This window comes from Acinetobacter sp. ANC 4169, assembly GCF_002135355.1.
Taxonomy (GTDB): domain Bacteria; phylum Pseudomonadota; class Gammaproteobacteria; order Pseudomonadales; family Moraxellaceae; genus Acinetobacter.
This window is the reverse complement of the sequence record NZ_NEGE01000005.1, coordinates 1-57671: the sequence shown is the minus strand read 5'-3', so window position 1 is coordinate 57671 and position 57671 is coordinate 1. Positions and strand designations below refer to the sequence as shown.

46 protein-coding genes, 5 tRNA genes, 1 other RNA gene and 1 pseudogene (1 of these 53 running past the window's edge) are annotated in these 57671 nt (G+C 43.0%); 28 read left to right on the top strand and 25 right to left on the bottom strand.

What is annotated here, in order from left to right; genetic code table 11:
* Positions 1-569, bottom strand: partial view of an RnfABCDGE type electron transport complex subunit B gene (locus tag B9T26_RS05215; RefSeq protein ID WP_227518779.1) — the 5' portion only. It extends 253 nt beyond the left edge of the window; 569 of the gene's 822 nt are visible here — the first part of the coding sequence; its start codon is at positions 567-569; its stop codon lies beyond the left edge, outside the window.
* Positions 570-877: 308 nt separating this feature from the next.
* Here B9T26_RS05215 and gdhA point away from each other — a divergent pair, with 308 nt between their 5' ends.
* Positions 878-2221, top strand: coding sequence for an NADP-specific glutamate dehydrogenase (gene gdhA, locus B9T26_RS05210; protein ID WP_086198692.1), 1344 nt, complete (start codon positions 878-880; stop codon positions 2219-2221).
* Between the two features lie 69 nt (positions 2222-2290).
* Here the strand turns inward: gdhA and B9T26_RS05205 are convergent, their stop codons facing one another.
* The 3 genes from B9T26_RS05205 to rlmH all read right to left on the bottom strand — a co-directional run bounded on the left by B9T26_RS05205 (position 2291) and on the right by rlmH (position 4658).
* A complete protein-coding gene (locus B9T26_RS05205) occupies positions 2291-3058 on the bottom strand; it encodes an META and DUF4377 domain-containing protein (protein ID WP_086198792.1) in 768 nt (255 codons plus the stop codon).
* Between the two features lie 139 nt (positions 3059-3197).
* On the bottom strand, positions 3198-3974 hold the full coding sequence (locus tag B9T26_RS05200) for a dioxygenase (RefSeq protein WP_086198691.1): 777 nt from the start codon (positions 3972-3974) through the stop codon (positions 3198-3200).
* A gap of 201 nt (positions 3975-4175) precedes the next feature.
* Positions 4176-4658, bottom strand: a complete 483-nt coding sequence (gene rlmH, locus B9T26_RS05195; protein ID WP_086198791.1) for a 23S rRNA (pseudouridine(1915)-N(3))-methyltransferase RlmH — start codon at positions 4656-4658, stop codon at positions 4176-4178.
* A gap of 153 nt (positions 4659-4811) precedes the next feature.
* On the opposite strand from rlmH, the gene B9T26_RS05190 reads away from it, so the two are divergent.
* The gene (locus B9T26_RS05190; protein WP_086198690.1) at positions 4812-5771 is read left to right on the top strand and encodes a M28 family peptidase; all 960 of its coding nucleotides are present in this window, start codon (positions 4812-4814) and stop codon (positions 5769-5771) included.
* A 256-nt stretch (positions 5772-6027) separates the two neighbouring features.
* Here B9T26_RS05190 and lon read toward each other — a convergent pair whose 3' ends face one another.
* From lon to B9T26_RS05175, 3 genes are all read right to left on the bottom strand, one after another.
* Entirely contained in the window at positions 6028-8454 is a 2427-nt protein-coding gene (gene lon / locus B9T26_RS05185) for an endopeptidase La (protein WP_086198689.1), read from the bottom strand.
* A gap of 146 nt (positions 8455-8600) precedes the next feature.
* Positions 8601-9188: a 5-formyltetrahydrofolate cyclo-ligase gene (locus tag B9T26_RS05180; protein ID WP_086198688.1), complete on the bottom strand. Its 588-nt coding sequence runs from the start codon at positions 9186-9188 to the stop codon at positions 8601-8603.
* Positions 9189-9249: 61 nt separating this feature from the next.
* On the bottom strand, positions 9250-9630 hold the full coding sequence (locus B9T26_RS05175) for a MerR family transcriptional regulator (RefSeq protein ID WP_086198687.1): 381 nt from the start codon (positions 9628-9630) through the stop codon (positions 9250-9252).
* An 82-nt stretch (positions 9631-9712) separates the two neighbouring features.
* Between B9T26_RS05175 and B9T26_RS05170 the strand changes: the two genes are divergently transcribed.
* Positions 9713-12805 (top strand): heavy metal translocating P-type ATPase, encoded by a 3093-nt coding sequence (locus B9T26_RS05170; protein WP_227518772.1) that lies wholly within the window; start codon positions 9713-9715, stop codon positions 12803-12805.
* 504 nt (positions 12806-13309) lie between these two features.
* Here the strand turns inward: B9T26_RS05170 and ssrS are convergent.
* From ssrS to B9T26_RS05155, 3 genes are all read right to left on the bottom strand, one after another.
* Positions 13310-13492, bottom strand: a non-coding RNA gene (gene ssrS, locus B9T26_RS05165) — 6S RNA.
* 100 nt (positions 13493-13592) lie between these two features.
* On the bottom strand, positions 13593-13877 hold the full coding sequence (locus tag B9T26_RS05160; RefSeq protein ID WP_086198686.1) for a cell division protein ZapA: 285 nt from the start codon (positions 13875-13877) through the stop codon (positions 13593-13595).
* 2 nt (positions 13878-13879) lie between these two features.
* On the bottom strand, positions 13880-14431 hold the full coding sequence (locus tag B9T26_RS05155) for a hypothetical protein (RefSeq protein WP_086198685.1): 552 nt from the start codon (positions 14429-14431) through the stop codon (positions 13880-13882).
* Between the two features lie 64 nt (positions 14432-14495).
* Between B9T26_RS05155 and B9T26_RS05150 the strand changes: the two genes are divergently transcribed.
* From B9T26_RS05150 to B9T26_RS05125, 6 genes are all read left to right on the top strand, one after another.
* Complete coding sequence (locus B9T26_RS05150) at positions 14496-15128, top strand: UPF0149 family protein (RefSeq protein WP_086198684.1); 633 nt, start codon at positions 14496-14498, stop codon at positions 15126-15128.
* Positions 15129-15203: 75 nt separating this feature from the next.
* On the top strand, positions 15204-16535 hold the full coding sequence (gene pepP / locus B9T26_RS05145) for a Xaa-Pro aminopeptidase (RefSeq protein ID WP_171262944.1): 1332 nt from the start codon (positions 15204-15206) through the stop codon (positions 16533-16535).
* A gap of 224 nt (positions 16536-16759) precedes the next feature.
* The gene (locus B9T26_RS05140) at positions 16760-16999 is read left to right on the top strand and encodes a DUF378 domain-containing protein (protein ID WP_086198682.1); all 240 of its coding nucleotides are present in this window, start codon (positions 16760-16762) and stop codon (positions 16997-16999) included.
* 463 nt (positions 17000-17462) lie between these two features.
* Complete coding sequence (gene ubiH / locus B9T26_RS05135) at positions 17463-18671, top strand: 2-octaprenyl-6-methoxyphenyl hydroxylase (protein WP_086198681.1); 1209 nt, start codon at positions 17463-17465, stop codon at positions 18669-18671.
* Positions 18668-19918 (top strand): FAD-dependent monooxygenase, encoded by a 1251-nt coding sequence (locus tag B9T26_RS05130; RefSeq protein WP_086198680.1) that lies wholly within the window; start codon positions 18668-18670, stop codon positions 19916-19918. Before ubiH ends, B9T26_RS05130 begins: the two co-directional genes overlap by 4 nt.
* A 176-nt stretch (positions 19919-20094) precedes the next feature.
* Positions 20095-20343 carry a hypothetical protein gene (locus B9T26_RS05125; protein ID WP_086175247.1) on the top strand — a complete coding sequence of 83 codons (249 nt, stop codon included), beginning with the start codon at positions 20095-20097 and terminating at the stop codon, positions 20341-20343.
* Positions 20344-20422: 79 nt separating this feature from the next.
* On the opposite strand, the gene rsmI is transcribed toward B9T26_RS05125, so the two are convergent.
* Positions 20423-21262 carry a 16S rRNA (cytidine(1402)-2'-O)-methyltransferase gene (gene rsmI, locus B9T26_RS05120; RefSeq protein ID WP_086198679.1) on the bottom strand — a complete coding sequence of 280 codons (840 nt, stop codon included), beginning with the start codon at positions 21260-21262 and terminating at the stop codon, positions 20423-20425.
* A gap of 12 nt (positions 21263-21274) precedes the next feature.
* On the opposite strand from rsmI, the gene B9T26_RS05115 reads away from it, so the two are divergent.
* Genes B9T26_RS05115 through B9T26_RS05100 form a run of 4 tightly spaced genes read left to right on the top strand, consistent with a single transcriptional unit; the run spans position 21275 to position 24259 of the window.
* Complete coding sequence (locus B9T26_RS05115; protein WP_086198678.1) at positions 21275-22210, top strand: penicillin-binding protein activator; 936 nt, start codon at positions 21275-21277, stop codon at positions 22208-22210.
* On the top strand, positions 22210-22638 hold the full coding sequence (locus tag B9T26_RS05110; protein ID WP_086198677.1) for a YraN family protein: 429 nt from the start codon (positions 22210-22212) through the stop codon (positions 22636-22638). Before B9T26_RS05115 ends, B9T26_RS05110 begins: the two co-directional genes overlap by 1 nt.
* Before the next feature lie 60 nt (positions 22639-22698).
* The gene (locus B9T26_RS05105; RefSeq protein WP_086198676.1) at positions 22699-23382 is read left to right on the top strand and encodes a BON domain-containing protein; all 684 of its coding nucleotides are present in this window, start codon (positions 22699-22701) and stop codon (positions 23380-23382) included.
* Positions 23372-24259, top strand: coding sequence for an alpha/beta hydrolase (locus B9T26_RS05100; protein ID WP_086198675.1), 888 nt, complete (start codon positions 23372-23374; stop codon positions 24257-24259). Before B9T26_RS05105 ends, B9T26_RS05100 begins: the two co-directional genes overlap by 11 nt.
* A gap of 1 nt (position 24260) precedes the next feature.
* Here the strand turns inward: B9T26_RS05100 and nudC are convergent, their stop codons facing one another.
* The 3 genes from nudC to dnaQ form a co-directional block, all read right to left on the bottom strand.
* A complete protein-coding gene (gene nudC / locus B9T26_RS05095) occupies positions 24261-25034 on the bottom strand; it encodes an NAD(+) diphosphatase (protein ID WP_086198674.1) in 774 nt (257 codons plus the stop codon).
* Entirely contained in the window at positions 25034-26677 is a 1644-nt protein-coding gene (locus B9T26_RS05090) for a chemotaxis protein (RefSeq protein ID WP_086198673.1), read from the bottom strand. The genes nudC and B9T26_RS05090 overlap by 1 nt, the downstream gene beginning before the upstream one ends.
* Before the next feature lie 126 nt (positions 26678-26803).
* The gene (gene dnaQ / locus B9T26_RS05085) at positions 26804-28261 is read right to left on the bottom strand and encodes a DNA polymerase III subunit epsilon (protein WP_086198672.1); all 1458 of its coding nucleotides are present in this window, start codon (positions 28259-28261) and stop codon (positions 26804-26806) included.
* Between the two features lie 222 nt (positions 28262-28483).
* Here dnaQ and B9T26_RS05080 point away from each other — a divergent pair, with 222 nt between their 5' ends.
* The 6 genes from B9T26_RS05080 (at position 28484) to B9T26_RS05055 (ending at position 38644) form a co-directional block, all read left to right on the top strand.
* Positions 28484-31759 (top strand): LysM peptidoglycan-binding domain-containing protein, encoded by a 3276-nt coding sequence (locus tag B9T26_RS05080; RefSeq protein WP_086198671.1) that lies wholly within the window; start codon positions 28484-28486, stop codon positions 31757-31759.
* A gap of 26 nt (positions 31760-31785) precedes the next feature.
* Complete coding sequence (locus tag B9T26_RS05075; protein WP_086198670.1) at positions 31786-33624, top strand: extracellular solute-binding protein; 1839 nt, start codon at positions 31786-31788, stop codon at positions 33622-33624.
* Positions 33625-33657: 33 nt separating this feature from the next.
* Complete coding sequence (locus B9T26_RS05070; protein WP_086198669.1) at positions 33658-34722, top strand: microcin C ABC transporter permease YejB; 1065 nt, start codon at positions 33658-33660, stop codon at positions 34720-34722.
* Complete coding sequence (locus B9T26_RS05065; protein WP_086198668.1) at positions 34722-35735, top strand: ABC transporter permease; 1014 nt, start codon at positions 34722-34724, stop codon at positions 35733-35735. The genes B9T26_RS05070 and B9T26_RS05065 overlap by 1 nt, the downstream gene beginning before the upstream one ends.
* A complete protein-coding gene (locus B9T26_RS05060; protein ID WP_086198667.1) occupies positions 35710-37299 on the top strand; it encodes an ABC transporter ATP-binding protein in 1590 nt (529 codons plus the stop codon). Before B9T26_RS05065 ends, B9T26_RS05060 begins: the two co-directional genes overlap by 26 nt.
* A gap of 100 nt (positions 37300-37399) precedes the next feature.
* The gene (locus B9T26_RS05055; RefSeq protein WP_086198666.1) at positions 37400-38644 is read left to right on the top strand and encodes an NADH:flavin oxidoreductase/NADH oxidase family protein; all 1245 of its coding nucleotides are present in this window, start codon (positions 37400-37402) and stop codon (positions 38642-38644) included.
* 2 nt (positions 38645-38646) lie between these two features.
* Here B9T26_RS05055 and B9T26_RS15980 read toward each other — a convergent pair.
* The 10 genes and pseudogenes from B9T26_RS15980 to pyrC form a co-directional block, all read right to left on the bottom strand.
* Positions 38647-39359, bottom strand: a pseudogene (locus B9T26_RS15980) (glutathione S-transferase family protein).
* A 132-nt stretch (positions 39360-39491) separates the two neighbouring features.
* Positions 39492-39567 (bottom strand) — tRNA-Glu (locus B9T26_RS05045).
* 10 nt (positions 39568-39577) lie between these two features.
* Positions 39578-39653 (bottom strand) — tRNA-Glu (locus B9T26_RS05040).
* A 127-nt stretch (positions 39654-39780) separates the two neighbouring features.
* A complete protein-coding gene (locus tag B9T26_RS05035; protein ID WP_086198665.1) occupies positions 39781-40674 on the bottom strand; it encodes a hypothetical protein in 894 nt (297 codons plus the stop codon).
* Between the two features lie 319 nt (positions 40675-40993).
* Positions 40994-41069, bottom strand: a tRNA-Glu gene (locus tag B9T26_RS05030).
* A gap of 158 nt (positions 41070-41227) precedes the next feature.
* Entirely contained in the window at positions 41228-42661 is a 1434-nt protein-coding gene (locus B9T26_RS05025; RefSeq protein WP_086198789.1) for an amino acid permease, read from the bottom strand.
* 121 nt (positions 42662-42782) lie between these two features.
* The gene (locus B9T26_RS15640) at positions 42783-42941 is read right to left on the bottom strand and encodes a hypothetical protein (RefSeq protein WP_171262938.1); all 159 of its coding nucleotides are present in this window, start codon (positions 42939-42941) and stop codon (positions 42783-42785) included.
* Positions 42942-43167: 226 nt separating this feature from the next.
* Positions 43168-43243 (bottom strand) — tRNA-Glu (locus tag B9T26_RS05020).
* Positions 43244-43263: 20 nt separating this feature from the next.
* A complete protein-coding gene (gene rnt / locus B9T26_RS05015; RefSeq protein WP_086175264.1) occupies positions 43264-43923 on the bottom strand; it encodes a ribonuclease T in 660 nt (219 codons plus the stop codon).
* On the bottom strand, positions 43908-44942 hold the full coding sequence (gene pyrC / locus B9T26_RS05010; RefSeq protein WP_086198788.1) for a dihydroorotase: 1035 nt from the start codon (positions 44940-44942) through the stop codon (positions 43908-43910). The genes rnt and pyrC overlap by 16 nt, the downstream gene beginning before the upstream one ends.
* A gap of 151 nt (positions 44943-45093) precedes the next feature.
* Here pyrC and B9T26_RS05005 point away from each other — a divergent pair, with 151 nt between their 5' ends.
* Entirely contained in the window at positions 45094-46371 is a 1278-nt protein-coding gene (locus tag B9T26_RS05005) for a GGDEF domain-containing protein (protein ID WP_086198664.1), read from the top strand.
* A gap of 74 nt (positions 46372-46445) precedes the next feature.
* On the opposite strand, the gene argG is transcribed toward B9T26_RS05005, so the two are convergent.
* Positions 46446-47789 (bottom strand): argininosuccinate synthase, encoded by a 1344-nt coding sequence (argG, locus tag B9T26_RS05000; RefSeq protein ID WP_086198663.1) that lies wholly within the window; start codon positions 47787-47789, stop codon positions 46446-46448.
* A gap of 618 nt (positions 47790-48407) precedes the next feature.
* Here argG and lldP point away from each other — a divergent pair.
* The 8 genes from lldP to B9T26_RS04960 all read left to right on the top strand — a co-directional run.
* On the top strand, positions 48408-50075 hold the full coding sequence (gene lldP, locus B9T26_RS04995; RefSeq protein WP_171262937.1) for an L-lactate permease: 1668 nt from the start codon (positions 48408-48410) through the stop codon (positions 50073-50075).
* Between the two features lie 32 nt (positions 50076-50107).
* Positions 50108-50851, top strand: a complete 744-nt coding sequence (gene lldR / locus B9T26_RS04990; RefSeq protein WP_078189144.1) for a transcriptional regulator LldR — start codon at positions 50108-50110, stop codon at positions 50849-50851.
* A gap of 2 nt (positions 50852-50853) precedes the next feature.
* A complete protein-coding gene (gene lldD, locus B9T26_RS04985; RefSeq protein WP_086198661.1) occupies positions 50854-52008 on the top strand; it encodes an FMN-dependent L-lactate dehydrogenase LldD in 1155 nt (384 codons plus the stop codon).
* A gap of 444 nt (positions 52009-52452) precedes the next feature.
* Complete coding sequence (gene dld / locus B9T26_RS04980) at positions 52453-54150, top strand: D-lactate dehydrogenase (protein WP_086198660.1); 1698 nt, start codon at positions 52453-52455, stop codon at positions 54148-54150.
* A gap of 212 nt (positions 54151-54362) precedes the next feature.
* Positions 54363-56396, top strand: a complete 2034-nt coding sequence (locus tag B9T26_RS04975; RefSeq protein ID WP_086198659.1) for an NADPH-dependent 2,4-dienoyl-CoA reductase — start codon at positions 54363-54365, stop codon at positions 56394-56396.
* A 97-nt stretch (positions 56397-56493) separates the two neighbouring features.
* Positions 56494-56583, top strand: a tRNA-Ser gene (locus B9T26_RS04970).
* Between the two features lie 671 nt (positions 56584-57254).
* Complete coding sequence (locus B9T26_RS04965) at positions 57255-57497, top strand: hypothetical protein (RefSeq protein ID WP_086198658.1); 243 nt, start codon at positions 57255-57257, stop codon at positions 57495-57497.
* Between the two features lie 22 nt (positions 57498-57519).
* The coding region (locus B9T26_RS04960; RefSeq protein ID WP_086198657.1) for a transposase at positions 57520-57671 on the top strand (152 nt) is incomplete at its 3' end.

Below are 57671 nucleotides of genomic sequence, written 5' to 3'. Positions count from 1 at the left end.
ACCGGACCTTTACGGTTGATACGGCGTTTTTCTTCACGTTGAATATGGGCATAATAGCGATTGCGCAGGTCATTCTGTTCAGCAATACGCGCCTCTTCGGAGGGTACGGCTTGCAGATCTTCAATCAGGTCAATGCAGTCGACCGGGCAGGGTGGAATACAGAGTTCACAACCCGTGCACAGGTCAGTCAAAATGCTATGCATGAGTTTGCCTGAGCCAATAATGGCATCGACTGGGCAGGCGCTGATACATTTGGTGCAACCAATACATTCATCTTCACGAATAATCGCTTTCATGCGTTGCGGACGACCATCACTTTGAATCGGCCAAACACTTTCTTCCGCTTGCAGTGGAGGGCGACCCAGCAATTCAGCCAAAGCATTGGCAATCGGTTGTCCGCCTGGTACACATTTATTGGCCTCTTCACCTTCACTTATGGCTTTTGCATAAGGCAGGCATCCATCTCGATGACCGCAAAGTCCGCATTGTGTTTGCGGCAACAGGGCGTCAATTTTTTGAATCAAGCTAATTTGAGTGTTCATGTATAACCGGGAGTGCTGGGCAAGCAGTGTGAAACAATGTGCTGGAGAGCAATACTAGCATGTTTTTACATAGAATTCTTGTGCGCAAAAATGGAACCATGAATGCATTAATATTGGGCAAATTATTACATCAATACATATATAAAAGTTATGTCATATATAACTAAAAAGACTGAATAATTAAATTAAATATATGTTCTATATAGGTAATTGAAGTTTTTTTTAAAAAACTATTGCTGAATAGGTGCAAGTGATATTTAATGTTTTGCGCCAAAATATATCATTGATTGAAATTTTGACCAATTTTGATCCATAAATCTGCTGAGGATTAAGCGTTGAAATACAACAGCCTTAACGACTTCCTAAATTACGTTAAATCACGTGACCAACATCAACCAGAGTTTCTACAAGCTGTAGAAGAAGTAATGACCAGCCTTTGGCCTTTCATTGAAAAGAATCCAGAATATGCTGATCATGGATTACTTGAACGCCTGGTAGAACCTGAACGTGCGATTCAATTCCGCGTTTCTTGGGTAGATGACAAAGGTCAAACTCATGTGAACCGTGCTTTCCGCGTACAGTACAACTCAGCTATTGGTCCATTCAAAGGTGGTATGCGTTTCCACCCTTCAGTGAACCTTTCAATTCTTAAGTTCTTAGGTTTTGAACAAACTTTCAAAAATGCCTTGACTACATTGCCTATGGGCGGTGGTAAAGGTGGTTCAGACTTCGACCCTAAAGGTAAGTCTGAAGGCGAAATCATGCGTTTCTGCCAAGCATTAATCATCGAGTTGTACCGTCACCTTGGTTCTAATACTGATATTCCTGCGGGCGATATCGGTGTAGGTGGCCGTGAAGTGGGTTACATGGCTGGTATGATGAAGAAACTCAGCAATGACACTTCATGTGTATTCACTGGTAAAGGCTTAACTTTCGGTGGTTCATTGGCTCGTCCTGAAGCAACTGGTTACGGTACTGTGTATTTCGCTGAGGAAATGCTGAAAACTCGTGGCGACAGCTTTAAAGATAAAGTCGTGACTATTTCTGGTTCGGGTAACGTTGCTCAATACGCTGCTGAAAAAGCAATGTTCTTGGGTGCGAAAGTCGTTTCACTTTCTGACTCTGCTGGTACTGTTTTTGTTAAAGATGGTTTCACTGAGGAACTTCTTGCAGAAGTAATGGAACTTAAAAACGTTAAACGTGGCCGTATTTCCGAGTTCGCTTCTAAACACGGTTTTGAATATCTTGAAGGTCAACGTCCTTGGGGTATCAAGTGTGATATCGCGCTTCCGTGTGCAACTCAAAACGAATTAGATGCTGATGATGCTGCTAAACTTTTAGCAAACGGTGCAATCTGTGTTGCTGAAGGTGCAAACATGCCTTCTACGCTTGAAGCGGTTGAGAAATTCGTTGAAGCGAAAATTCTTTATGCTCCAGGTAAAGCATCGAATGCCGGTGGTGTAGCAACTTCTGGTCTTGAAATGTCTCAAAATGCATTGCGTTTAGGCTGGACTTTCGAAGAAGTTGATGAGCGTTTACACGCGATCATGAAAGAAATTCACCGTAACTGCGTGAAATACGGTACTAAAGAAGATGGTACTGTGAACTATGTTGACGGTGCGAACATTGCCGGCTTCGTAAAAGTTGCCGATGCAATGCTTGCTCAAGGCGTATTCTAAGTTTGACTTAGTTTAAGCTTTAAAAAACCGATGCTTTGGCATCGGTTTTTTATGTCTTGAATAAACTATTTATTTCACTGTTGAGCGTTCAACGGTCATGTCATGGATATAAGCATATTTCGACTGATCTGCAGCAGGATGCTTGATTTCATAACGTTTGACACGAATGATTTGTCGCTCGTTGGGGTTATGGGTAAAACCTTCGATCTGGTCGTAGAATAAAGTCCAGTCTTTATCGACCTGGGTTTTTATCCCGCTTTCACTATATTTAACTTCCCGAATCTGTAAACAGGTTTGTGGAGCAACACCGCTACATGGTTTAGTTTCAGGTGAAATTTCCAGAAAAATAGTTTCAGCTTGGCTTTGATATTTAGTTTCAGCTGTCATTTTTCCTGTAAAAATATATTTCTCACCTGTCGCTGAAATGATGGTCAATGTAGGTTGCTGGGTATCTTTTAAATCTAAAATAAATGGAGCTTTGCGGTCGTTAAACAAATCTTTAGCGACACTTTCTTGTTGCATGGCTTTTGGTTCACATGCCATTAGGGTGCCCATTAGAGGCCCTGTCACAATCTGGTTATGTTCCACTTTCCAGCTGCTGCCCATACCATTACAGCTGGTAGCAATGCTCAAGCGGCCTTTATCATCAAAATTCAGTACCAATGGTTTAGGTGCAGTACCGGTACTGGTACTCCATTGATAGGAAGCTAAAGTCTGATCGGCTTTTTGTTGATGTAACACTGACACGGCAACATCCCCAGCTTTTTGAATATCGCCAGACTGACATGCAACAAGCATGAGAGGGAAAAGGGCTATCGCTAAAAGTTTAAGTTTCATTTTAAAAGTACTTGGTTTTGAAGAATTTTTATTAGAATAAAGCATGAGTATTCAAAAAATATGGATACATTCTGGTGAATTTAGTATCAAAATGTATCCATAACTATAATTTTGTTAATAATTAATAAAAAGTTATGAATTAATCAAAACGGTAAATATCCATACCCAGCGAGCCCATGCTGAAACTGCTATGCACAATGCTAAAGCGCGAGCCTGTACCCATCGCAAAGAACAGTGGCGCAAAATGTTCCAGAGTCGGATGATTACGCTCTACATAAGGGATATTTTGCCAGTCCAGCACAGCGTCATAGTCGCCATGGTTTAGCTTGCTTACCACATAGTTACGGAAAGTCGAGGCCCATTCGGGTACAGCAGCAGCTTCACCATGCCATGCCAGTTCACGCAAGTTATGGGTAATACTGCCTGAACCAATTATCAATACTTGTCTTTCTCGAAGTGGTGCAAGGGTTTGACCGATTTTATAAATCTCTTCAGCAGACATGTTCATGGGTAAAGAAATTTCTACCACCGGAATATCAGCAGCAGGATACATATGCAGCAATGGCATCCATACGCCATGATCACGTGGACGGGTGCTATTGGCATGAGCAGCCAAGCCGGCACTGGCTAAAAGGTGCAGGATTTCTTCTGCAAGTTCCGGCTGACCTGGTGCAGGGTAGCGCATTTCATACAGCTCAGGCGGAAAACCGCGAAAGTCGTGCCAGGTTTCGGGGCGAACACTGCTACTCACTTCAAGGGCATTACTTTCCCAGTGGGCTGACATCACAATAATGGCTTGTGGTTGAGGCAGATTTAAACTCAATCGCTCCAAAGCCGGGCCAACCTGTTCCGGATTAAGCGCCAACATGGGTGATCCATGTGAAATAAATAAACCGGGTAAAGTTTGTAAATTCATGATGACGCGCCTAATTCAAATAATATCGATTGAGGATATGATGCCAAATAAAGAGAAATAGAATAAATACAATTTATATCAACATATTGTTTCGTTTATAGAACAATAGAGCAGGACTCAATTAAATGTATGATTTAGGTTTAGAAATACACGAGCTGTAAAACGATTTAGCCAAACTCAAAACATCCGCTGTGCGCCTGCTTAACCTGCCCGATGATAAGGATGATTATTGTTGATACTCATGGCACGGTATAACTGCTCGATCAGCATGACCCGAACCATAGGGTGAGGCAGAGTCAGCTTGGAGAGTGACCAGTGCCATGCAGCGGCTTTACGTACCGCTTCGGAGTGACCATCCGGGCCACCAATGGCCAGAACCACATCATTGCCTTCAAGCATCCATTGTTTCATGGTTTCGGCCAGTTTTTCAGTACTGAATTCTTTACCGCCAACTTCCAGTGCAATTAAGGTTTCATTCTGTTTAAGTGCATTTAAAATGCTGTCTCCCTCAATATTGCGGTATTTCAGAATATCGGCCTCAGAATCATTTTTGCCGCGTTTGGCCATCGGCAATTCAATAATCTGGGTTTGCACAAAAGGCTGAATGCGTTTGAAGTAATCTTCAAAACCAGTGAGTACCCAGGCTGGCATTTTTTGACCGATGGTAATAATTCGGATTTTCATAAGATTCGGTGATTTGAAAGTCAGCACCATTATAAACGCTAAAATGGTTTTTACTTATTTAGCGCAACAAATTGAAATTGAAAATGAGCTTGAGATGTTGTTTTAATCTTCATTCATGGATCAAAACCAATAATAAGAGTGGATTAGCAATTAATGAGATTTAAACATCATCAAAATTTAAGCTGCTTATTGGGTAGCTTCTTTGTTGCTATTTTTTTCAGTGCTTCGACATGGGCATTACCCAGTGCATCACCGGCCAGTACCGATAATTTACAGGTTTATCTGGAACAAATTATGGGTGAGCAGGGCAATCGTCATTATAAAAATATAGAAGAATTGCAACGTGTTTCTGCATGGATTAAAGAGCAAATGCGCCTGTTTGGTATTCCGTGCCAGTATCAGAATTATTCGGTCAATGGCTCGGGTTATCGCAATGTGGTGTGTACGCTCACTGCAGGCCATGCGGACAAGGTGATTGTCGGTGCGCATTATGATGTGTTTGGGGAAACTCAGGGCGCAGATGACAATGCTTCGGGTGTGGCGGGAGTGATTGAAACGGCGCGGATACTGGCGCAGCAGAAATCCCAACTGGCACATAATGTGGATTTTGTATTTTATACTTTGGCTGAGCCGCCATTTTTTAAGACTGAGCAGATGGGGAGTTTTGTGCATGCGAAATCTGTACAGGCGCAAAAGGAGCAGATTCAGGGCGTTTATATATTAGAGATGATTGGTTACTTTGATGAAAAACTGGTACAGGAATATCCGGCGGGTTTGAAATGGGTGTATCCACAGCATGGTAATTTTATTGCTGCGGTGAGTAATTTACAGTCTTATGATCTGGGGGCGAAATACTGTCAAGCGATGCGTATGCTCGATCGTTTGGAGTGCCAAAGACTGGTGGCTCCTTCTTTTATTAGTGCTATGGAGGTTTCTGATCATTTGAATTACTGGAAGTTTGGTATTCCGGCCATGATGATTACAGATACGGCTTTTTTCCGTAACAAGCATTATCATACTGCGGCCGATACGCTGAAGACACTCAATATTGGAAAAATGGCCAACGTGATTGATGGTCTGGTTTATAGTTTATTGCTGCAAGCTGATGAATAAAAAACGCAGCCCCTTAAGTGAAAACTGGGACTGCGATCAAAAGGCCATCTACCTGGAGATGTAGATGACCATTCACATAACTTATTAATTAGAAATTTAACTAGAAATCAATTAGAAACGAACAGCGCATTTAGGGTCTCTATACTATTAGATAAGGGTGAGAAGTAGATTTTTCAAGTCCTTTTCTATTTATATAGTAAAACTTATGCACATAAAAAAAGAGAGCCGAAGCTCTCTTTTTTGTAGCGAATTGCAATTAATGACGGGCTGCTTTGCCTTCTGCAATTGGCTTCACAATTGGTGCTTTCACCAACGGTTTTGGCGCTTCAATCAAGGCAAATGGCAAGATCTCATCGATGTTTTTCACTGCCTTAATTTCCAGACCGGCTTTAACATTTTCTGGAATTTCCACCAAGTCACGAACGTTTTCTTGAGGGATGAATACCAGTTTAATGCCACCGCGATGAGCTGCCAAAAGTTTCTCTTTTAAGCCACCAATACGCATTGCACGACCGCCAAGGTTGGTTTCACCGGTCATGGCAATATCAGCACGAACCGGGATGCCAGTGAAGGCAGAAACCAGGGCAGTGGTGAGTGCCAAGCCTGCAGACGGACCATCTTTCGGGGTTGCACCTTCAGGTAAATGCACATGGATATCGGTTTCTTCAAATCTTGAAGCTTCAATACCTAGTGCATCTGCACGGGTACGAACCACCGTCATTGCAGCGGTAATGGATTCTTTCATGACATCACCGAGTGAACCGGTAGTAATGAATTTTCCTTTACCTTTCATGGCTGCAACTTCAATGGTCAACAATTCGCCACCGACCGAAGTCCAAGCCAAGCCATTGACACGACCGACTTGTGCTTCTTCTTCCACCATACCGTAGTCGAACTTATGTACGCCCAGGTAATCCGGCAAGTTTTCTGCAGTAATATCAAGATGCAAGTTCTTGGCTTTTTTGCTGACCGCTTCTTTTACCACTTTACGCGCAATTTTTGATACTTCACGTTCCAGACTACGCACACCGGCTTCGCGTGTATAACGACGCACGATGTCACGGATCGCTTGTTCATGAATAGTCAGTTCTTTGCTACGTAAACCGTTGTCCTTAATGGCTTTAGGAACCAAGTAGCGTTCAGCAATATTAACTTTTTCCTCTTCGGTATAACCCGGTAGACGAATCACTTCCATACGGTCCAGCAAGGCTTCAGGAATATTCATGCTGTTTGCAGTACAGATGAACATCACTTCAGAAAGGTCAAGATCAAGATCGAGGTAGTGATCGTTGAACTTGCTGTTTTGTGATGGATCGAGTACTTCAAGTAATGCTGAAGCCGGATCGCCACGGTAGTCTTGTGCCATCTTGTCAATTTCGTCGAGCAAGAACAGCGGGTTCTTCACGCCGACTTTGGTCAAAGACTGCACCACTTTACCTGGCATCGCACCAATATAAGTACGACGGTGACCACGGATTTCCGCTTCGTCACGCACGCCACCTAAGGCCATACGCACAAATTCACGACCTGTGGCTTTGGCAATCGATTCACCCAGTGAGGTTTTACCTACCCCTGGAGGACCAACCAGACAAAGAATTGGACCTTTGAGTTTTTTCACGCGAGATTGAACAGCCAAGTATTCAACAATACGTTGTTTCACTTCATCTAGACCATAATGGTCAGCATCCAGAATCTCTTGTGCCTTGTTCAGGTTAATGCTGACTTTGCTGGCTTTATTCCAAGGCGTATCTAAAATCGCCTCGATATAATTGCGCACCACGGCAGCTTCACTTGAAGCAGGTTGCATTGCTTTTAACTTACGGAATTCAGATTCCGCTTTTTTACGCACGTGTTCAGGTAAGTCAGCTTCTTCAAGACGACGCTCAATTTCAGCTACATCATCTTCAGCACCGCCGTTCATGTCGGAAAGCTCGCGCTGAATCACCTTCATTTTTTCATTCAGGAAGTATTCGCGCTGGTTTTTCTCCATCTGGCGTTTTACCGAGTCATGCAAGGTTTGCTCAATCTGCTGTTCTTCAGATTGTTGCAACAAATAAGTCATGAGCTCAGTCAAATGTGCTTCAAAGTCATCATGTTCCAGGAACTTTTGTTTGACATCGATGTTCAATGGCACACGAGTGGCCACGAAGAACAACAGTTGCAATAAATCATCGATTTTATTTGCAGCAGTAATCAATTCACGTGCATTACGTAATTTTGCTTCTGCATATTGGGCAAATAAAGTTCGCAGTTCTTGTACACGTGTTTCTTGAGAGTCGGCTTCAATATTCACTGTCATTGGGCTAAGTGCATGTTCGGCTGATAAATATGCATCGTTGTCGATGATTTTGACCAGTTTCGAACGGTGTAAGCCCTCAATGAGTACTTTTATACAGTTTTCATCATTTTCATGATTCACAACTTGCACAATCTTCGCGACAGTACCGTATTGATATAAGTTGTCGTGATCAATTTCTTCTGTAAGAGAATCTTGTTGTGCAACTACAAATACCAGATTGTCACTGTTACGGGCCACGTCAACTGCATTGATCGATTTTTCACGACCTACAAATAACGCAATTTGCATGTGTGGATAAACCACCACATCTCGTAGCGCTAAAAGCGGTAATACGCTTGGAACCTGTGTAGCTAAGGTTTCTTGATTCATAATAATTTCAGACATGGGCACTCCTAATGAGTAACAACAGCGTTGCCATATTTTTATAGTGAAGTGTATTTTAAAAATTACAAGGGCAGGGCAAATGAAAATGTATAAAAAATGAGTAAATATGTGATTTTGAAGTATTCCTATCGGTCAAAAATACCAATTCAACGTTTAAAGTGTAGATATTTTGAAGGGGTCAGTAAGGCATCGAGGGGTTGATCCCAGACTTCACGATGTAAACGCTGCTGAATCAGCTGAAAGTCATGCGCAAGACCAAGCCGATAGGGTTTGTTCGGTGCAGTGGCCAGGGTTTTGTCATAAAAACCGCCTCCCATCCCAATGCGGGTACCGTAACTATCACAAGCCAGCAAAGGCATGATTAAAAAATCCAGAATCGAGACATGCAGTCCACGCTGCGCCATAGGCTCTTTCATGCCTAAAGGGTGATATGAAAATTGATTGTTTCGGTATTGTTTTTGGCTAATTCGCACCCAATGCAATTGCTGGTTCATGCTGCAAATCATGGGAAGATAAACTTCTTTACCCAGTTTGAAACAATATTCAATGATGTGTTGGGTATGGATTTCACCAAAGGCATTCAGATAGATGCCGATCTTTTGGGCTTGCTGAAAAGCCTTGATTCGAAGCAGTCGGTTCAGTACCTGTTGCTGTGACTGTTTGTGTTGAAAGCTGGAAACTTTTCTGCGTTGATGTCGAAGCTGTTTACGTAAAGTTTTTAAATCCACTGACATCACCAAAATATTCCTGAAAATAGAACCGCATTCAAAAAAAGAGTTTAAAGGAAAATAGAGTTTAACGGTTTTTAAGTTCTTTCAAAATTGGACAACCCTGTTCATGTGAACTTTTACATTCATCCACCCAGCTGGAAAGGCGTTGTTTGAGGCTGTTTAATTCCTGAATGCGCTGATCAATTTTATCCAGACGCTGTTGAATGACATGACGGACCTGTTCACGGTCATCCAGCCGAAGCTGAAGTAATTCCTGAATTTCGCTGAGTTGCAAGCCGGCATCTTTACCTTTTTGAATAAAGTTCAAGGTTTCGATATCTTTGTCATTGTAATAACGATAACTCTGCGTGGTTTCAGGCACGCGCATTAAACCGATGCGTTGATAATAACGAATGGTTTCGACATTTACATGACACTGTTTGGCCAGTTTTCCGATGGTGAGCATAAAATATCCTCAAATGACTTGACTCTGTACCTGGGTACAGACTTTATGCTAACACAATGCAAGAATAAAACAGGTGAGTCGGATGAATGAGCAACAAAAATCTTCCTGCTGTGCAAAACAGAATTCAGTCCTTGAATTAGTGAAAGTTGATCCGGTCTGTGGAATGAACGTTTCGGAAAGTTCAGAACATTATTTTGAATATCTGGGGAAAAAATATTTATTTTGTTGTGATGGCTGCAAACAAAAGTTTATTGAAAATCCTGAAGCTTACCTTCAACAAACCAAGCTTAAATCAGGCTGTGGCTGTGCAAATAAAGCCAAAGTGGCAGCGCCATCATCTTCATGTTGTGGTGGTCAAAAAGCTGCGTCACAACAGTATATTGATCCGGTCTGCGGCATGATGGTGACAGATTTGTCCAAACCGCATGCTGAATATTCAGGGCAAAGTTATTATTTTTGCGGTCAGGGCTGTTTAAATAAGTTTGAGGTCAATCCAGAACAGTATTTAGAAAAACATAAACCTAAAACTTCGGGCTGCAGTTGTGCATCTAAACCAAAAGCAGATGAAAAAAAGTCTTGCTGTGGTTCGCAAAATCAACCACCAGTAGCGCAATCATCAGGCTGTTGTGCGGGAAATAAAGCGCAAACCGTAGCGCAGGTGAGTGAAACAACTATTGATCCCGTCTGTGGCATGCAGGTGAAAACCGATTCTAAATGGCACAGCCAGTTTGAATCACAAGATTATTATTTCTGTTCAGAACGCTGTTTGACTCAATTTAACCAGCAATCTGAACAATATGTGCAAAGTAATCAGAAAACATCATCCTGCTGTGCTTCACTAGCAAAAGCAGCAGTTGAAGAAAAGAAATCCAGTTGTTGTGGCGGAGCGCATTCTTCATCAGTACAGAGTTCAGAGATCGATCCTGTATGTGGCATGTCGGTGGATATGGCAACCGATTTAAAAATTGATTATTCTGGTAAAACTTACTATTTTTGTAACCCGTCTTGCCTGGGGAAATTTAAAGACGACCCGGAGTTTTATCTGATTCCGGCAGATCAGCGACCTGTACCGGAAGGTGCTGCGGACATGGATTATACCTGTCCCATGGATCCTGAAATTGTGCAGAAGGGACCGGGAACCTGTCCCATCTGTGGTATGGCTTTGGAACCGATGCAACCCAGTTTAAATGATGCACCGAATCCTGAGCTGGTCGATTTCAGTCATCGTTTCTGGATGACTTTGCCACTGACTTTAATTGTATTTGTACTGGCCATGGGTTCGCATATTCATGCCTTTATTCCACAGCATATTCAGCCGTGGATTGAACTGGTTTTATCCATTCCCGTCATCCTTTGGGCGGGTAAGCCATTCATCGAGCGTTGCTGGATCTCTTATAGAACTCGCAACCTGAATATGTGGAGCCTGATTGGTGTTGGGGTGCTGGCGGCATTTATTTACAGTGTCGTGGCGACAGTTTTCCCATCTCTGATTCCTATGCAGGCCAAAACCGGTCATGGGGTTGCCGTGTATTATGAAGCGGCTTGCATGATTGTGTCCTTGAGTTTGCTTGGGCAGATTATGGAGCTGAAAGCCCGTGCCAAAACCGCAGACGCACTAAAATCCTTGCTGAAACTGCAACCGCATACTGCAAAACTGGTGCAGCATGATCAGGTGGTAGAAGTCGATATCGGTATGGTGAAACAGGGCGATATCTTGCAGATTTCTTCAGGTGATCAAATTCCACTGGATGGCATTGTGGTGGAAGGCAAGACCTATGTCGATGAAGCGATGATGACGGGTGAACCGGTTCCTGTAAAAAAAGAAGTTGATGACCGGGTGATTGGCGGTACGGTGAACCAGCAGGGCAGTATTCGTATTCAAACCACGGCAGTGGGCGCAAATACCACCTTGGCGAAAATGATTCAGACCGTCGCCGAAGCACAGCGTTCCAAAGCGCCGTTGCAACGGCTTGCCGATGTGTTTGCCAAATATTTTGTGGTGATTGTTTTAGCAATTAGTGTGCTGACCTTTATTGCCTGGATGGTGTTGGGTAAAGCGCAATTTGACTTGGCACTGATGTGTGCAGTGGCTGTACTCATTATCGCCTGTCCATGTGCCTTGGGTCTGGCAACTCCAATGTCGGTGATGGCAACCACAGGTCGGGCAGCGCAAAAAGGCGTGCTGTTTAAAGATGCAGAAGCGATTGAAGCTTTAAGCAAAGTCACCACTTTAATTGTTGATAAAACCGGCACTTTGACAGAAGGTAAACCCAGCCTGAAAGAGATTAAACTGCTTGCAGATATTGTACAGCAAGCGCAAGTGGAACAATGGATTGCCTCGATTGAACAGTATTCAACCCATCCGATTGCCCAGACTTTAACCAAGCTGGTTCCGAATAATGAACTGATTAAAGTCAATGATTTTGAAGATGTCACCGGTTTTGGGGTGAAAGGGCAGATTGACAATCAAACACTCTATGTAGGCAGTCAAAAACTGCTGGAGCAACTTGGCTTAGAACTGGATGAAAAGATTCAGGCACAGTTGGATCAGCAGCGCTTGAAAGGCAATGTGATTAGCTTTCTGGCCAATCAGCAGCAGGTATTGGCCTATATCGCTATTCATGATGCGATTAAACACAATGCACACCAGGTAATCGACCAGCTGATTGCTGATGGCATAGAGGTGGTGATGGCCACAGGTGATCATGAGCAAAATGCCAAACTGGTGGCTGCTGAACTCGGCATACAGCAGGTCTATGGTAACTGTAGCCCGAATGAAAAATTAGACATCGTGAAAAAATATCAGGCTCAAGGAAAAGTTGTGGCCATGGCAGGCGATGGTATTAATGATGCACCGGCACTTGCCCAAGCCAATGTGGGTGTGGCAATGGGCAATGGTACCGATATTGCCAAACAGACGGCCCAAGTGACTTTGGTGAAAGGGGATATTCGTGGCGTGGCAGATGCCATTCATATGGCAAAACTGGGCGTGAAAAACATGAAGCAGAATCTGGCATTTTCCTTTGTTTATAATGGCTTGGGTGTGCCAGTTGCTGCGGGTATTTTTTATCCTTTAACAGGTTTGTTACTCACTCCGATGCTTGCTGCGCTGGCCATGTCACTCAGTTCTTTGTCTGTCGTGATTAATGCACTACGTTTGCAAAAGTCTGAATAGTACTGGAAAGTGTAGGCCTTGATATAACTTACCCAAGATGCAAATCTTGGGTATTTTTTTGCATAAAAGATATTAGGGTCTGTTGACATTTCATAAATGGCTTGCGTTATAGGCTAAAATTGAGCATGAGACATATACGTCGCAAGAATGAAAGGCAAAGAATGGTGGTTCCATTTTTAAATTTCATGACGCAGTTTGAGATAATTTTAGCCACAACCTGAGCAAAAACAAAGCACTGCTTTGTTTGCAGCGCAAGGCGCAGCTGGGGACTAGAGTATTTTTTGATGCTACGTCGTTGTGAACTACACATTTAGAATGGCTAAATTTCGTAGTTCATGCCTAGTATCCTCTAAAAAATACTCGTCGTCGCAAACATAGATGAATTGTTAACAGACCCTAATAAAAGATAAGTGGAAGATGGAATTGAATTTAAATGCAGAATTTATTTAAAGCTAAGAAATATGAAAAATTGTTGTAATAAAAGATTATTAGAATATTAAGAAAAACACTCCGAAGATGCCGCTGCATGTCGTTACCCTGAACCCGAAGAAGTTCAAGGTGGACGCGACGCATACTTGCTGGGTTTCCCATACGAAGATGGGCATACACTCTAAATATGCAGAACACAATCCGTAGATTTAAGTATCGGCAGGGATATAGACTCGCTGGCGAACACCTCAGAGATGAAGTAAGTATAACTAATAATGAGATATTGGCAAATCTTCAGTGTTCAGGAACTGTAAACTTAGTTTTCAACTGTCGATACTTTAGTCAATTTAAATGAAAATTAAACTAACTCATCCACTTCTTCTAAAATTGTCGTCAATAATCGTTCACAGTGTGAGTATTCCTGCAAGGATTTGTTCATAGCCAGCACTTCCTGCATCAGTTCCAGTGCCACCATAATAATCAGCTTGCTCGGTTCAACCCGCGGTGCTTTACGACGAAAATCATCATATTTTTCATTTAATAATTCAGCTGCACGCTCTAAATCAGCTTTCTCTGCTTCTGTCGTCGCTAAACGGAAATTATGCCCCAGTACACGCAATTCCACCGCAATTTGTTCACTCATGATTAAATGTCCTCATTTGCATCGGTTGGGTGAGCAAGCTGTTGAATTTCTTGCGCGTGTTGATCTTGAGCAGTACCTAAAATAGAAAGACGCTGAATAATGGCTTCTACCTTGGCTTTGGCATGTTCATTTTTTTGTAACAATCTTTCACGTTCCTGTTGCAAGCTTTGAATTTCCTGCTGGGCAAGGCGCTGTTCATTTTGCATCTTTTCTTTAATGATGCGTAATTCATTACGTTCAGCCAGAATTTCCTGAAAGCGGTTTTTAAGATCGGTACAACTCTTTTCCAAACGGCTATAACGGTCAGCTAAAGAGGCCGCATCGGTATTCAATTGCTTGAATTGCGATTGGGTTTCGTTTAATTGCTCGCTTAGATTATCTATTTCTTCTTGTTTCTGGGTAATAATGCCATTTTTTTGCACAATTTGGGCATGATGGTGCTCATTGGAATCTGCTTTTGCAGCATTCAGTGCATCATTTTCACTTTTAAAATGCGCAAGTCGCGTTTTTAAAACGCCAATATGCGCCTGTAGACGCTGTAATTCTTCTAACATATCGTAGTCGCACAGTATCGCAAACAAAGGTAATATATAAGAAGTATAGAGATTGGATAAACGAATGCAAGACGATATTTCAGGTTGGTCGGAATGGCACCACAATTTTTCAAAAATTGAAGAGATTTCAAGCCCAAGTGAGTTACATGGACTACTAACGGGTATTGTTTGTGTTACTCAGGCACCGACAAGTGAGGAATGGCAACAAATTTTAGCCACCCTTGAAATTCCGGCGTTAGAACAGCAGGTTTTAGAGATATTAGCCGATGAAGCAGAAGATATTGCCCACGCGCTATCTGAAGATGAGCTCGACTATCTTCCTTTACTTCCTGATGATGAACATGTGCTTGCAGACCGTGTACAAGCCTTGGCAGACTGGTGTGCCGGTGTGGTTCTAGGTTTTGGTTTGGCTTCAGGACATATCCGTCAAGATGAAATGGAACTGATCGAACATCTGCAAGATGTAGCAGCAGTCGAGTTTGATGAGTCGGATGATGACGAAGAAGGCGAAGAAAGCTATCAAGAACTTTATGAGTTTGTGCGCCTGATTCCAGTTAGCCTGTCTTTGGGACGCAAGAAAGTAGAAGTTGCAGAAACGCCGTTGTTGCAAAATATTCAGCCGCAATTGCAAAAAAATAGTGCGACTACAGAAGCCAGCAACGTAGTAGAAATGTTTACCCCACATCGTCCGAGCTAATTCGGGCGATGGTGTTCAAGAACAGATGATTTAAAAGTTATAACCTATTCATAAAAGATAAAAGTAAATTCAATGATGAAACTGACTCAAGCCGATTTTCAGGAACGTCGCGACCGCCTAGCAGAAGAAATGGGTCCGCACAGTATAGCGATTATTGCCACCAGTCCGGTGGCTATGCGTAACCGTGATGCAGATTATAAATTTCGTGCAGATAGCAGTTTTTTCTACCTGACGGGATTTGCAGAACCTGAAGCTGTGGCGGTGATTGAAACTTTTGAGTCGATTGATGAAGGTTATACCTATAGCTTGTTCTGCCGCGAACGTGACCGTGAAATGGAAATATGGCACGGTTATCGTGCCGGTGTCGACGGGGCAGTAGATGATTATGAGGCGGACGAGGCTTATGCGATTGACCTGCTGGATGAAGAAATTATCGAGAAACTGTTCGATAAACAAAAATTGTTCTATCGGATTGGGCAGCAGGCTGATTTTGATGCCCGTGTAGCAAAATGGCTTACTCAGGCCAATGGCGAATCACGTAAAGGTACTTCTGCACCTGCGCATGTGATTCAGCTGGACCGCATTCTGGATGAAATGCGTTTACACAAATCCGAAAAAGAAATCAAGTTGATGCAACTTGCATCGAATATCAGTGCTGAAGCGCATACTCGCGCCATGCAAACCGTGAAACCGGGCATGATGGAATATGCGCTGGAAGCAGAATTGAATTATGTGTTCGGTAAAAATGGCTGCCTACCTTCCTACAATAGTATTGTGGGTGGAGGTAAAAATGGCTGTATCTTGCATTATGTGGAAAATGACCAAGAGCTAAAGGATGGTGATTTGGTGCTGATAGATGCGGCATGTGAATATCAGTTATATGCCTCAGACATCACCCGTACTTTCCCGGTCAACGGCAAGTTTAGTCCTGAACAAAGAGCCTTATATAACGTGGTACTCGATTCGCAAATTGCTGCAATTGATGCGGTGCGTATTGGTAACTCGTATAAAGAACCGCACAATGTGGCGGTACGCATTCTGGTTCAAGGCTTATTAGACCTCGGCATTATGCAAGGTGATCTTGAAGAAATTATCGAAAAAGAAACTTTCCGCCAGTTCTATATGCATGGTACCGGTCATTGGCTGGGCATGGACGTGCATGATGTCGGTTCATATAAACAGGATGGTGAATGGCGTGCCTATGAAGACGGCATGGTGGTTACTGTAGAACCGGGGTTATACATTGCACCCGATGATGAAACTGTTGATGCCAAATGGCGTGGTATTGGTATCCGTATTGAAGACGATGTGGTGGCTACCGAAAATGGCCCACTGGTGCTCACTAAAAATGTAGTAAAAACCGTAGCAGATATTGAAGCATTGATGGCAAAAGCGAAAGTAGCCTAAGCGAAAGTGTATGTTAAAAGCCGGTCAGATGATCGGCTTTTTTACTTACGCGTTTCGCGAATAACTTAAATAAAACTAACCAGATTAAAAATTACGACTTATAAAATCACATTAATTCAACACAAGAAATCGGTTTTTTGCATCAAAGCAACATATTCAATGGGCTTTCTTTTCCATAATTTCTCTGATCCTTAAATAAACTAAAGAAGAGTGGGAGAAAAATTATGAGATTAAATACTATAGACTGGATTGCCTATGCTTTAGCGATTATTGGCGGCCTAAATTGGGGCTTAATTGGTGCATTCGATTTCAATTTGGTCGCTGCAATCTTTGGTGAAATGAGCACCTTATCTCGAATTGTGTATGTCCTGGTGGGTTTATCTGCACTTTATTTAATCTATACAGGCACGAAATTAGGCAGAACAGTACATCATACTGATACACATACAAATATTGTGCGTTAACAGCCAAGCTTTGAATGTATAGATTAACTTGAACCCTGATGAAGTCGATGGTTGCATCATTTATATTATCGGCTTATTTGGCTGAACTCATTTCCCTAAACAAAAACGGAGCCTAAGCTCCGTTTTTTTATGCGAATAAGTCGAGAACTATATTTTTTTATGCGGGAAGTTCTAATCGATATAGAACCGAGAGCTCAACGTTTCAACATATTTTACTATGTTGGAAATTTTAAAATTATTCCTGCAATTCGGGTAAAAGGAAAAATTCCTTGTATGGCGAAAAGCTAGCAATGTATGAGCAGCTGTATAGCTGAAATTTACCCACACTCCCATATCAAGAACAAGCAAAGCTCTAATTCATTATAAAAATGAAAATCTTTGATGTAATATAAAATCCATTACAGCTTATACGTATTTCGATAAATCTCCTGAATTCGAATACCTGATAAAAAAGGATGAAAGCATGCAGCAAGAAGTCATCATTGTTGGCGGCGGTATGGTCGGACTCAGTCTGGCTTTAATGTTGGCAAAGGCTAATATCGGGGTGAAGCTGCTCGAAGCCATCAAATACCCAAATTATGATGATGCCCATCTTGCACCTTATCACTCCAGTTTTGATGCACGAAACAGTGCCTTGTCACGCCGTAGTGTACAGATTTATCAGGAACTGGGCTTATGGAATGCCTTGCAAGAACATGCTACTCCTATTTTAGAAGTGCATATTACCGAACAGGGCAGCTTTGGTAAGGCACGTTTAAAAGCAGAACAGGAAAAAGTCGAAAGCTTTGGTCAAGTGATTGAAAATGCATGGCTGGGGCGTGTGCTGCTTACTGAAGTACGTCAACAGCCTTTAATTGAATTGATTGATGGTGTACAAGTCACTTCACTGAAACAAGATTCTGATCAAGCTTTTATCGAAGCACAACGTGGCGAAGAAACATTATCTTTACAAGCAAAACTGCTGATCGCTGCCGATGGCCGTGATTCTTTTTGCCGTAAAGCCCTAGGGATTGGCGCATCAGAACATGATTATGATCAGGTCGCCATCGTAACTACGGTGCAAACCTCAAAACCGCATAACCATGTCGGCTTTGAACGTTTTAGCCCGCTTGGACCATTGGCATTATTGCCATTACCGGGTGAATACCGCCGTTCAGTGGTCTGGCCGGTGAAAAAAGGCACAGAAGGGGAATGGTTAGGCGAAGAAAACGATCAACACTTTTTAGATGCCTTACAGGAAACTTATGGTGACCGTGCCGGAAAATTCCAGAAAACAGGTCGCCGTTTTAGCTTCCCACTTTCACAAGTGTTAGCTGAAAAACAGGCGGTCGGTCGTGTAGTCCTGATGGGGAATGCAGCGCATACCATTCACCCGGTAGCAGGTCAGGGCTTTAACCTGTGTATGCGTGATGCCTATGTGTTGGTACGCTATTTAACCGAACAACTGGCACAAGCAGCCGACTTGGGGGATGCAGCCATGTTGCTGGATTATGAAAAATCACGTCTGACCGATCAACAACGGGTGATTAAGTTCTGTGACAGTGTGGTGCGTGGTTTTAGTAACCAGAATCCGATGCTGAAATTAATACGCAATACCGGACTGGTGGCTTTTGATACCATTCCCGGCATTAAGCCGCTGGTGGCCAACTATGCCATGGGGTTAAAAGCATGACACTTAACCAAAATAGCAACATTCGTGATGTAGTAATTGTGGGTGGCGGTCTGGTTGGCGGTCTGACTGCATTGTTGCTTGCTCAAGGCGGTGTGCAGGCAACCGTACTGGATGCGGCTCCCATTCTAGATGCAGAAAAAACCAAGGCCATTGCCAATCCGCGGGTATTGGCCTTAAGTCAGGCGACCATTCATTTGCTGAAAACGGTCGGGGTCTGGGAAAAGCTGGCACGCCAGATGCCTTATAGCGGCATGCAGGTGTGGAATAAAAATGGCTATGGTGAAATCAATTTCGGTCAGCTATCCATAAAAACACCAACGGCTGAACAGGCATTGGGTTCAATGGTCGAGCCGAGTATCCTCAATCTGGCGATTCAGCAACACATGCTGCAACAGCTTGAAGATTACCGCACTCAGGTCAAGGTAACAGCTATAGAGCAGGGTATAGCAGGCATTTGGCATATTCATCTGGCGGATGGAACCCAGTTGAAAACCAAGCTGCTGATTGGTGCAGATGGCGCCAATTCTTTTGTCCGTGAACAGGCCTTTATTGATCTGGATATCCTCGATTACAAGCAGGCTGGCCTGACTTGCGCGATTCGTACCGCCCAACCGCATCAGCATGTGGCCCGACAAATTTTTCTGGAAACGGGACCGTTGGCCTTTTTACCGATGGCCAGTTTAAAGCCGGAACAGGATGGCTATTGGCAATCGATTGTCTGGACCTTGCCAGACGATTATGCAGAAGAATATGCGGCATTGAATGATAGTGATTTTACTGCGTTGCTCACACGTGAAAGCCATCATATGTTGGGCGAAGTTTTAGAGGCAACGCCACGAGCACAGTTCCCACTGAAAGCGCGTGCTGCACAGCAGTATGTCAAAGCCGGTTTAGCCTTGATTGGAGATGCTGCACATGTGATTCACCCGCTTGCCGGTCAGGGGGTGAATATTGGTTGCTTGGATGCCGCCATTTTATGTGATGCACTGCTGCATGATCTAAAACGTGGGGTATGGGCACATGAACAGACTTTGCAACGCTATGAACACCGCCGCAAAGGTCAAAATGATGCCATGATGCATAGCATGTCTGCGATTGGATGGATGGAAACCACCCAGCTTTTCCCGGTGGTTTGGGCCCGAAATTTTGGCTTAAAACAGGTGGAACAACATGCGGCATTAAAAGATGCCTTTATGTCACAAGCCAACGGATTACAAACCTTAAAAGATACTTGTTATGCCGTTTGAAACTGAAGAACCATTTTTTGTACAAATATTTATACAAGTTTACTTTTTTGATTAAAAAAGATACGATTTTTTTAAAATTGACCCTATGCGAAACGTGCAGAGATTGTTAAATTTCTTCCTAATTCGCAATCAATTTAAACTGGATTGATAGAAGTCATTTGTGGGGAGAAAGAAAGATGACAGATATGAATGACTACGATGATGTAGAAGAAACTGCAGTCGATGAAGATGAAGCAAAAGCTGCTGAAAAAGGTGCGTCTGACAGTGATACAACTGCAACTGATGGTGATGTTGCTGAAGCTGAAACACTTACAGTGACTGCCAAACTGAAACAGCGTCAAGCTTTGGAAGATGAAGTTGCTGCTTTCCTTGCTCGTGGTGGTCGTATCACTGAAGTACCTGCAGATGAGTCAGCAAAAGATTAATTGAATCTTTTGCCGGGTTTCGCTACAGAATAAAAAAGCATCACTAAAGTGATGCTTTTTGTTTTGAGCTGACAGCCGCTCAGATTTTATTGCTGAGTTCCAACGCACGTTGATAAGCCACTTTCTTTTTAATTCCGGTCAAGTCTGCAGCCAGTTGCGAAGCGGCCTTTACTGATAAGTCCTGTAATAAACGGCTCAATAACTGGTCCAGTTTTTCCTGTTCCAGATCCTTTTCTTCAGTTGCACCGCCAATCACCAGCACAATTTCACCTTTTTGCTGGTTGTGGTCAGCTTCAATAAACTGCACCAGTTCTGCCAAGGTCATCTTTTTGATGGTTTCAAAGGTCTTGGTAATTTCACGGGCAAAACCCACTGGGCGATCGGCACCAAACACCTGTGCCATATCTTTCACTGATTCCAGAATACGATGCGGTGCTTCATAAAAAATCAGGGTTTGGGTTTCATCTTTCAGCTTTTCTAACTGGCTAAGCCGCTGGCTTTGGCGAGAAGGCAAAAAACCTTCAAAACTAAAACGGTCACTCGGTAAACCGACTGAACTGAGCGCGGCAATGGCTGCACATGCACCAGGTACCGGAACCACACGGATATTGTGCTGCTGAGCTGCACGAACCAGTTTAAAACCCGGATCGCTAATCAGCGGCGTTCCTGCATCACTAATCAGCGCCATGTTCTCGCCGTTTAGTAGTCTTTGAATCAATACATCAATTTTATTGCTTTCATTATGTTCGTGACAGGCAGTAAGCGGAGTTGTAATATTAAAGTGCTTTAATAATTGAGCAGAAGTGCGCGTATCTTCTGCCGCGATGATACTTACAGACTTTAGAATATCAATAGCACGATAAGTAATGTCATCTAAGTGCCCAATTGGGGTCGCTACAACAAATAACTGAGCACTCATAAGGTTTCTCCAATGTTGAATAATAAAAAAATATTGATGAGCTTCATCCTGTATTGCATTTTGAATCACGCCCAAGCTGAAGTGCTGGTCATTTTACCCGAATCGGGACCTTTGGCGCGAGCCGGATTAAGTATCAAACAGGGTTTTATGAGTGCTTATCAGGCATCAGACCTGAAAACGCCAATTAGATTTGTAAACTCGGACAAAAAACAAATCGCGCAGTTGCTTAAACAAAATGTCAATAAAAAAACCCAACTGGTGATTGGACCCTTGGCACGTCAAGATGTGGAAGCTGTAATCAAGACACAGCCGAAGGTTCGGGTTTTGGCTTTGAATGAGGTGTCATCGCAGTTTGCCAATGTGGGACAATTTAGTTTGTCCAAGCAGGATGATGCGGTGGCGCTAGATCAGGTATTACAAAATGACAAAATCAAAGAGCTATATGTTTTGCAGCAAAAGGATTCTGAAATTGACAATGAACTGTTTTTGATTTCTTTGCTTACCCAGACAGATTATCCGCTAAATTTAATTGAGGAAGCCCCGAAAAAATTAAATAAACAAACCGGTTTATTGTTACTGGGCAATAATAGCTGGCTAAATAAGCTGGCAAAGCTGCCACATAAAAATATCTATATCTTAGCCAATGCCATTGAACAAGATCAGGCATTACCCGTAGGGGTGAAGTTTTGTGATGCTCCGGCTTTATATGGCACTGAATGGCCAGATGTCATGCAAGCCAATCAGCAAAACAGCGTTTCCATGGCCTATCAGCGCCTGATCGCCTTTGGTGGTGATGCCTGGCATATTGCAAGCCAGTATTTAGTAGAGCCCCATTTAAAAAACCTACAGTTTCAGGGACGTACTGGCTTGATTCAAATCAATAATAACCTAATTCACCGGATTCCCCATTGTTATGAAAATACCAAAAAAGGGATCAGGGCATTGTGATGTCAAATCTTCCAGCGCATTTAAATTTGGGGCAATGGGCTGAACAGCAAGCTTTAAAGTTAGTAAGGGAACACGGTTTTCAGTTGATTGTAGCAAATTACCATTGTCGTTATGGGGAAATTGATTTAATTGTACATAAAGCTCAGGAACTGATTTTTGTCGAAGTGAAAGCGCGTTCAGTGACCCAATATGCCCAGTCCTGTGAAAGCATTTCTTTTTCTAAACAGCGCAAGATTATGAAATCGGCACTGTGCTTTTTGCATGCTTATCCGGAATATCAAACTTGTTATTGTCGCTTTGATGTGATTTGTTTTGATTTTCTTCAACAATTTGCAAAAACCATACAGCAAGATTTTTCCAAATTCACTTATGATCAACAATGGATTGAAAATGCTTTTACTTTTGATCAAGAGTTTATTAATCTTTGAACAAAATCAGAGCATAAATGCTGAAATAAAATAGAACTGAATAATGAGGAGTCTTGCTGAGTGTTTAACCGTATTGCAATGACGTTACTGTGTGTAGCAAGTTTATCTGGTTGTGCAAGTTTTATCTCGAGTGGCACAGGATCGGCCCCGGTAGGGACAGAAAGTGGCGCCCGTTCTCTGGGACAGGTATTTATCGATTCCTCTATAGAACGTACCGCTAAAATCAATTTATATAAATTAGACAGCCGCTTTAAACAATCTCGCGTCAATATAGAAAGTTTTCATGGCAATGTATTATTAACCGGTCAAGTGCCGGATGCACACTTAAAGCAGTTGGCTGAAGATAATGTCCGTGCCATGAGTGATGTTAAAACCGTGCATAATTACATTACTGTCGGTAACCAGATTGGTTATGGCACGATCATGCAAGATACCACCGTGACTGCGAATACCCGTGGCCTGATTATGAAAGCCGTAGTGGTATCTGACAGTAAAGTACGCATTCACACCGAAGATGGTGTTTTATATGTGATGGGGCGTTTAAATACCGCAGAAATTAATGATCTGAATCAAGTGCTGCAGCAAGTTGGCAATGTCACTAAAATCATTACCCTGATTGATAATGTTGAACAGTCTAGAGCGGTGACTTCAAGCTTGAGTAGTGCCCTTGTGAATGCACAACCGGTGGAACAGACACCAGTGGCCATTGATCCCGATCAAGCAGAGCCAACCTATGCTCAATAAGGTTGTACAAGCAGTTAGAAAGGGAATTCAGCCAAAACTCGAAAAAGCGAAAATACTCTACAAAGATTTTCGCCTTTACGATTTTGGCAGTTATGCCCTTAACCGTTTAACCCCACGCAAAGGTTATACGCTGCATGAAAATATTGCTTATGGTTTAAAAGCACGTCAGCGGTTTGATATTTTCTCCGCTGCATCTCCGCTTGAGCAGCGGCCTTTAATCGTGTTTGTCCACGGTGGGGCATGGTTGCATGGTGATAAAAAAGATTATCGTTTTGTCGGTGAAGCCTTTGCCAAAGAAGGTTATGACGTTGCGGTGATTAATTATCATCTTGCACCAGAACATGTGTTTCCAAGTTATATTGATGACCTGAGTTTGGCGCTGAATTATTTGACTCAGCATCAATCCAGACTAAATATTCGGACTGAAAAAATAGTACTGATGGGGCATTCAGCCGGTGCCTTTAATGTGATGTCGGCGCTCTATCATCCCCATCCTTATAGTCTGCAATGCCGTTCTCAGATCCGTGCCATTATTGGTCTGTCGGGACCATATCATTTTGATTATAAAGATGATCCGCTATGTGCAGAGGCCTTTGATCAGAGCGTGCCTTATCAACAGGTGATGCCTTACTATTTTGTTGAATCCAATCAGGTGCGGCATTACCTGTTTTTGGCCGCAAATGATCAAGTGGTAGGACATAGTAATTCGCAGGATTTGCACCGTATTTTGCAGGAAAAGGGCAATTACAGCCAAATGATTACCATTCCCGGAACAGGGCATGTTTCTATTATGGGTTCGGTATCGAGTCTGTTTAGCCGTTATTTTCAGACCAAGCAACAAATTTTAATAGTGCTGGAAGAAGCCTTAAAAACTTGACTTACAGCCACTCACGGGTGTCATCTGCAACCGGATGACCGTCGGTGATGTGTTTAATCATGGCATAAGCAATACTGCCTTTAAATGGAATTTCAGGCAGTTGATCAAATTTAAAAAATTGTGCATCGCTAATTTCTTCCTCTTGTAGCTGGATGTCACCAGAAGCATATTCAGCACGGAAGGCGAGCATCAAATTACTTGGAAATGGCCAGGGTTGGCTGGCAAGATATTGCACATTTTTTACTTTTAAACCCACTTCTTCAAAAGTTTCACGGCGTACTGCTTCTTCTAAAGTTTCTCCAACTTCGACAAAACCGGCAATAAGTCCATACATATTGCTTTTGTTTTTCGCATTTTTTGCCAGCAGGATTTCATCATCACCCCGAGTAATGACCGTGATCACGCAAGGTTGTACCCGCGGATACTGGTGATAACGGCATGCAGGGCAAACCATGGCATATTCAGTCGGATGAACTTCGGTTTTATGACCACAATGACTACAGAACTGATGATTTCTGCGCCATTCTAAAAGCTGGATGGCACGACTGGCTGTTTCAAACTGTTTGGTATCCCACAGCGTTAATAACTGGCGGATGGGAACCAGTTGCAGGCCACTAGGAATAGGTTCGTTTTCAAGAAGATCACGGGCAATCACTTGATCACCCGTGCTGAAGTGAAGGTCACTTGCTACACGTTCTACTCGGGGAAGTTGAAAGTTTTCATCGACTAAAATTTGATGTTGATGAAAGATATAAGCAAGTGACAATTCAGACATTAGGCAACAGTTTTCAGTTTTTCGCTACTTTGCAATGCTACATCAAACATGGACTGCAGGACAGGCTGTTTCGATTTTAAATTGTCAATCAGCATATCGGCACTGGCTAAAGTATCGAGAGCATGATTGATCTGTTCAGCACTGATGGTTGCAGAATTTTCCAATTGTTGCTGAATAAACGCTGCCGCAGTATTTAATGAAGTCTGACCTGATTCAGCATTTAAGAACAGCAGGGCGCCACCAATTTCACGTAATTGGGTTGGGATGTTTTCCAAGCCTGCCAGATTCTGATCTTGTAGATATTGCATTAAAGATTCGCTGGTCTGTCCAACTGCTGCTTTAGTTTCGTTGAGTAAAGCATCGTGTGCTTCATCTAAACGGTCTAAAGAGATGTTCATGTTGTGGACGCGAAGCTGTAAACGGCTTGAAGTATGATGACGTTCCAGAACGCCAATCGAATTCATGGCCGATAAAATACAATTCATCAATTGTTGTGCGAAACTTTCATCTTTAAGCACTTCAGTCTTTTCCAGCAAGCTGGCTTGACGGGATAAATCATTGAAAGCTTCATTCAGATTGAGCACTTTGAAAATGTTGGCAAGACTAATCAGTTTGTCTTGTAGTTCCCGCGTTTTCTCAGGAGTCATGTTTTGATAGTTGAATTCAATATCATTACGAATTTGTGCCATTTCTGTGGTCACAAGTTCACTAATGGTATGCATGGTATCAAAATCTGGGCCATACAGATGACGGCTAAATACCTGCAATTGAGTATCGGTTAAATGATCTTCAGCTACGTTTAACTGGCTACGGATATGCTGCGCAGTATCATCTTCCTGACTAATACACAAACTTAAGATGTTGGCTAAATCGACCAGACTTGGCTTGAAGCGATCTGAAGCATTGAAATATTGCGCCATATTTCGCTCAATACTGACCAGCGTGCGTAAACGCGGATCATTCAGCAGCAAATGATCGATTTGATTAAATGCGACGTGCACCAGATTCCAATATTGCTTGCTTGGCGTATTTTCAGCCAGACCTGCTAAATATGCACCGACCAATTTAATCGCCTGTAGATCAAATTCAGTTTCTTCCTGCTTAATCAGCTTGTGTAAAGACAGTTTATACAGGCGGTGGATGTACTGGGATTTTTCCAGACTCGGTGCTTGAGGCAGCTGAAAATCAGGAGTAATACAGTCCAGCAATGACTCGATATGCTGACCTTCATGAGTAATAGGTTTACCCAGCACAATTTCCAGACGGTTCAAGGTGTCGAGCAGGAACTGGGGAATTTTAACTTCGCGTAAGCAAATAAATTCGATATAGCGTTTCAACATGGTGGTCCCTTCACTTAAGGCCACCACTTCCTGTGTGTTAATTTGCGCAGGATTCCCCATAATTTTGCGCATCAACTCTGCTGAATATTGAGCAATTTTAGCCAAACTTTGCATATCGATGAGTGCAAGAACCTGAGCACATTGCTCAAATTGATTCAACGCATCATCAATACCAAAAGGTAAAGTCTGGTCTTCTGCTAGGGAACTAACCGCTGATTCAACTAATTTAATTGAATTATCAACCTCATTTTTTATTATCAGCAATGCAGTTGGATCAAAATGAATTGAGGTTTGGTAAGACATGGATCTGCACCTTTCCTAGTGTTTTATCTGTTTATGAGTCGCCTGTTCAAGGCGAAACTTCTTTACATTTAACTATAACTTAACTGTTAAACGTTTAAATACAAAAAACCACTAGAAATGTAGATTTTATTTTGTAAAAAGACAAGCTGTTCCATGTTTTTCTTCAAATTGTTTGACCCAATTCTCATGTGCGTGCAGTTCTTCGGCTGAAGGTAAAATCACAGGCAGGTCTATTTGTACTGTGCTACGTGCAGTTTGGCCTTGCTGTTGCTCGGCTTCAGTCAGGGTATCCATATCAAAGGAAACCTGACCACCGGTCATGGCCAGATAGACATCCGATAAAATTTCGGCATCCAGTAACGCACCATGGAAAGTACGGTCACGTTGCGGAATTTCATAACGGCGCACCAAAGCATCGAGGGAGTTTTTTTGTCCCGGGTGTTTGCTCTTGGCCATGGCCAGGGTATCGGTCACTGCACACACTTCCGATAATGCAACAAAGCCTGCGCGCTTGAACTCCATATCGAGGAAGTTCATATCGAAGGTCGCATTATGCGCGATAATTTCTGCGCCTTTTAAATAGTCAAACAGCACATCGGCAATGTCTGCATAAAGCGGTTTGTCTTTCAAGAACTCATCTGAAATACCATGGATGTTTTCAGATTCACCAACAGGTTTTTGCGGATTGATATAAATGTGAATGGAGCTGCCGGTCAGTTTGCGGTTGACCATTTCAATTGCCCCGACCTCAATAATGCGGTCAGTGTCCTGAAAGTAGAAACCGGTGGTTTCTGTATCCAGAATCAGTTGGCGTGGGCCATGAACTTCTTTGGTTCGTGGGGTAATCACGATATGAGGGTGCAGCGGTTTTGCGGAAGCAGGTGTTGCACTTTCTAAAACAGGTTCTGGAATTTCTGCTTGGTGTTGCAAGCTCTCTGCCTGATGGTTTTCCTGTTCTGCATTTTCTAAAGCTTTGTTGTCTAGGGCTTGGTTTTCTAAAGCTGCACTATCCAAAACTTCGCTCTCATCTTGCAGCTCGGCTTCCATCAGGTCGAAACCAAAGGGGTCATCTAGTAACCAGTCCTTTTCAGCTTTTTTTTTATCCAGCGTATCGGCCTGTTCTGGTCCAGTTCCGGCTGATGCTAAGGGATTTTTCATGGTTTTTAAGGTTTGATCGGCACCCTGGTTGGCCAGCTGATCGGCCATTTCGTTGCCTGGATGTCCGGCATGGCCTTTAATCCAGTTCCACTCGATTTCACGACCCTGACAAGTCGCATCCAGCAATTTCCACAGGTCCGGATTTTTGACATCCTTCCAGTTTTTCTTTTTCCAGCCATGAATCCATTCGGTAATGCCTTGTTTGACATATTTGGAGTCGGTCCAGATGATCAGTTTGGCATCTTGTGGGCAAAATTTAATGCCTTCAATTGCCGCGGTGAGTTCCATGCGGTTATTGGTGGTTTCTGCTTCTCCGCCATAAATTTTATGCTTTTCTGATTCGGTAATGATATATGCACCCCAACCGCCTAAACCAGGATTGCCACGACAAGCGCCATCGACATAGAGAGTGATTGTTTGAGTCATATAAACCAAATCCGAACGCTAAAATAAGAGTCAAGTTAAACCAAGTGATTGGCATATTGTATAACGCAATTCCACTTTAAAAGTGTATTACATGGTTATTTTTTAAATTCTTGTAACATTTATAGTGAAATCGCGCTAAATTAATCCCTTGTGTCTACCCCATGCTTCACTACAATGGCAGATCTAAAAAATAAATTTTATACGAGTTGTTTGGATTTTTTTATGTATAAACCAACCGCGATTTTGTGGCAGCCTACATTACCCAATTTTTTAAAAATAACTGTACTGGGTTCAGCTTTAGCTGCTTTGGGGCTGACAGGATGTTCCTCCAGCCAGAGTGCAACACATGGCTCAAAATCGAAAATGGTCGGTTCATCCGGATATCTGGATGCCAACAGCCTGGATTCATTAGAAGATTTATTGTCTGCAACCGATATGAGGGCGGTAGAAGGTGACCGCTTGCTGATCTTGAAACATGGTGATGTGTGGAAGCGTATGACCGTCGGTTTCAAGATGGATCAGACTCATTGGGACTCTCGTATTGAAGCCCAGCGCGGCTGGTTTATTTCCCGACAACCTTATCTGGACCGGTTAAGTGCCCGTGCATCCCGTTATCTTTATCATACGGTAAAAGAAGCGGAACGTCGTGGTTTACCGACAGAATTGGCTTTATTGCCGATTATTGAAAGTTCATATGACCCTGCAGCGACCAGTAGCGCAGCTGCAGCCGGGATGTGGCAATTTATTCCAAGTACCGGACGTATTTATGGTTTAAGACAAACCAGTTTGTATGATGGCCGTCGTGATGTGGTGGAATCGACCCGTGCAGCCTATGAGTTTTTAGGTGGCTTGTATAACCAGTTTGGGTCATGGGAATTGGCTTTGGCGGCGTATAATGCAGGCCCGGGACGTATCCAGCAAGCCATTAACCGTAATAAGGCGGCAGGTTTACCGACTGATTACTGGTCACTGAAACTGCCTCAGGAAACCATGAACTATGTGCCACGTTTCCTGGCAGTGGCGCAAATTATTAAAAATCCAAATGCTTATGGTGTGTCTTTACCACCGATTGCCAACCGACCACACTTTAGGGAAGTGTCGGTAGGGCCGGTGAGTTTAAATGAAGTGGCATCCGTGACCGGTTTAAGCCGTGCCGAGCTATATCAGCTCAATCCAGGTCATCGTGGCGATTGGATTGATGATCAAAGCCCAATGAAGATCATTATTCCTGCAGATTTAAGTCCTGCTATTGATGCCCGGCTTAAAAAGCTCTCGCCAAATTCAGGTGCGCTATGGGCAAGCACGGCAAAACCATTTACTCCGGAAAGAAGCAATCCACCTGAGTTAAATACTCAAGTAATTAATCCGGTAAAAACGGCGCCACCCGTATTAACGACTACTACTAAAAGTTCTCAGCCAGCCACCACTGCGCCAGTTAAAGCAGCTAACCCTGTAACGGGAACAAAGCCTTCAACAACCGCACGTATAGCTACGCCTCAAGGCTCTGATGCCTTGGCATCTTTTGCTGCAAATAGTGATATTCCAAGTGCACCACGTATTCCTGTTGCGGTGAGTCAGGGAGCCAATGTCAAGCCAGTGACTATAGAACCGCCATTGTCTGCGGCTGAGCGTGAGCAAATTATGGCGGCGGTAAAAGCAGAAGGTGAAAATAAAACCGTAGAACAGGTGCTTCAGCCTGTAGCAAGTAAAGCTGAACAGGAAAAAGTGGTGGCAGAAATTAAAGCCATTGCACCGCAAGGCACCGAAATTGTCGATCCATTTGACGGCAAAATTAAGTTAACTGCCATTCAAACCAGTCTGTCAGTGGCTGAGCAGCAAGGTAAGGAATTAACCAAAGGTTTTGCTTATCCAAAAGGTGTGGCGGAAAGTACCAAGGCGGACTCTGATGAAGCTAAACGCAACCAGGGTAAAAACTACGTTAAGACCGATTCAGAAGTTGTTGTTACCGCACCTAAAGGAAAACGTACTACTTATACCGTTCTGCCGGGTGATACTTTGGCGGTCATTGCCATGAAAAATGGCTTAAACTGGCGCGATGTAGCGAAATGGAACCAGATTGATCCAAACTCGCCGCTGTATGTGGGAACCAGTATTTATTTGTACGATGCCAAACCACAAACTACAGAAACCTCTGCATCGTCTAAGTCTAAAGCACAGCCTGAAACTTATGTGGTTCAAGCCAATGATAGTCTGACCGGTGTGGCTAGCCAATTTGGCTTGTCGGTGAAACAGCTGGCCGATTACAACAATTTGTCGGTTAGCAGTGGTTTGCGTGTAGGGCAAAAATTATCGTTAAAAGAAACTGCGCAAAGTAATTCCGATACTGCTGAAACCAAGACCAATAATTCAAAATCCACTGCCAAAGTGAAAACCAAGTCCTATGTAGTTAAACGTGGCGAATATCTCAAGCTGATTGCAGACCGTTATGCCTTGTCCAATCAGGAGCTGGCTGATTTAACCAGTGGCTTGACTGCGGGCAGCAGCTTAAGGGTGGGACAAAAAATTAATGTGCCATTAAATGAAGTTGACACCAATCCAGAAACCAAGCAGGAAGAAAAAGCCAATTCTGTGAAAGCAGAAAATGCTACTGGGGAATCTTCGTATAAAACTGAAATTTATCTCGTTCAACGTGGCGATACCCTGTCGAGCATTGCAGCCAAATCGAAAATTTCAGTCACTGAATTGGCACAGCTGAACAAAATATCCCATACGCATGGTTTACAAGTGGGTCAAAGCCTGAAGATTCCTGCAAGTTCAACTGTTCCGGATAGTTATACCGTGCAATCGGGGGATAGCCTGTCTGCCATTTCGGCCAAATATAATTTAGGCATGGATTATATTGCCAATATTAACGGAATTAACCGCAATACTGGCTTACGCGTGGGGCAGCGTTTAAAGCTCAGCGGTGAAGAACCCGTCGCAGCGCCTAACAAAGCAGACGTCAAAGTTGAAAAAGTCAGCTTTGCAAAGAGCGATAGCCATGTGGTTAAACCAGGTGAAACATTAAGCAGCATTGCGAAAAAATACCATTTACAACTGGATTATTTGGCTGCGTTAAATGGTTTAACCCGCAATTCAACGGTACGTATCGGGCAACGTTTAAAAATCGAGGGTGATTTGCCACAGCTTGAAACTAAGGCAGAAGCTGCGGTAACAAAAGCAGTGAAATCATCGAAAAGTACCGATGCATATACCGTAAAGTCAGGTGAATCTTTAAATGCCATTGCCAATCGGGTCGGTGTATCGGTTGCCGAATTGGCAGCGATGAATGATTTAAATGCCCGTGCTGGTTTACGTGTGGGGCAGCAGATTGTGCTACCTAAAACTGTGGTTGAATATAAAATCAAACGTGGTGACACTTTAATCGGGCTGGCTAACCGTTATGGTTTGGATAGCGCGAAACTCGCAGAAATGAATGATATGCAACCCAATAAACAATTGCGTATTGGTGAAGTGATTAAAGTTCCAAACTTATAATAATGCAAAGACAGGGAGTCGTTTAGATGTCATTTGCTATCGCAAAACGCTTGAGTTTTGCCTGTGGGATGAGTCTGTTGACTCAAGGGCTGTGGGCTGCTGTGCAGACCACCCCCTACATTGCAGTACATAGCCAGCCGAAATATGCCGACTTGTCAGTCATGCCTTATGCCAATGCCCGAGCGCCTAAGGGCGGTTATTTAAGTACCGCCAGCAATGGTACTTTTGACAATCTAAACAGTATGAATGGCAAAGGCAGCTCAACGGATGGGGTGGAATTTCTGTTTGATTCGCTGATGTCGAATTCGCTGGATGAGCCGGGGGTGATGTATCCCTTGCTGGCCGAAAAAGTGACTTATGATCCTGAGCAAACCAGATACGTCATTTTTCATCTTAATCCCAAAGCACGTTTTAGTGATGGCAGTGAAGTTACCGCACAAGATGTAAAATTCAGTTTTGATACCTATAAAACCAAGTCTAATCCGGGACTGCAAATGTATCTGTCTGATCTGGAGAAAACCGAAGTGTTGTCCAAATATGCGGTCAAGATGAGTTTTAAGTCCGGCAATAATTCGGAAATGCCGCTGATTCTGGCACAAATGCCGATCTATTCCAAAAAAGATTGGCAGAATAAGGATTTCACCCGGGTCACCATGCAACCGATTTTAGGTTCCGGTCCGTATCTGATTGACCGTATCGATGCAGGTCGAAGTATTAGCTATAAACGCAATCCCAAATACTGGGGTAAAGATTTACCAGTAAACACAGGGCGTTATAACTTTGACCGTTTGAAGTATGTCTACTACCGCAATCTGGACATTGCTTTTGAAGGTTTTAAGTCGGGCCAATATACCCTGCATGAAGAATTTACCGCGCGTAAATGGGTGACTGAATATCATTTTCCTGCGGTCAAAGCAGGCATGGTGGTGAAATACAGGTTCCAGCACCACAACCCGATTCCAACACAAAGTTTTGTGTTTAATACCCGCCGTGCACCTTTTCAAGACATTAAATTCCGCCAAGCGATTACTTATGCCTACGATTTTGAATGGCAAAACAAAGCGTTGTTCTATGGCCAATATCAACGGCTACAGAGTTATTTTGCCAATAGTGAACTGGAAGCCAAAGGCACGCCAAACCCTGCAGAGCTGGCAATTTTAAAACCCTATTTAGCCAGACTGAGTCCCATTCAGCGGCAGGGTGTCGTTCAAAACTGGAAATACCCGGTGTCTGATGCCAGCGGGTTTAACCGCAATAATCTGCTCACAGCCCGTCAGCTACTCATAAAAGCCGGCTATACCTTTAAAAATGGTCGCTTGCTCGATACCAAAGGCAAGCCGATCCGGATTGAATTTCTGATTCATCAAGATGGTTTGCAGCGCACTTTAATGCCTTTTATCCGCAATATGAAACGTTTGGGAATCGAAGTTGCTATCCGTCATGTCGATGTGCCGCAATATATCGAGCGTATGCGCAGCAAGGATTTTGATATGACCACCAGTGTAATGCCGCAGTCACTCAATCCGGGCAATGAACAGGCACAGTTCTGGGGCAGTGCCTCGGCAGATCAACCAGGGAATTACAACTATGCAGGCATTAAAAATCCTGTGATTGACGACATGGTACAACAGGTCATTCGTGCGCCGAGCCGTGAGCAACTGGTCATCAGAACCCGGGTGCTGGATCGTTTGCTGCGTGCCGGTTATTATCAGATTCCGACCTATGGTAAGGGTGAAAACTGGTTTGCTTACTGGAATATGTATCATCAACCGAAAGTGAAACCGAAGCTGTCATCCGGTATTGACTATTGGTGGAGCGATGCCGAACAAGCGAAAAAAGTTACTCATTATTTACGTCAACAATAAAGCAATAGTGCAGGCACAAGGAACACTGTTTCGATGGGCATATATATACTAAAAAGACTGCTGCTGATTATTCCCACGCTGTTTTTCATTTTATTGATTAACTTTGTGGTGATTCAGATTGCACCCGGCGGGCCAGTCGAACAGGCGATTCAACAGGCAGAAACATTTCAGGGCCTCGGTGCAACGGGTGGCGAAACTGCAAGTGTCAAAAGTAATTATCAAGGGGCTAAAGGTTTAAGTGCAGAAATGGTGGAAAAGATTAAAGCCCAATACGGTTTTGATCAGCCTGCGCACATCCGCTTCTGGGACATGTTAAAAAGTTATGCCACTTTTGATTTTGGCAGCAGTTTTTTTAAAGATAAACCGGTGACCCAATTGCTGTGGGAGAAAATGCCGGTATCGCTGTCTTTGGGGCTATGGAGCACTTTGCTGATTTATCTGGTGTCTATTCCTTTAGGGATAAAAAAAGCCCGTCAGCATGGCATGCTGTTCGATAAATCTACTTCGCTATTACTCGCGATTGGCTATGCAGTACCTTCTTTTGTTTTTGCTGTGTTATTGATTGTGTTTTTTGCCGGTGGATCCTATTTCCAGTGGTTTCCACTACAGGGTCTGGTCTCGGAAAATTTTCACAGCTTAAGCTGGCTGGGCAAAATCAAAGACTATTTCTGGCATATGACTTTGCCTTTACTGGCGATGGTGATTGGCGGTTTTGCCAGCCTCACGTATTTAACCAAATATTCTTTTATGGAAGAGTTAAACAAGCAATATGTCTTGGCGGCACGTTCTAAAGGCTTAAGTGAGTCACGGGTACTCTATGGCCATGTGTTTCGTAATGCCATGCTGATTGTGATTGCCGGTTTACCGGAAGCGCTGATTGGCATTTTCTTTGTTGGCAACCTGTTTATTGAAATTATCTTCAATCTGGATGGCTTGGGCCTGTTGGGCTTTGAAGCGATTCAACAGCGAGATTATCCGGTGATTTTTGGCACTTTGTTCCTGTTTACCTTGCTCGGTCTGGTGCTGCGATTAATCAGCGATGTGTTATATCAGGTGATTGACCCGCGGATTAATTTTGAGTCGCGAGGTGCAGAATAATGTCGCCATTAATGCATGCGCGTTTTAAGCGTTTCCAGGAAAATAAACTCGGTTTCGGCTGCTTAATCATCTTTGCCGTGATTTTCATTTTATCGCTTGTGTCAGAATTGATTGCCAACGATAAACCGCTGTTGGTGAGTTATAACCATTCGCTTTATTTACCTGTGTTGAAGTCTTATCCGGAAACGACTTTTGGTGGCGTGTTTGAAACCGAAGCCGATTATAAAGATCCAGCGGTGCAGCAACTGATCAATGCAAAAGGCTGGGCAGTTTGGCCACTGATTAAATATTCCTACCAAACACCTAACTTGGAACTGGCTGTACCAGTACCATCTGCACCGACTTCACAAAACTGGCTAGGCACCGATGACCAGGGCCGCGATGTATTGGCCCGTATTCTGTATGGTTTGCGCGTTTCACTGCTTTTTGGTTTTGCACTCACCATTGCATCAGCACTTCTAGGTATTGCGGTAGGCGCGATTCAGGGCTATTACGGTGGATGGATCGATCTGCTCGGTCAGCGCATCCTGGAAGTATGGGGTGGTTTGCCGATGTTATTCATGGTGATGATTCTGGTCAGCATGTTTACGCCCAATGTTTACTGGCTATTTCTGATTATGCTGTTATTTGGCTGGACCACCTTGGTCGGTTTGGTGCGGGCCGAGTTTTTAAAAGCACGTAATCTGGATTATGTACGCGCAGCACGTAGCCTGGGAGTTACAGACCGGACCATTATGCTGCGCCACATCTTGCCGAATGCCATGAGCTCCAGCCTGTCGCAGCTCCCTTTTATGTTAACCGCAAACATCACTGCACTGACTGCATTGGACTTTTTAGGCTACGGCTTACCACCGGATGCGGCATCTTTGGGTGAATTATTATTACAAGGCAAATCCAATTTGAATGCACCGTGGTTGGCACTATCGGGCTTCTTTAGCTTGGCGATTGTCCTATCTTTATTGATTTATATTGGGGAGGCGACACGCGATGCATTCGATCCAAGACGCCAATAATCCGCCAGCTCTGCTCAGCGTTGAACATTTAAATATCCGGCAAGCAGAACATGTGCTGGTAGCTGACCTGAATTTTCAGCTGCATGCCGGTGAAACCATTGCCTTAGTCGGTGAAAGTGGTTCGGGCAAGTCGATTAGCAGTCTGGCCTTGCTGGGGCTTTTACCCAGTACTTTGAAGATTCAAGGTCAGACCTTATTGGGAAAGCAAGATCTGTTGGCGCTGAAAACTGAACAGCTGCGACAAATTCGTGGCCATAAAATTGCCATGATTTTCCAGGAACCGATGACGGCTTTAAATCCCTTGCATCGGGTGGAAAAAATTATCGGTGAAACTTTATTGTTGCAAGGCTGGTCTAAACAGAAGACCCGGGCACGCATTATCGAATTGCTCAAGGATGTAGGGATTCCCGATCCGGAAGATAAATTGCGCCGTTATCCGCATGAGCTTTCTGGTGGACAGCGTCAGCGCGTGATGATCGCCATGGCCTTGGCGCTAGATCCGGATATTTTAATTGCGGATGAACCGACCACTGCTCTGGATGTAACGCTACAGGCACAGATTTTAAAACTGTTGAAATCTTTACAGCAAAGCCGAAATATGGCGATGATTCTGATTAGTCATGACTTGAATCTGGTGCGTCGCTATGCCGATCAGGTCATTGTGATGAATAAAGGTGTGGTGGAAGAACAGGGTAGTGTTACCGAAATCTTTAAACACCCGAAACAAGCCTATACCCGTGATTTGCTGAATCATGATTTTGGTGAAGCGTTGCACATTGCCGAGGCTGAAAATTTATTAACTTTAAATCATGTTGCGGTGAAGTTTCCGATCAAGCAAGGATTGTTGAACCGGGTCAAAGATTACTTTGTGGCGGTAGAACCTTTGGACTTGCAGTTAATGCAAGGCGAATCGATTGGCATTGTCGGCGAAAGCGGATCCGGTAAAAGCTCGCTGGCTTTGGCGATTACCCGCCTGATTAAAAGTTCTGGTGAAATTGTGCTGCTCGGCACCGATTTAAACCAGTGCAATGAAAAGCAGTTACGGCCTTTACGTGCTGATTTCCAGATAGTCTTTCAAGATCCGTTTAGCAGTTTAAATCCACGTCTGAATGTGGAGCAAACCATTGGGGAAGGTCTGGGCTTAAAAAAATTCTCTGCCATGGAAATATCGCAGCGCATTGATGAAGCCCTGGAAAAAGTGGAATTGCCGGTGTCTTTTCGAAACCGTTATCCGCATGAACTGTCTGGTGGACAACGTCAGCGTGTTGCCTTGGCACGAGCCTTGGTTTTACGACCGAAGTTACTGATTCTGGATGAACCAACCTCGGCACTGGACCGTACCACCCAGCGCGCAATTGTGAAGCTGTTAAGGCGCTTGCAGCAAGAGCATCAGATCAGTTATTTGTTTATTAGTCATGATTTACAAGTGGTGAAGGCGCTGTGCCAGAAAGTACTGGTATTGCGACATGCGCAAGTGATGGAATTTCAAAACACTGAACAATTATTTTTAAATCCGCAAACTGAATATACCCAGCAGCTTATAGAGGCGAGTCAGTATGTTTAAATATACTGACAAGATATATTGTCAGAAAAGTCATTGACGGATTGCAGAATACGTTTAGGGTATTAAAGCTAAATAAATACAAATAAATCAGGATTGAGATATGAGCCATCTAGCTGAAGCAACCACCATTCGAAATACCACTTTTAAAAATAGAATTATCAAAGCTGCGATGAGTGAGGCTTTGGCAAATGATGCAGGTCAGCCAAGCCAGTTGCATTTCAATCTGTATGAAGCTTGGGCCAAAGGTGGTTTGGGCTGTGCCATTACCGGAAATGTGATGGTGGATTTTCGTGCCAAGAATGAACCGGGCGTGGTGGTGGTTGAATCAGAACGTGATTTGGCCAAACTACAGCAATGGGCCGAATTGGGCAAGAAATATGGCATGATGCAACTGATTCAATTGTCTCATCCAGGCCGTCAGTGTCCTAAAGGTCTAAACAAGGAAACCGTGGCACCTTCCGCGGTAGCTTTCTCTCCGATGCTGGCAACCACGTTTGGCACACCGCGTGAATTACGTGAAGATGAGATTCACGACATTATTCAGCGTTTTGCTACTTCTGCTCAAATCTGCGAAAAAGCCGGTTTTGAAGGCATACAGTTGCATGGTGCGCATGGTTATCTGATTAGCCAGTTTTTATCGCCTTTGACCAATAAGCGTCAGGATCAGTGGGGCGGTTCGATTGAAAACCGGATGCGCTTCCTGCTGGAAATTTACAAAGCGGTTCGTGCGGCAACCTCGGATCAATTTATCATTTCAGTGAAACTGAACTCGGCCGATTTCCAGCGTGGCGGCATTACTGAAGAAGAAGTGGTTACGGTCTTTAAAGCGATTGATGCAGCGGGAATTGACTTGATTGAAATTTCTGGCGGAACGTATGAAGCTCCGGCTATGGCGGGCGCGAAAGAAGATAAGCGCAAAGCCAGTACCATTGCCCGTGAAGCCTATTTTCTCGATTTTGCCGAGAACATCCGTAAAGAAGTGGAATGTCATTTAATGGTGACTGGTGGCTTCCGTACCGTAGAAGGGATGAATGCAGCACTGGACAGTGGTGCTTGTGATTTTATTGGGATCGCCCGTCCATTGGCGGTGGAAACTGATCTAACTGATCGTCTGATCGCTGGTCAGGATGTGCGTTATGCGGTGAATAAAATTAAAACCGGCATTCCTATGGTCGATAAAATGGCAATTATGGAAATTATCTGGTATGCCGCGCAGTTTAAGGATATTGCACGAGGCAAGCGTCCAAACCCTAAACTATCACCGCTCAAAGTTTTCTTGAAATATGCCAAAAATAACATTACTGCCATTATTAAAGGCCAGATTAATTCACGTCGTAGTGCTTAGCGCTACCATGCTTTAGACCAATAAGACTGAAATTGCACAGCAGACCATTGTCCTTTCTCCAATGCACGTTGAAAGGCAGGTCTGCTTTGGATCTGGTGCAGATAACGCTGAATATGCTGGAACGATGCAAATTTCGTATTCGATTGCATGCAGGCCAGTAGCGGAAACCACAATAAAATGTCTGCAATGCTGAAGTGATCACCTGCTACATAATCATGATTTTTAAGATGAGTATCTATCCTGTATAAATGCTGATTCAGCGCATGATTCAAATAACCACGGTCAAAGCCAAATTTGGGAAACTTACTATAGAAGCTGTTGACGTTTTTTTCTAAGCCGTACCTTGCGCTACGAACAAAGCAGTGCTTTGTTCTTGCTCAGGCATAAACGTCGCTTCAGCAAAATTTTTCCAGAAATAATATTCAAGAACCTCGGATGGGGAGAGCTGAGCTATGCCTAAATCATTGAACTGATGGCTCAGGTAATCGGCAATCGCAGCCGTTTCAGTCAGGCTAATGACTTCTGTGGAATGATCATCAACAAGGTGTAGCGTCGGAAATTTGAGTGATGAATCCTGATTGGCTAATTTCTCGACAGCTTGAGTCGGGATGAAGCCATCACAATGGATTAACTCATAATCGAGATTTAACTCTTCCAGTAACCAGAGGATGCGTTGCGAACGTGAATTGGTTTTGTGGAACAGACGAATATGCATAAGGATCGGTTTATTATTTTACTGTTTTGAAAGTATAAAGCAGAAAGTAGTTTTAAATCTAAGATATCTAAAAACAAAAAAGCCTGATTCATGATGATCAGGCTTTTTGCTGAGACTTTGCAATCTCGAATATGGCGACCCTACGGGGATTCGAACCCCGGTTACCGCCGTGAAAGGGCGATGTCCTAGGCCTCTAGACGATAGGGTCATCTAAGTATTGGCGTCCCTACGGGGATTCGAACCCCGGTTACCGCCGTGAAAGGGCGATGTCCTAGGCCTCTAGACGATAGGGACGTTTCAGAGGTGGGCGTATAATAGGGTGGATAGCAGACCCTGTCAAACCTTTTTCCGGGATAATTTTTAAAAACCCATTCAACTGAATAAAAATAAAACAAATAGGTGAAAAGTACTCTGAAATGCACTATTTTTCAGGCATTAAACCTTCAATGATGCTTTTGATCACGGCAGGATGTTGCAAATAACCGTTAATACTATGCGGGTTTTGAAAGAAGGTGGTAATGGCCTGATTAATGATGGGGGGATCAAAATTGAAGGGTGGTTCTGATAAGGGAAAAGCAGTCAAAAAATCATCTGGGGAATAAAAATTAAACCAGTCGCCCTGAAGCTGTGAGGGGCGGGAAATGGGTAAGCTGAGTTTTTCCTGTATGACTTTAAAGGCCAGAGGTGAACCTAAGGTAATAAAGCGATGGATTTTGAAGCCTATACATAGATGGAGCAGGTTGTAGCTAATGACTGACCCTAATGAGTGCGCCACAATAATGTGATCTATCTCCGGACGAAGATGAGACATAATCCTGTGGTGAACTTCATGCATGAAGTCCGGATTGGATAAATATAAATAAGTTTCAATTAAAAATTTATGAATGAATGTTTCGTGCAGCTTGGGATAGTGATTCAGAAACAGCGCCAGTTCTTTAAAGGCATGGTCTCTGGTGAGCGCGCTAAATATGCTCAGTCGCTGGGTAAGTGATTCAGAATGTTCAGGATTAAAGATGGGTAAGGAGCGAATGCAGGGTTTGTGTTCCTGCACCATGGTGTCGTTATGGCCCAAATGAAAGGGAAGATGTAAATGTGCAATAGATTTGGGTAAAAAGGTATTTAGGTCCAGGCTGTTATATAAGTGATGTTTACTAAGCAAATCCCCATAAAAAGGCAGGTTGAAATCCAGCGAATGAAAATCGATATTCAATTGTGAATTGCGTAAACCTGTTTGAAATGCATTTAACCAGTACTGTTTTAATGACTTTTCATCATAATTTTGTTGATTCATGCCATGAATAAAAAGGATTTTCATACAGGGTCTGATTTTTTATAGATATCATTATCTTTATTCAGATTAAAAAAAACAGCGGAATTTGACTATTCTATTTATGTGTTAGTTTTGCTTATCATAAAAAAATAGCTGTGATGGCAGCTGGCCATAAAGATCAGATGGTCAGAAATCTAAGAGATAATAACTGCCACAGACTGATCTTGTGCAATCACTTTTAGCGGATATTGAAAAGAGTATGGCTGAAGAAAAATGGATAAACGAGTCGTTATCATGCAAACTAAAAATCTGCAATGAAATAATAATCAGTATTAAATTTTGGAAAATCGGATGGAACGATATATGGCGACCCTACGGGGATTCGAACCCCGGTTACCGCCGTGAAAGGGCGATGTCCTAGGCCTCTAGACGATAGGGTCGTTAGGAGGTGATGCGTATATTATGGAGTTTTCAGCGGACTGTCAAACCTGTAATTGGGTTATTTTTATGATATTGAATTAATTGCATAAAAAATGACAAGTCTGAAAGAAAAAAGCGCAGTGATTACACTGCGCTTAATTGATCATACAAGCAGGCATTAATTTTTATTGTGATATAACCAGTAATAACTGGCATAGCAAGCGGCCATAAACAGCAAGCAGCCAATAAAACCTGACAGCATTTCAGGATCATAGGCCATACTTAGACCTGTTGCTGTACAGCACACAAAACCAAGAATCGGCACCAGAGGAAACCATGGGGTACGGAATTTAAGTTCTGCAACACTATTGCCCTGTTTCAGCCATTGGCGGCGGAAGTTAAACTGACTCCAGCAGATACTCATCCACACAATCACCATGGTGAATGCCGCAACTCCCATCAGGTTTTTAAAAATAACATCTGCACCAAACTGTTCAGACAACAATCCTGGCAAACCGCCAATCATGGTGACCCAGATCGCAATAACAGGAACACCTGATTTACTCACTTTGGCAAAGATACGTGGCAACTGGTTTTGTGCAGCCAAAGCCCACATCATGCGTGAAGCGGCATACAAGCCTGAGTTTGCGGTAGAAAGCAAGGCAGTAATAATTACAAAACGGATGATATCCACTGCATAAGGGATGCCCATCAGGTTAAATACTGATACGAATGGGCTGCTGCTTAAGCCTTCACCCTGAGCGCCAGCATTGAGACCTGCGTCGGTATAAGGAAGCAGTGAGCTGATCACGATGATGGTACCGACAAAGAAAATCATCAAACGCCAGACTGCAGCATGAATTGCTTTAGGGACATTTTTTTCAGGGTTTTCTGTTTCACCGGCAGCAATACCGATCATCTCAGTACCATTAAAGGCAAAGTTAACAATCAACAGTGTGCTGAAAAGCGGAATCAAGCCATTGGGTAACCAGCCGTGTTCAGTCAAGTTGCTGAACAAGGGCGCAGATTCGTAACCCTGGAATGGAATAAAGCCAAAAATACTGCCGAAACCGAGAATAATAAACACCAGCACGGTCGCGACTTTAATCATCGACAGCCAGAACTCGGACTCCGCAAAAGTACGGGTTGAGCTCAAGTTTGAAATGAGTACGCCGCTGGCAAAAATCAGGGTCCATAACCAGATGGAGGTTTGCGGGAACCATTCCTGCATCAAAATGGCGGCTGCGGTGAATTCTGTACCTAAGGTGGCCGACCAGCCCAGCCAATACATCCAGGACACCATATAGCCTGTACCGGGACCAATATAGTTCGAGGCAAACGCCCCAAAAGAACCGGATACCGGTAAATGCACCGCCAGTTCGCCCAGACAAAGCATGACCATATAAGCGATTAAACCGCCAATGATATAGGCAAGTACTGCACCAAGAGGCCCAGCTTGTGAAATAACTTCACCAGAGCCCATGAACAGACCTGTACCAATGGCACCACCAAGTGACAACATAATGAGGTGACGTGTAGACATGGCTCTTTTGAGCGATGGCTTACGCTCCTCGGCAGACGAATGCTGCGAAGGTTGGGTAGGAGATTGCATAAAATAAATAATAGGTTGAAAGTACCATTTTAAGTGTTTGTTCGATGAATTTTCAAATAAATCATTTTTTGCTGATAATAATGGACTCATTACAGCTGTAGATTAAAAAAAAGACCACATTTTAGTGGTCTGGTGTCTGATATTTCTGCGGCTGTGGTGCCGAAGTTGTGGTTGGAGTATTGGCAGAATTTTTGCTTTGTTCTGCATCTTTGCTGGCGAGATATAAATATACAGCTGAAGGCAGCAAAATCATGAAAACAATAAAAACTTTTTTCAACATAATGGCTTTTTCTACCTGATGATTTGAGTATTGATCAGTTGATCTTCACATGTAAATTGCGATAAACCAAGCCTTAAGTACAGTGCTCAGACAATCAATCTGCAAAAACTAAAATTTTAAAGCTAAAAATTAAATATAGTTGTGCTTAAGCAGCAATTGATATCAAAAGAATGAAAATAGAATAAAGAAATTGAAGTATTGAATTAAAACAGACAGAGAAAATAGATGGCGTCCCTACGGGGATTCGAACCCCGGTTACCGCCGTGAAAGGGCGATGTCCTAGGCCTCTAGACGATAGGGACGTTTAGAAGATGGCGGTATCTTATTGATCCGCCACCAAAGTGTCAAGTAGATGGGGCGCGAGTTTGTTCAAAATATAGCAAAACAGTTCAGCAGTCTTTTGAGTATCGTATAAAGCAGAGTGTGCTTCCTTACCATCGAACTCAATTCCAGCCTGAATACATGATTTTGCCAGTACGGTTTGACCAAACATCACGGCACTTAAAGTCACGGTATCGAACACAGAAAAACTGTGGAACGGATTCTGGTTTTTAGTGCCGGTACGTGCAATGGCAGCCTGAACAAAGCCTAAATCAAAATGCGCATTATGACCGACCAAAACTGCATGGGTACAGTTTTGCTGGCGGCGAACTTCATTCACAGATTTAAAGATACGCTTAAGTGCCGTCTTTTCATCTTCCGCCATTGCAATGCGCATTGGGTTTGAAGGATCTATACCAATAAACTCTAAGGAACGACGGTCTAAATTTGCCCCTGCAAAAGGGTTAATATGTGCATGGTGGGCTTCACCAGGTACAAATTGACCTTCTTCATTATATATAATCGGGATGGCTGCAATTTCCAGTAAGGCATCGGTCTGGGAGTTAAAACCTGCTGTTTCGACATCGACAACAACAGGTAAAAATCCACGGAAACGCTGACCAATTACTGGTTGGGTTTCATCTGTCACACTTTTCTCCATTGGATGGTTTTACCCGCATACAGTGGGATAATCTGTTCACCATCCAAATAGTCTAAACTTTCCGGAATAACTTGCTCTTCTTTTACCAGGGTAATGGTATTGGTATTGCGCGGCAGGCCATAGAAGTCAGCACCGAAGTGGCTGGCAAAACCTTCCAGACGGTCCAGTCGGCCTGCCTGATCAAAAGCCTGCGCATAGAGTTCAATTGCAGTCGGTGCGCTATAACAGCCGGCACAGCCACAAGCATTTTCTTTGGCATTTTTTGAATGAGGGGCACTGTCTGTTCCCAAGAAAAACTTAGGATTAGAACTGGTCGCAACTTCAAGTAAAGTTTGCTGATGGGTTTGACGTTTTAAAATCGGCAAACAATAAAAATGCGGTTTAATACCACCCACCAGCATATCGTTACGGTTAAACAATAAATGCTGAGGGGTAATAGTAGCAGCTACATTGCGGTCTTGTTCAAGTACAAAATGTGCAGCTTCACTGGTGGTGATATGTTCAAGTACCAGTTTAAGCTTTGGAAACTGTTTAAGCAGGGGTGAAAGGACTTCATCCAGAAAGCGTTTTTCACGGTCAAAAATATCGACATGGTTATGGGTGACTTCACCATGAAGCAACAACGGTACCTGATGTTCTTCAAGCTGTTCAATCACGGCATAGACTTTACGAATATCGCTTACGCCATTATCTGAATTGGTGGTTGCACCAGCGGGATACAGCTTGATGGCATTGACATGTTCAGAGTCTTTGATTTTTTTTACTTCGCTCGGCTGGGTTTGATCGGTAAAGTAAAGCACCATACGCGGATCGAATGCGACACCTTCAGGAACGTGCGCCATAATACGTTCACGATAAGCCAGTGCTTCTTCAACTGTTTTAATGGGAGGGACAGTATTGGGCATGCAGATGGCACGCGCGAACTGCTTGGCAAGATCAGGAACTGTACGTTTTAGAGATAAACCGTCACGTAAGTGAGCATGCCAATCGTCTGGCTGGAGAAGAGTAAGAGTATTCAAGGCCATTTCAATCGAAGAAATAAAACAAATGATAATCCATAAAGTGTGAAAATGGTAACGAGAATTACAGACAAATGGTTAATTATAGATAATTACAAACGTGAAATATATGTTATTTTTAGTAACTAAAAGAAGTAAGTAATGCTAGGAAATGGAATCCAAGTATATTTTAGCGAAATTACAGTACGATAAAGAAAAAATAGAAGAACTGATTACGCGGCAAAGTCAACGTGTAGGGCAGGTTTTTCCCAAAAAAATGGAACAGGAATTTTGGTCGAAAAACTTGGAGCGTGCCCGTAAGCATGTAGAAAAATACTTGTGGGGCGGTGTTTTATCTTATTTTATTTTTATTTTGGTTATTTTACCCAGCGATTACTGGGTGATCGACAAACAGTACTTCAAGCATGATTTCCTGAACTGTAGCTTAGGTTTGGCCAATGGTGCGCTATGCCTAGTGGCTTTATTTGCTTTTTCTCATTTCCCTAAACTGCGTCCCTATTTTTCTCCAGCCTCTATGGCACTGATGTTTTGGGCCATGATTTCCATGTCCTGGTTAACCTTGACAGTAGAAACCATCGCCTTAAGACAACAAGGTATGGCCATCCTGTGCATGATTTACATCATGGGTTCCCTTATTACGGGGGTAAAGCCATTCCAGATGCTGATGACCGGGTTTTTAGCGGCAACAGTAACAGTGATTGTTTTTTTTCTACTTCATGTTGATTTTGATGCCGTGGTGCTGGGGCGTATTCTTTTTGGTAGTTGTGTATTTGGTTATGTGATTAGTCATATGATCTTTGCGCGTGAACGAATGATTTATTTGTATTCCATGCGTGCCAGAATCAGTGAAAAAATGCATCGCATCCACAATTCTGAATTATTGCATTTAAGTCAGCATGATGACCTGACTAAAATTTCAAACCGTCGTACTTTTGATGAAATGATGCAAGTATTTTATGAACAAACCCGTCATGACCACAGCTCTTTATCCGTGCTGTTTATAGATATCGACTACTTTAAAAAATATAACGATTTTTATGGGCATCAGAAGGGGGATGATGTTATTTCCTCTATCGCCAAGTCTATTAAAAATGCCATTCGGCATATGGATTTTGTTGCGCGCTATGGCGGGGAGGAGTTTGTGGTATTGCTGCCTGAAACAGATGCTCATGGTGCTTATGCTGTTGCATCGAATATCTTTAAGGCCATAGAACGTTTGGAAATTCCCCATGCCGAATCTTTGGTCTCGAACTATATTACCATCAGTTTGGGAATCACGGTGTATCGTGGCGAAGCTGGTTTGAATAAGGAAGAAGTATTAAGCATTGCCGATCAGGCTTTATATCGTGCCAAAGAACTTGGTCGAAATCAGATTTATTATCAATCTATTGGTGCGCATATATCTGCAAGTGATTTCATGAAATCATAAACAGATCATATAAAAAAACCGCTCTTTCGAGCGGTTTTTTTGACTTTAAACAAACTTATTTGTTTTTGTCTTACTTATTTATTTTTGTCTTTTAATTGAGGCACTGCAGAACCTGTACCTACAGCCAATAAACCAGAATTTGTATAAATACCAAGTTTTTGACGTGTATCTGTAATATCCAGGTTGCGCATAGTCAATTGACCAATACGATCCATTGGAGAGAACATTGAATCACCTTTTTCCATGGTTAAACGCTCAGCTTCATAAGTGAGGTTAGGAGATTCAGTGTTCATAATCGTGTAATCGTTACCACGACGAAGTTCTAAAGTCACAGTTCCTGTGATTGCTTTCGCTACCCAGCGTTGAGCAGTTTCACGAAGCATCAGCGCTTGAGAATCGAACCAACGACCTTGGTACAATAAACGACCTAAACGTAAACCGTTGATACGGTATTGTTCAATGGTATCTTCGTTGTGAATACCTGTTACAAGGCGTTCATAAGCAATGTGAAGAAGTGCCATCCCCGGTGCTTCATAGATACCGCGAGATTTTGCTTCAATAATACGGTTTTCGATTTGATCCGACATACCTAGACCATGACGACCACCGATACGGTTTGCTTCAAGAATGAATTCAACTGGATCTTCGATGCGTTGACCGTTGATTGCAACTGGGAAACCTTCTTCAAAAGTAATAGAAACTTCTTCAGCTTCAATTTTTACGTCTTCTTTCCAGAACGCAACGCCCATGATTGGATCAACGATTTTGATACCCGCATTCAGGTATTCAAGATCTTTTGCTTCGTGAGTCGCACCCAACATGTTTGAGTCAGTTGAATAGGCTTTTTCTTTTGACATTTTATAGTCAAAACCGTTGTCGATCAGGAACTGTGACATTTCCGCACGACCGCCAAGCTCATCAATAAAGGTTTGGTCTAACCAAGGTTTATAGATTTTAAGCGCTGGGTTAGTTAAAAGACCATAACGGTAAAAACGTTCAATGTCGTTACCTTTATATGTTGAACCGTCACCCCAGATGTTTACGTCATCTTCTTTCATTGCGGTAACAAGCATCGTACCTGTCACTGCACGACCCAACGGCGTAGTGTTGAAGTAGGGAACGCCACCAGTGCTGATATGGAAAGCACCACATTGAATCGCTGCAATACCTTCTAATGCAAGTTGTAAACGGCAATCAACCAAGCGGGCTTTTACTGCACCGTAGTTTTCAGCTTTCTTTGGAATCGCATCGTAGTCGTCTTCATCTGGCTGACCCAAGTTTGCTGTATAAGCATAAGGTTCAGCACCTTTTTGTTTCATCCACAAAAGCGCAGCTGAAGTATCTAGACCACCAGAGAAGGCAATACCAACTTTTTTGCCAACTGGGACATTCTGCAAGATAGTTGCATTATCAGTCATTGTTAATCCTAACGATATAAATATAGGCACCGAGAATGGGTGGCCTGAAAGAATACATATATGTGCGCGATTGTAGCACTTTTCCGCACGGTTTTTCTAAAAAATCATTATATACAAGTGATGTCTTAGAAAAAATTCGTAGATGAAATCTCTAGCTGAATACTTGGCCCCATTTTTGTTGCCTGAATAATGAGGTTGGGTGAATAACGAAGTTTATTTCTGGCGAGATAATATGCTTAAAATAAAATGGTCATACCAATATTAAAATTAAACTGTGTTTCTGGCTGCTAACAATATGGTTGATGAGTTTAGAGAATAATGCATCATTAGACTAAAGTATAAACTGATCTAAATTTTATAAAATTAATAAATTTAAAACAGTGGTTTATGTATTTTAAAATAATCTTTTTAATTGAAAATACAGGAATAAATTTAAAGTATTGGTCAGACCAAAATAAATAAAAGCTTGAAATTTTATCCTGAAATAAATAAAAATCGCTGAGTATTTCATCAATAATGTTGGGGTAGAGAATTAATTACATTATATTGGTATGACCAATATGTGGATTATCAACCTAACTTTGCTCAATAATTAAATCTCGTAAGCATTTCAAGGAGATGACAATGCTTCAATGGCAGCAGATATATGACCCAATGGGAAATATATGGATATCAAGTTTAATTGCGCTCATTCCGATTATCTTTTTTTTCTTGGCGCTTGCTGTATTTCGTTTAAAAGGCAGTGTTGCAGGTACGATCACCGTTGTACTTGCACTTTTGGTGTCTTTATTTGCCTATAAGATGCCTGCGCTGATGGCATTGGCTTCCATGGTTTATGGTTTTTTCTACGGTTTGTGGCCAATTGCGTGGATCATCATCGGCGCTGTTTTCCTGTATAAAATTTCAGTGAAAACAGGACAGTTTGACATTATTCGCTCGTCTATTCTGTCTATTACAGAAGATCAGCGTTTGCAGATGCTTTTGGTAGGCTTTGCTTTCGGTACTTTCCTTGAAGGTGCAGCAGGCTTTGGTGCACCTGTAGCGATTACCGCAGCACTATTGGTTGGTTTAGGCTTTAAACCTTTATATGCAGCAGGTCTTTGTCTAATTGTAAACACAGCTCCTGTGGCTTTTGGTGCGATGGGGATTCCAATTATCGTTGCCGGGCAGGTATCTGGCGTTGATACCATGGAAATCAGCCAAATGGTGGGCCGTCAGTTACCATTTATGGTGCCAATCGTATTGTTCTGGATTATGGCCATTATGGATGGCTGGCGTGGGGTGAAAGAAACATGGCCTGCGGTTGTGGTCGGTGCAGGTAGCTTTGCAATCGCACAATACTTAACTTCTAACTTTGTCGGTCCAGAACTACCCGATATTACGGCTGCAATTGCATCCTTGATTTCATTAACAATTTTGTTTAAATGCTGGCAGCCTAAACATATTTTCCGTTTTGCAGATCAAGACGCAAATATGAACGAAGACGTCGCAGCACAAAAACAGCAAAAATATAGCTTGGGTCAAATTGCCAAAGCATGGTCGCCATTTGCGATCTTAACCGTGATGGTCACCATTTGGAGTATTAAACCTTTTAAGGATTTATTTACCAAAGATGGTGCATTGCATGACATGGTGATTTCGATACATGTGCCATTTTTACATCAACTGGTGCAAAAGATGCCGCCAGTCGTTCCTGAAATGAAAGACTACGATGCAATCTATAAATTTGACTGGTTTTCGGCAACGGGTACGGCAATCGTGATCGCGGCCATCATCACCATCATGTTCTTGAAAATGAAGCCTAAAGCAGCCCTAGTGACTTTTGGTGAAACCATTAATGAATTAAAGATTCCAATTTATTCGATCGGGATGGTATTGGCCTTTGCTTTTATTGCGAACTATTCAGGCATGTCTGCAACGCTTGCACTAGCACTTGCACATACAGGCCAAGCCTTTACGTTCTTCTCGCCATTCTTGGGATGGTTGGGTGTATTCCTGACCGGTTCAGATACCTCAGCCAATGCTTTATTTGCAGCATTGCAGGCGACAACCGCACAGCAAATTGGAGTACCTGAAGTGCTACTGGTTGCTGCGAATACCAGTGGTGGTGTAACAGGGAAAATGATTTCACCGCAGTCGATTGCCATTGCTTGTGCAGCAGTAGGCTTGGTGGGTAAAGAGTCGGATTTATTCCGTTTTACCGTAAAACACAGTATAACGTTCACAATCATGATGGGGGTTTTAATCACCCTACAAGCTTATGTGTTCCCTTGGATGATTCCATAACACGAATTGTGTAACAACGTTAAGGAAAGCAGATGAAAGTCTCTGATAAAACTGTTCAAAGTCTTCGTGTATTGATTGAAGAAAGCAATATGCAAGTTGGAGATCGTCTGCCTGCTGAACGGAAATTGTGTGAACAACTTGGAGTCTCACGCACCTCTTTACGCGAAGCGATTTCTCAATTGACCAGCATGGGTGTGTTAGTCAGTAAGGTGGGTGCAGGGACTTTTTTAAAGCAATTGCCAGCAACTTGGTCGAGTTATCAAATTGTGCAGCCGATCAGCAGTTTGATTAGTGAAGACCCTGCCTACCGTTTTGATGTGCAAGAGGCGCGCATTATTTTGGAAGGTGGTACTGCATGGTATGCAGCACAACGTGCTACAGCAGAGGACTTGGCACATATCCGACATTATTATGATCAGATCAATCATTTTCAGGCTTTAGGAAATGATGATGAAGCAGCTCGAGCTGATGCGAAATTTCATTTAGCGATTGCTGAAGCTTCACATAATTTAGTGTTGATTCAGATGATGCGTGGTCTATTTGATCTGTTGCAATTTAATGTCGTTTTAGGTCGTCGAAAAGTTTATAGCGAAGCACACCGATTTGATCAATTGCATGATCAGCACTTTCAAGTCATGAATGCAATTGAACGTCGTGATCCAGAAGCTGCACGTAAAGCAGTCTGTGGACACATTGAGTTTGTAGTACAACAGGTACGCATGATTGATGAAGAAGAAGCTCGTCGTCAGCGTGCCAGTCGATTAAACAGGATATAAGCATGATTATTTCTTCTGCCAATGATTATCGTGAAGCGGCACGACGTCGTTTACCACCATTTTTATTTCATTATATCGATGGTGGTGCATATGCCGAATATACCCTAAAGCGTAATGTAGAAGATTTATCACAAATAGCTTTGCGTCAGCGTGTATTAAACGATATGTCACAGTTAAGTCTGGAAACCCAACTGTTTGATGAAACTTTGTCGATGCCTGTTGCACTGTCACCAGTCGGTTTAACCGGGATGTATGCACGCCGCGGCGAAGTTCAAGCAGCCGTTGCCGCAGATAAAAAGGGTATTCCATTTACGCTGTCTACCGTTTCAGTATGTCCAATTGAGGAAGTTGCGCCTGCGATTCAGCGTCCAATGTGGTTCCAGCTGTATGTGCTGCGTGACCGTGGCTTTATGAAAAATGCCCTGGAACGTGCTAAAGCGGCAGGTTGCTCAACTTTGGTATTTACGGTGGATATGCCGGTACCGGGTGCGCGTTACCGTGATGCCCACTCAGGGATGAGTGGCCCAAATGCAGCAATGCGCCGTTATATACAGTCGTGTTTCCATCCACACTGGGCATGGAATGTGGGCATGATGGGCCGTCCGCATGACTTGGGCAATATTTCTAAATACTTAGGTAAGCCGACAGGTCTAGAAGATTATATTGGCTGGTTGGGCAATAACTTTGACCCATCAATTTCATGGAAAGACCTTGAGTGGATTCGTGAATTTTGGGATGGCCCGATGGTCATTAAAGGCATACTTGACCCTGAAGATGCCAAAGATGCTGTGCGTTTTGGTGCAGATGGCATCGTGGTGTCAAACCATGGTGGTCGTCAGCTGGATGGGGTTTTATCTTCCGCGCGTGCGCTTCCACCGATTGCCGATGCGGTCAAAGGCGACATCAAAATTCTAGCCGACTCGGGTATCCGTAATGGTCTGGATGTGGTACGTATGCTGGCCTTAGGTGCGGACACGTGTATGCTCGGACGTGCCTTTGTGTATGCCCTGGGGGCAGCTGGTGGTGAGGGTGTTTCGAATCTACTGGATTTAATTGACAAAGAAATGCGCGTGGCGATGACGCTCACCGGTGCAAAAACGATTGCAGATATTACTTCGGATTGTTTGGTGAAGTTAGATAGAGAATTGGCGGAGTGATGACCTAAGTAAACTCTTTTTGAAAAGAATGAGTTCCCCCTCTTTATTAAAGAGGGGTTAGGGGAGAATTTATAAATTAATAAATTCCAGAAAAATGGCTTCGCTTTTTTAATTTTTATCTAGGTATTTGTTAATCATATACATAAGAAATTCAAGCAAAACGATTTTAGACGGAGTCTTATCGTGAATAAGCAAATACTTGGAGCTCAGCTGTTACTTTGGTTTCGCCCAAAGTAACCAAAGGCATTTGTCATCCGTTGAACTCGTCAAATAACAAAACGAATTAATCTCTCGCAGAAACATTTAGGCTCATATTTTAGTTTGCCTCGAACAGCAACGGATGACGTTTTCGTGTATCAAATGTTTTAGTTATTACGATATTTTTAAAGCATATTAAAAAGAGCGGTGAGTAGCTCAAAATGACTTTAGAAAAGGATTGGAAATATGTTTACGCAATCAGCTGCACCGCAAACCATTCAAAAGCTCATCAATATTGTTGGCAAGCAACATGTATTAACAGATGACAATGACACACGATTATATCGTCAAGGTCGCCGTTACGGTTCTGGCCAAGTCTTGGCTGTGGTTGTGCCGGGTTCATTGCTGGAGCAGTGGCAAGTCTTGCAGGCTGCGGTGGATGCAGACTGTATCGTGATTATGCAGGCAGCCAATACTGGACTCACCGGTGGTTCAACCCCTTTTGGCGATGATTATGACCGTCCTGTGATTCTGATCAATACTCGGCGTTTAGCTGGTATTCAAGTCATCAATAGTGCCAAACAAGTGGTTTGCTTGCCCGGTGCCACACTGGACAGACTGGAAAAAGAACTCGCAGCATTTAATCGTGAGCCGCATTCCGTGATCGGTTCTTCCTGTATTGGTGCATCGGTCTTGGGTGGAGTCTGCAATAACTCGGGTGGTGCACTGGTTCGACGTGGACCTGCCTATACGGAACTTGCCTTGTATGCACGTGTAAATGAATCCGGGCAACTGGAACTGGTCAATCATTTGGGCATCAAGCTCGGTTCAACGCCAGAAGAAATTTTATCTAATCTGGAAAATCAGCAATATCAATTGACCGACATTGAAAATGATCAACATTGCTGTGCTTCGGACCATCGTTATGCACATGACGTGACGCAGGTCGATGAAAATACTCCGGCACGATTTAATGCCGATCCATCGCGTTTATATGAAGCATCCGGTTCGGCAGGAAAAGTCTGTGTGTTTGCGGTACGTTTGGATACCTTTGAAAAAATCCCCAGTCAGGTTTTTTATGTCGGCACCAACACTCAGGAAGATTTAACCGCAATCCGTCGTTTTCTACTCACCGATTTGCCACGTTTACCGATTGCGGGCGAATATATTCACCGGGTGGCTTACGATATTGGCGCGGAATATGGCAAAGATACCTTCATGTTTATTGAAAAGTTCGGGACTGCTAAAGTGCCGACTGCTTTTGCCATGAAAGATAAGGTTGATGGTTATTTAGAAAAATTTGGCATGAAAGGTCTTTCAGATAAAATCTTGCAATTGGTGAGTAAATTTTTACCGTCACATTTACCGAAACGCATGAATGAGTTTCGTGATTTGTATGAGCATCATCTGGTGCTGCGTATCGAGAATCAGGATGTAGAACAGGTTCAGCAATTTTTACAGCAATATTTTTCCGCCAACCTCACTGGAAATTATTTCCTGTGTAGCGAGGAAGAAGGACGTAAAGCCTTTTTACACCGTTTTGCCGTAGCTGGTGCGGCCATCCGCTATCGTGATACTCATCGTTCAGAAGTGGAAGATATTGTGGCGCTGGATATTGCCTTACGCCGTAATGACCGTGAATGGGTCGAAACTTTGCCTGAGGAAATGGATGACTTGATTATTCATAAACTGTATTACGGTCATTTTTTATGTCATGTGTTCCATCAGGACTATATTGTGAAAAAAGGCGTTGATCCTCTGGCAATAGAACATCAAATGTGGCATTTACTGGATGCACGTGGAGCCGAATATCCCGCAGAACATAATGTCGGGCATTTATATGTGGCCAAGCCTGCGCTGAAAAATCATTATCAAAAGCTGGATCCGACCAATAGCTTTAATGTGGGAATTGGCCATACTTCAAAATTAAAACACTGGAATTAAAAAATCAGAACTAAAAAAACAGAACTAAAAAAAATGAGTTAAATAAAAAAATCATCACGGGTTCTATCTATGGTGCAGTCTAATCGCTGCACTTTTTTATGAAAAATTGACTAATTCGTCAGACAATGTTTAAAACAAGTCATAAACAAAATGATAAAAATAGGTAAAGTAATATGCAACAAGTTGCAGAGCCAATATATTAAGGATCCATTATGACAACTAGCTATGCAAATATTTTAAAACCGCTACATTTGGGCTTTACGACCATTAAAAACCGTGTCGTGATGGGTTCCATGCATACAGGTCTGGAAGACCGTTTTTATAATTATCCTAAATTGGCTGCATATTTTGGTGAACGGGCAAAAGGTGGCGTGGGCCTGATTATTACCGGAGGGATTTCACCTAACCGTCAAGGTTGGCTGCTTCCTGCGGGTGGCACCATGAGTAATTTGGCCGATGTCGCACCGCATCGCTTGGTCACGCATGCTGTACATAAGCATGGTGCAAAAATTTTAATGCAAATTTTGCATTCGGGGCGTTATGGTTATCAGCCTTTTGTGGTTTCTGCCAGCCCAATCAAGTCACCAATTTCACCGTTTAAACCGCGTCAGATGAGTGAAAAACAGATTTTAGAGACCATCAATGATTATGCGCATACGGCCAGCATTGCCAAAAAAGCCGGCTATGATGGTGTGGAAATCATGGGTTCTGAAGGCTATTTGCTGAATCAGTTTTTAAGCCGTCATGTCAATATGCGAGATGACCGTTGGGGTGGAGATATTCAAAACCGCATGCGTTTTGCGGTAGAGATTGTCAAAGCCATTCGGGAAAAAATTGGCGAAAATTTCATAATCTGTTTCCGTTTGTCGCTACTAGATTTGGTGCATGATGGCAATACCATGCAGGAAGTGATTACGGTGGCCCAAGCGCTGGAACAAGCAGGCGTAACCTTGCTGAATACCGGGATTGGCTGGCATGAAGCCCGTATTCCGACCATTGTTACTTCGGTACCGCGTGCAGCATTTGCCGATTACACGGCTGAGGTGAAAAAGCATGTCGCAATTCCTGTGATTGCGTCCAACCGTATTAACATGCCTGAAACGGCTGAAGCTATTTTGGCTGCTGGAAAAGCCGATATGGTGCAAATGGCGCGACCATTGCTGGCAGATGCATTCTGGGTTAGCAAGACTGCAACCAATCGTGTTGATGAAATTAATACCTGTATTGCCTGTAACCAGGCTTGCTTGGATCACACCTTTAAAAATAAGCGGGCAACCTGTTTGGTCAATCCACGTGCTGCCTATGAAACAGAACTGGTCTATTTAAAAACCCAAAGCCCGAAAAGGATTGCCGTTGTGGGTGGTGGTGTAGCAGGCATGTCAGCTGCAACCGTTGCTGCAAGTCGCGGTCATAAAGTCACTTTATTTGAAGCTTCTAAAGAAGTGGGCGGACAATTTAACCTGGCCAAAGTGGTTCCGGGCAAAGAAGAATTCCACGAAACCATCCGTTATTTTAAAGTTCAAATTGAAAAAACTGGGGTAGAGCTTCGGTTAAATACCAGAGTAAACCGTGAACAACTGGAACGTGAAGGTTTTGATGAAGTTGTGGTGGCAACGGGAGTAATCCCTCGTGCATTGAAAATTGAAGGCAGTGATGCACCGCAAGTATTGTCTTATGCAGAAGTACTTCGCGGTGCTCCAGTGGGGGATCGTGTTGCGGTGATTGGTGCGGGTGGTATTGGTTTTGATGTGTCGGAATTTTTATTAAAACCTGAACATCAGCCACAGCCGCAACCATTGGCGGACTGGCAGCGGGAGTGGGGCATTGACCCAAATCCAAATTATATTTCTGAAGGCGGCATGCAGGCTGCTGAAGTCGCGCATCCTGTCCGTGAGATTTATTTACTGCAACGTAAAACCACACCGCTGGGGGTTGGGTTAGGCAAAACCACAGGTTGGGTGCATCGTGCCCAATTGAAGAAACACGCAGTGAAGATGTTACGTGGCGTGCAATATAAGTCTATTAGCAATGAAGGCTTATGGATAGCAACCAATGGTTATGACCAACTGTTACGGGTCGATACCGTGGTGGTGTGTGCAGGACAAGAGTCAGTGACGGATATTATGCCGAATGACGCTGAACATACCTTGGCGAATTATCATATTATTGGTGGTGCCAAACTGGCAGCAGAGCTTGATGCCAAGCGTGCAATCCGCGAGGGTGCTGAATTAGCAGCCAAATTATAATTTTTTAAGTTGATTTGGTGAAACAATATTCATTTGAATAGTTTAGTTGTAATTTTTACTTGTCAGCTTTTAAAAACATCCGTATTATGGCGCACATGGAAGCGTGGCAGAGCGGTTTAATGCACCGGTCTTGAAAACCGACGAGGGTGCGAGTCCTCCGTGAGTTCGAATCTCACCGCTTCCGCCAAATTCAAAAACCCCAACCGAAAGGTTGGGGTTTTTTATTGCCAACTATTTTTGTTCAACCAATTCTCAATAAAAAATCCCAGCCGAAGCCGGGATTTGATATCAAAAGATAAATTAATAAGGATAATTTGCCACAGGGCTATAAACTGGAATGGTCAACTGCTGTCCGGTTGCTAAACGACTTGAATCGACTTAAGGTTGCGCATAAAAATACAATGGTGCAGTAGACAGGTTCAGCATTGCGACTGAAGCATGCGCTGTTGTAGTTACGGGTATGTCGAGTTAATCTGAATTTGTTTTAAGTGTGACGCAACTAAAAATGCTAAAAACAGGATAATTCTATATTCAGCTTATTCTTTTTGTTTGAAACAGAAAAACTGAATCGAACATAGAGTGCAATAACATTTTATTTAAAATTTAAAAATAAATTCAGACCTATTTTTAATAAGCAACTGTAGGTTAATCCATCATTGTCACAGATATGGTACAACCTGATAAATGGAATCAAAACTCCAAAGCTCTATAGAGAAACTTTTAATTATAAATGGCAAGACACAAAGGCTGATAAGGATGCCAATCTTACAGATAGAGAGGGAGGTAGAGTTGGAAATGCTTGTTATTCTTTGTATAGCCCGTATATTGTGCCTGGAATAAATAAGAGGTACTTAAAAAATGGCAACCCTTAAGTATATATTTATTAAGCTTTTAAAAGTGCTGAAATGGTTAGTGGTTATTTTGGTTTCATTTATAGCCTTAATCTGGATAGCCGTCTTTATTGCCGATACTTTCTTTGATAATGCTGCAAAGAAAGATAGTTGTGCAGATTTTGGAGGGGCATGGGATTACGATAAAGATAAATGTCAATATGATCCTAGCCAAAATAATGGACATGTAGTCCCTCTAAAGATAACGTAACGTTAACTTTGGAGATGTAAAAATGGCTAAACGCTTTAGTCCAGAATTTAAACAGCAAGCAATTGATTATGCACTTTCAAACTCACACGAGTCTGTAGCTGCAATCGCCCAGAAATTAGGTGTGGGTTATTCCACATTAGATAAATGGATTCGTGAAGCTAACCCAACAGGTTC

Coding starts and splice junctions, on each gene's coding strand:
- B9T26_RS05205 (WP_086198792.1), bottom strand. CDS start 3,058: ATGAAACTTAAACTTTTAGCGATAGCCCTTTTCCCTCTCATGCTTGTT.
- B9T26_RS05200 (WP_086198691.1), bottom strand. CDS start 3,974: ATGAATTTACAAACTTTACCCGGTTTATTTATTTCACATGGATCACCC.
- rlmH (WP_086198791.1), bottom strand. CDS start 4,658: ATGAAAATCCGAATTATTACCATCGGTCAAAAAATGCCAGCCTGGGTA.
- B9T26_RS05190 (WP_086198690.1), top strand. CDS start 4,812: ATGAGATTTAAACATCATCAAAATTTAAGCTGCTTATTGGGTAGCTTC.
- lon (WP_086198689.1), bottom strand. CDS start 8,454: ATGTCTGAAATTATTATGAATCAAGAAACCTTAGCTACACAGGTTCCA.
- B9T26_RS05180 (WP_086198688.1), bottom strand. CDS start 9,188: ATGTCAGTGGATTTAAAAACTTTACGTAAACAGCTTCGACATCAACGC.
- B9T26_RS05175 (WP_086198687.1), bottom strand. CDS start 9,630: ATGCTCACCATCGGAAAACTGGCCAAACAGTGTCATGTAAATGTCGAA.
- B9T26_RS05170 (WP_227518772.1), top strand. CDS start 9,713: ATGAATGAGCAACAAAAATCTTCCTGCTGTGCAAAACAGAATTCAGTC.
- B9T26_RS05160 (WP_086198686.1), bottom strand. CDS start 13,877: ATGAGTGAACAAATTGCGGTGGAATTGCGTGTACTGGGGCATAATTTC.
- B9T26_RS05155 (WP_086198685.1), bottom strand. CDS start 14,431: ATGTTAGAAGAATTACAGCGTCTACAGGCGCATATTGGCGTTTTAAAA.
- B9T26_RS05150 (WP_086198684.1), top strand. CDS start 14,496: ATGCAAGACGATATTTCAGGTTGGTCGGAATGGCACCACAATTTTTCA.
- pepP (WP_171262944.1), top strand. CDS start 15,204: ATGAAACTGACTCAAGCCGATTTTCAGGAACGTCGCGACCGCCTAGCA.
- B9T26_RS05140 (WP_086198682.1), top strand. CDS start 16,760: ATGAGATTAAATACTATAGACTGGATTGCCTATGCTTTAGCGATTATT.
- ubiH (WP_086198681.1), top strand. CDS start 17,463: ATGCAGCAAGAAGTCATCATTGTTGGCGGCGGTATGGTCGGACTCAGT.
- B9T26_RS05130 (WP_086198680.1), top strand. CDS start 18,668: ATGACACTTAACCAAAATAGCAACATTCGTGATGTAGTAATTGTGGGT.
- B9T26_RS05125 (WP_086175247.1), top strand. CDS start 20,095: ATGACAGATATGAATGACTACGATGATGTAGAAGAAACTGCAGTCGAT.
- rsmI (WP_086198679.1), bottom strand. CDS start 21,262: ATGAGTGCTCAGTTATTTGTTGTAGCGACCCCAATTGGGCACTTAGAT.
- B9T26_RS05115 (WP_086198678.1), top strand. CDS start 21,275: ATGTTGAATAATAAAAAAATATTGATGAGCTTCATCCTGTATTGCATT.
- B9T26_RS05110 (WP_086198677.1), top strand. CDS start 22,210: ATGTCAAATCTTCCAGCGCATTTAAATTTGGGGCAATGGGCTGAACAG.
- B9T26_RS05100 (WP_086198675.1), top strand. CDS start 23,372: ATGCTCAATAAGGTTGTACAAGCAGTTAGAAAGGGAATTCAGCCAAAA.
- nudC (WP_086198674.1), bottom strand. CDS start 25,034: ATGTCTGAATTGTCACTTGCTTATATCTTTCATCAACATCAAATTTTA.
- B9T26_RS05090 (WP_086198673.1), bottom strand. CDS start 26,677: ATGTCTTACCAAACCTCAATTCATTTTGATCCAACTGCATTGCTGATA.
- dnaQ (WP_086198672.1), bottom strand. CDS start 28,261: ATGACTCAAACAATCACTCTCTATGTCGATGGCGCTTGTCGTGGCAAT.
- B9T26_RS05080 (WP_086198671.1), top strand. CDS start 28,484: ATGTATAAACCAACCGCGATTTTGTGGCAGCCTACATTACCCAATTTT.
- B9T26_RS05075 (WP_086198670.1), top strand. CDS start 31,786: ATGTCATTTGCTATCGCAAAACGCTTGAGTTTTGCCTGTGGGATGAGT.
- B9T26_RS05070 (WP_086198669.1), top strand. CDS start 33,658: ATGGGCATATATATACTAAAAAGACTGCTGCTGATTATTCCCACGCTG.
- B9T26_RS05065 (WP_086198668.1), top strand. CDS start 34,722: ATGTCGCCATTAATGCATGCGCGTTTTAAGCGTTTCCAGGAAAATAAA.
- B9T26_RS05060 (WP_086198667.1), top strand. CDS start 35,710: ATGCATTCGATCCAAGACGCCAATAATCCGCCAGCTCTGCTCAGCGTT.
- B9T26_RS05055 (WP_086198666.1), top strand. CDS start 37,400: ATGAGCCATCTAGCTGAAGCAACCACCATTCGAAATACCACTTTTAAA.
- B9T26_RS05035 (WP_086198665.1), bottom strand. CDS start 40,674: ATGAAAATCCTTTTTATTCATGGCATGAATCAACAAAATTATGATGAA.
- B9T26_RS05025 (WP_086198789.1), bottom strand. CDS start 42,661: ATGCAATCTCCTACCCAACCTTCGCAGCATTCGTCTGCCGAGGAGCGT.
- B9T26_RS15640 (WP_171262938.1), bottom strand. CDS start 42,941: ATGTTGAAAAAAGTTTTTATTGTTTTCATGATTTTGCTGCCTTCAGCT.
- rnt (WP_086175264.1), bottom strand. CDS start 43,923: ATGGAGAAAAGTGTGACAGATGAAACCCAACCAGTAATTGGTCAGCGT.
- B9T26_RS05005 (WP_086198664.1), top strand. CDS start 45,094: ATGGAATCCAAGTATATTTTAGCGAAATTACAGTACGATAAAGAAAAA.
- argG (WP_086198663.1), bottom strand. CDS start 47,789: ATGACTGATAATGCAACTATCTTGCAGAATGTCCCAGTTGGCAAAAAA.
- lldP (WP_171262937.1), top strand. CDS start 48,408: ATGACAATGCTTCAATGGCAGCAGATATATGACCCAATGGGAAATATA.
- lldR (WP_078189144.1), top strand. CDS start 50,108: ATGAAAGTCTCTGATAAAACTGTTCAAAGTCTTCGTGTATTGATTGAA.
- lldD (WP_086198661.1), top strand. CDS start 50,854: ATGATTATTTCTTCTGCCAATGATTATCGTGAAGCGGCACGACGTCGT.
- dld (WP_086198660.1), top strand. CDS start 52,453: ATGTTTACGCAATCAGCTGCACCGCAAACCATTCAAAAGCTCATCAAT.
- B9T26_RS04975 (WP_086198659.1), top strand. CDS start 54,363: ATGACAACTAGCTATGCAAATATTTTAAAACCGCTACATTTGGGCTTT.
- B9T26_RS04965 (WP_086198658.1), top strand. CDS start 57,255: ATGGCAACCCTTAAGTATATATTTATTAAGCTTTTAAAAGTGCTGAAA.